General features: G+C 69.0%; 49 protein-coding genes and 1 riboswitch (2 of these 50 running past the window's edge). Of the genes, 27 read left to right on the forward strand and 22 right to left on the reverse strand.

All coding sequences use genetic code 11. The features are described 5' to 3' along the window. The 3 genes from AC5Y7V_RS02230 to AC5Y7V_RS02240 all read left to right on the forward strand — a co-directional run. Positions 1-538, forward strand: the 3' portion of a protein-coding gene (locus AC5Y7V_RS02230; RefSeq protein ID WP_499878411.1) for an SDR family oxidoreductase. 155 nt of this gene lie to the left of the window's left edge; 538 of the gene's 693 nt are visible here — the last part of the coding sequence; its start codon lies off the left edge, out of view; the stop codon is at positions 536-538. A gap of 240 nt (positions 539-778) precedes the next feature. Continuing rightward, the gene (locus AC5Y7V_RS02235; RefSeq protein WP_499878412.1) at positions 779-1,231 is read left to right on the forward strand and encodes an SRPBCC family protein; all 453 of its coding nucleotides are present in this window, start codon (positions 779-781) and stop codon (positions 1,229-1,231) included. 1 nt (position 1,232) lies between these two features. After that, positions 1,233-2,039 carry an SDR family NAD(P)-dependent oxidoreductase gene (locus AC5Y7V_RS02240; protein WP_499878413.1) on the forward strand — a complete coding sequence of 269 codons (807 nt, stop codon included), beginning with the start codon at positions 1,233-1,235 and terminating at the stop codon, positions 2,037-2,039. Between the two features lie 5 nt (positions 2,040-2,044). Here AC5Y7V_RS02240 and AC5Y7V_RS02245 read toward each other — a convergent pair whose 3' ends face one another. From AC5Y7V_RS02245 to AC5Y7V_RS02255, 3 genes are all read right to left on the reverse strand, one after another. Further along, positions 2,045-2,791, reverse strand: coding sequence for a methyltransferase domain-containing protein (locus tag AC5Y7V_RS02245; protein ID WP_499878414.1), 747 nt, complete (start codon positions 2,789-2,791; stop codon positions 2,045-2,047). Between the two features lie 81 nt (positions 2,792-2,872). Beyond that, on the reverse strand, positions 2,873-4,249 hold the full coding sequence (gene lipJ / locus AC5Y7V_RS02250) for a bifunctional lipase/adenylate cyclase LipJ (protein ID WP_499878415.1): 1,377 nt from the start codon (positions 4,247-4,249) through the stop codon (positions 2,873-2,875). A 41-nt stretch (positions 4,250-4,290) separates the two neighbouring features. Then, positions 4,291-4,884, reverse strand: a complete 594-nt coding sequence (locus tag AC5Y7V_RS02255) for a TetR/AcrR family transcriptional regulator (protein ID WP_499878416.1) — start codon at positions 4,882-4,884, stop codon at positions 4,291-4,293. 102 nt (positions 4,885-4,986) lie between these two features. Here AC5Y7V_RS02255 and AC5Y7V_RS02260 point away from each other — a divergent pair, with 102 nt between their 5' ends. Beyond that, positions 4,987-5,934: an oxygenase MpaB family protein gene (locus AC5Y7V_RS02260; protein ID WP_499878417.1), complete on the forward strand. Its 948-nt coding sequence runs from the start codon at positions 4,987-4,989 to the stop codon at positions 5,932-5,934. On the opposite strand, the gene AC5Y7V_RS02265 is transcribed toward AC5Y7V_RS02260, so the two are convergent. Then, on the reverse strand, positions 5,931-6,908 hold the full coding sequence (locus AC5Y7V_RS02265; protein ID WP_499878418.1) for an amidohydrolase family protein: 978 nt from the start codon (positions 6,906-6,908) through the stop codon (positions 5,931-5,933). The two genes, AC5Y7V_RS02260 and AC5Y7V_RS02265, sit on opposite strands and share 4 nt — an antisense overlap. Before the next feature lie 138 nt (positions 6,909-7,046). Here AC5Y7V_RS02265 and AC5Y7V_RS02270 point away from each other — a divergent pair, with 138 nt between their 5' ends. The 3 genes from AC5Y7V_RS02270 to AC5Y7V_RS02280 all read left to right on the forward strand — a co-directional run bounded on the left by AC5Y7V_RS02270 (position 7,047) and on the right by AC5Y7V_RS02280 (position 10,448). Continuing rightward, positions 7,047-7,832: an SDR family oxidoreductase gene (locus AC5Y7V_RS02270; protein WP_499878419.1), complete on the forward strand. Its 786-nt coding sequence runs from the start codon at positions 7,047-7,049 to the stop codon at positions 7,830-7,832. 115 nt (positions 7,833-7,947) lie between these two features. Further along, on the forward strand, positions 7,948-9,036 hold the full coding sequence (locus tag AC5Y7V_RS02275; protein ID WP_499878420.1) for a phenazine antibiotic biosynthesis protein: 1,089 nt from the start codon (positions 7,948-7,950) through the stop codon (positions 9,034-9,036). Between the two features lie 35 nt (positions 9,037-9,071). Further along, entirely contained in the window at positions 9,072-10,448 is a 1,377-nt protein-coding gene (locus tag AC5Y7V_RS02280) for an aldehyde dehydrogenase family protein (RefSeq protein WP_499878900.1), read from the forward strand. A 4-nt stretch (positions 10,449-10,452) separates the two neighbouring features. On the opposite strand, the gene AC5Y7V_RS02285 is transcribed toward AC5Y7V_RS02280, so the two are convergent. Beyond that, the gene (locus AC5Y7V_RS02285; RefSeq protein WP_499878421.1) at positions 10,453-11,217 is read right to left on the reverse strand and encodes a cutinase family protein; all 765 of its coding nucleotides are present in this window, start codon (positions 11,215-11,217) and stop codon (positions 10,453-10,455) included. A gap of 254 nt (positions 11,218-11,471) precedes the next feature. Between AC5Y7V_RS02285 and AC5Y7V_RS02290 the strand changes: the two genes are divergently transcribed. Further along, entirely contained in the window at positions 11,472-12,362 is an 891-nt protein-coding gene (locus AC5Y7V_RS02290) for an SDR family NAD(P)-dependent oxidoreductase (RefSeq protein ID WP_499878901.1), read from the forward strand. Next, a complete protein-coding gene (locus tag AC5Y7V_RS02295) occupies positions 12,359-13,930 on the forward strand; it encodes an AMP-binding protein (protein WP_499878422.1) in 1,572 nt (523 codons plus the stop codon). Before AC5Y7V_RS02290 ends, AC5Y7V_RS02295 begins: the two co-directional genes overlap by 4 nt. Positions 13,931-13,937: 7 nt before the next feature. On the opposite strand, the gene AC5Y7V_RS02300 is transcribed toward AC5Y7V_RS02295, so the two are convergent. The 3 genes from AC5Y7V_RS02300 to AC5Y7V_RS02310 form a co-directional block, all read right to left on the reverse strand. Beyond that, positions 13,938-18,767 (reverse strand): cation-translocating P-type ATPase, encoded by a 4,830-nt coding sequence (locus tag AC5Y7V_RS02300; RefSeq protein WP_499878423.1) that lies wholly within the window; start codon positions 18,765-18,767, stop codon positions 13,938-13,940. A 320-nt stretch (positions 18,768-19,087) separates the two neighbouring features. Beyond that, positions 19,088-19,312, reverse strand: a complete 225-nt coding sequence (locus AC5Y7V_RS02305; protein WP_499878424.1) for a hypothetical protein — start codon at positions 19,310-19,312, stop codon at positions 19,088-19,090. A gap of 43 nt (positions 19,313-19,355) precedes the next feature. Next, the gene (locus AC5Y7V_RS02310) at positions 19,356-19,727 is read right to left on the reverse strand and encodes a nuclear transport factor 2 family protein (RefSeq protein ID WP_499878425.1); all 372 of its coding nucleotides are present in this window, start codon (positions 19,725-19,727) and stop codon (positions 19,356-19,358) included. A 53-nt stretch (positions 19,728-19,780) separates the two neighbouring features. Here AC5Y7V_RS02310 and AC5Y7V_RS02315 point away from each other — a divergent pair, with 53 nt between their 5' ends. After that, positions 19,781-20,641: a rhomboid family intramembrane serine protease gene (locus AC5Y7V_RS02315; protein WP_499878426.1), complete on the forward strand. Its 861-nt coding sequence runs from the start codon at positions 19,781-19,783 to the stop codon at positions 20,639-20,641. Then, complete coding sequence (locus tag AC5Y7V_RS02320; RefSeq protein ID WP_499878427.1) at positions 20,638-21,099, forward strand: SRPBCC family protein; 462 nt, start codon at positions 20,638-20,640, stop codon at positions 21,097-21,099. Before AC5Y7V_RS02315 ends, AC5Y7V_RS02320 begins: the two co-directional genes overlap by 4 nt. Here the strand turns inward: AC5Y7V_RS02320 and AC5Y7V_RS02325 are convergent, their stop codons facing one another. Genes AC5Y7V_RS02325 through AC5Y7V_RS02360 form a run of 8 tightly spaced genes read right to left on the reverse strand, consistent with a single transcriptional unit; the run spans position 21,100 to position 31,613 of the window. Continuing rightward, positions 21,100-22,257, reverse strand: a complete 1,158-nt coding sequence (locus AC5Y7V_RS02325; RefSeq protein ID WP_499878428.1) for an NDMA-dependent alcohol dehydrogenase — start codon at positions 22,255-22,257, stop codon at positions 21,100-21,102. 25 nt (positions 22,258-22,282) lie between these two features. Continuing rightward, a complete protein-coding gene (locus tag AC5Y7V_RS02330) occupies positions 22,283-23,707 on the reverse strand; it encodes an aldehyde dehydrogenase family protein (RefSeq protein ID WP_499878429.1) in 1,425 nt (474 codons plus the stop codon). A gap of 16 nt (positions 23,708-23,723) precedes the next feature. Beyond that, positions 23,724-25,430, reverse strand: coding sequence for a thiamine pyrophosphate-binding protein (locus AC5Y7V_RS02335; RefSeq protein ID WP_499878430.1), 1,707 nt, complete (start codon positions 25,428-25,430; stop codon positions 23,724-23,726). 2 nt (positions 25,431-25,432) lie between these two features. Next, positions 25,433-26,617, reverse strand: a complete 1,185-nt coding sequence (locus tag AC5Y7V_RS02340) for a CaiB/BaiF CoA transferase family protein (protein ID WP_499878431.1) — start codon at positions 26,615-26,617, stop codon at positions 25,433-25,435. Then, positions 26,610-27,545, reverse strand: a complete 936-nt coding sequence (locus tag AC5Y7V_RS02345) for an SDR family NAD(P)-dependent oxidoreductase (protein WP_499878432.1) — start codon at positions 27,543-27,545, stop codon at positions 26,610-26,612. Before AC5Y7V_RS02345 ends, AC5Y7V_RS02340 begins: the two co-directional genes overlap by 8 nt. Next, a complete protein-coding gene (locus tag AC5Y7V_RS02350) occupies positions 27,542-29,398 on the reverse strand; it encodes a flavin-containing monooxygenase (RefSeq protein ID WP_499878433.1) in 1,857 nt (618 codons plus the stop codon). Before AC5Y7V_RS02350 ends, AC5Y7V_RS02345 begins: the two co-directional genes overlap by 4 nt. A 5-nt stretch (positions 29,399-29,403) precedes the next feature. Next, complete coding sequence (locus tag AC5Y7V_RS02355; RefSeq protein WP_499878902.1) at positions 29,404-30,723, reverse strand: aromatic ring-hydroxylating oxygenase subunit alpha; 1,320 nt, start codon at positions 30,721-30,723, stop codon at positions 29,404-29,406. A 41-nt stretch (positions 30,724-30,764) separates the two neighbouring features. Then, positions 30,765-31,613: an SDR family NAD(P)-dependent oxidoreductase gene (locus AC5Y7V_RS02360; protein ID WP_499878434.1), complete on the reverse strand. Its 849-nt coding sequence runs from the start codon at positions 31,611-31,613 to the stop codon at positions 30,765-30,767. Between the two features lie 184 nt (positions 31,614-31,797). Between AC5Y7V_RS02360 and AC5Y7V_RS02365 the strand changes: the two genes are divergently transcribed. The 9 genes from AC5Y7V_RS02365 to AC5Y7V_RS02405 all read left to right on the forward strand — a co-directional run bounded on the left by AC5Y7V_RS02365 (position 31,798) and on the right by AC5Y7V_RS02405 (position 43,134). After that, a complete protein-coding gene (locus tag AC5Y7V_RS02365) occupies positions 31,798-33,420 on the forward strand; it encodes a Vgb family protein (protein WP_499878435.1) in 1,623 nt (540 codons plus the stop codon). Then, positions 33,420-34,160 carry a GntR family transcriptional regulator gene (locus AC5Y7V_RS02370; RefSeq protein WP_499878436.1) on the forward strand — a complete coding sequence of 247 codons (741 nt, stop codon included), beginning with the start codon at positions 33,420-33,422 and terminating at the stop codon, positions 34,158-34,160. Before AC5Y7V_RS02365 ends, AC5Y7V_RS02370 begins: the two co-directional genes overlap by 1 nt. Then, the gene (locus AC5Y7V_RS02375) at positions 34,153-35,769 is read left to right on the forward strand and encodes an AMP-binding protein (protein ID WP_499878437.1); all 1,617 of its coding nucleotides are present in this window, start codon (positions 34,153-34,155) and stop codon (positions 35,767-35,769) included. Before AC5Y7V_RS02370 ends, AC5Y7V_RS02375 begins: the two co-directional genes overlap by 8 nt. Further along, complete coding sequence (locus tag AC5Y7V_RS02380) at positions 35,762-36,544, forward strand: SDR family NAD(P)-dependent oxidoreductase (protein WP_499878438.1); 783 nt, start codon at positions 35,762-35,764, stop codon at positions 36,542-36,544. Before AC5Y7V_RS02375 ends, AC5Y7V_RS02380 begins: the two co-directional genes overlap by 8 nt. An 85-nt stretch (positions 36,545-36,629) precedes the next feature. Beyond that, positions 36,630-37,757 (forward strand): LLM class flavin-dependent oxidoreductase, encoded by a 1,128-nt coding sequence (locus AC5Y7V_RS02385; protein ID WP_499878439.1) that lies wholly within the window; start codon positions 36,630-36,632, stop codon positions 37,755-37,757. Continuing rightward, a complete protein-coding gene (locus AC5Y7V_RS02390; RefSeq protein ID WP_499878440.1) occupies positions 37,754-38,923 on the forward strand; it encodes a sulfotransferase family protein in 1,170 nt (389 codons plus the stop codon). The genes AC5Y7V_RS02385 and AC5Y7V_RS02390 overlap by 4 nt, the downstream gene beginning before the upstream one ends. 1 nt (position 38,924) lies before the next feature. After that, positions 38,925-39,695 (forward strand): sugar phosphate isomerase/epimerase family protein, encoded by a 771-nt coding sequence (locus tag AC5Y7V_RS02395; protein WP_499878441.1) that lies wholly within the window; start codon positions 38,925-38,927, stop codon positions 39,693-39,695. A gap of 24 nt (positions 39,696-39,719) precedes the next feature. Next, complete coding sequence (locus tag AC5Y7V_RS02400) at positions 39,720-40,928, forward strand: DUF1214 domain-containing protein (RefSeq protein ID WP_499878442.1); 1,209 nt, start codon at positions 39,720-39,722, stop codon at positions 40,926-40,928. Positions 40,929-41,136: 208 nt separating this feature from the next. Then, positions 41,137-43,134: an acyltransferase family protein gene (locus tag AC5Y7V_RS02405; RefSeq protein ID WP_499878443.1), complete on the forward strand. Its 1,998-nt coding sequence runs from the start codon at positions 41,137-41,139 to the stop codon at positions 43,132-43,134. A 3-nt stretch (positions 43,135-43,137) separates the two neighbouring features. Here AC5Y7V_RS02405 and AC5Y7V_RS02410 read toward each other — a convergent pair whose 3' ends face one another. Further along, positions 43,138-43,797, reverse strand: a complete 660-nt coding sequence (locus AC5Y7V_RS02410; RefSeq protein ID WP_499878444.1) for an O-methyltransferase — start codon at positions 43,795-43,797, stop codon at positions 43,138-43,140. A 112-nt stretch (positions 43,798-43,909) separates the two neighbouring features. Beyond that, positions 43,910-44,081, forward strand: a riboswitch (M-box (ykoK) riboswitch). Between the two features lie 259 nt (positions 44,082-44,340). Here AC5Y7V_RS02410 and AC5Y7V_RS02415 point away from each other — a divergent pair. Beyond that, positions 44,341-44,550: a hypothetical protein gene (locus tag AC5Y7V_RS02415; protein ID WP_499878932.1), complete on the forward strand. Its 210-nt coding sequence runs from the start codon at positions 44,341-44,343 to the stop codon at positions 44,548-44,550. 43 nt (positions 44,551-44,593) lie between these two features. Further along, positions 44,594-46,351 (forward strand): NRAMP family divalent metal transporter, encoded by a 1,758-nt coding sequence (locus AC5Y7V_RS02420; protein ID WP_499878445.1) that lies wholly within the window; start codon positions 44,594-44,596, stop codon positions 46,349-46,351. On the opposite strand, the gene AC5Y7V_RS02425 is transcribed toward AC5Y7V_RS02420, so the two are convergent. Continuing rightward, entirely contained in the window at positions 46,343-47,287 is a 945-nt protein-coding gene (locus tag AC5Y7V_RS02425) for an NADP-dependent oxidoreductase (RefSeq protein ID WP_499878446.1), read from the reverse strand. The genes AC5Y7V_RS02420 and AC5Y7V_RS02425 overlap by 9 nt on opposite strands. A gap of 134 nt (positions 47,288-47,421) precedes the next feature. Between AC5Y7V_RS02425 and AC5Y7V_RS02430 the strand changes: the two genes are divergently transcribed. Beyond that, positions 47,422-48,033, forward strand: coding sequence for a hypothetical protein (locus AC5Y7V_RS02430; RefSeq protein ID WP_499878447.1), 612 nt, complete (start codon positions 47,422-47,424; stop codon positions 48,031-48,033). 79 nt (positions 48,034-48,112) lie between these two features. Here AC5Y7V_RS02430 and AC5Y7V_RS02435 read toward each other — a convergent pair whose 3' ends face one another. Beyond that, complete coding sequence (locus AC5Y7V_RS02435) at positions 48,113-48,868, reverse strand: L,D-transpeptidase (RefSeq protein ID WP_499878448.1); 756 nt, start codon at positions 48,866-48,868, stop codon at positions 48,113-48,115. 286 nt (positions 48,869-49,154) lie between these two features. Here AC5Y7V_RS02435 and AC5Y7V_RS02440 point away from each other — a divergent pair, with 286 nt between their 5' ends. Then, on the forward strand, positions 49,155-50,087 hold the full coding sequence (locus tag AC5Y7V_RS02440) for a LysR family transcriptional regulator (protein WP_499878449.1): 933 nt from the start codon (positions 49,155-49,157) through the stop codon (positions 50,085-50,087). Here AC5Y7V_RS02440 and oxc read toward each other — a convergent pair. Next, a complete protein-coding gene (gene oxc, locus AC5Y7V_RS02445; protein WP_499878450.1) occupies positions 50,071-51,792 on the reverse strand; it encodes an oxalyl-CoA decarboxylase in 1,722 nt (573 codons plus the stop codon). The two genes, AC5Y7V_RS02440 and oxc, sit on opposite strands and share 17 nt — an antisense overlap. Before the next feature lie 211 nt (positions 51,793-52,003). Between oxc and AC5Y7V_RS02450 the strand changes: the two genes are divergently transcribed. After that, positions 52,004-53,563: a FadD7 family fatty acid--CoA ligase gene (locus tag AC5Y7V_RS02450; protein ID WP_499878451.1), complete on the forward strand. Its 1,560-nt coding sequence runs from the start codon at positions 52,004-52,006 to the stop codon at positions 53,561-53,563. Positions 53,564-53,581: 18 nt separating this feature from the next. On the opposite strand, the gene AC5Y7V_RS02455 is transcribed toward AC5Y7V_RS02450, so the two are convergent. Beyond that, positions 53,582-55,732 (reverse strand): elongation factor G-like protein EF-G2, encoded by a 2,151-nt coding sequence (locus tag AC5Y7V_RS02455; protein WP_499878452.1) that lies wholly within the window; start codon positions 55,730-55,732, stop codon positions 53,582-53,584. A gap of 169 nt (positions 55,733-55,901) precedes the next feature. Beyond that, entirely contained in the window at positions 55,902-56,312 is a 411-nt protein-coding gene (locus AC5Y7V_RS02460; RefSeq protein ID WP_499878453.1) for a TIGR03668 family PPOX class F420-dependent oxidoreductase, read from the reverse strand. Between the two features lie 48 nt (positions 56,313-56,360). Here AC5Y7V_RS02460 and AC5Y7V_RS02465 point away from each other — a divergent pair, with 48 nt between their 5' ends. Both AC5Y7V_RS02465 and AC5Y7V_RS02470 read left to right on the forward strand, forming a co-directional pair. Next, on the forward strand, positions 56,361-56,825 hold the full coding sequence (locus tag AC5Y7V_RS02465) for a nuclear transport factor 2 family protein (protein ID WP_499878454.1): 465 nt from the start codon (positions 56,361-56,363) through the stop codon (positions 56,823-56,825). A 111-nt stretch (positions 56,826-56,936) separates the two neighbouring features. Continuing rightward, on the forward strand, positions 56,937-57,474 hold the 5' portion of the coding sequence (locus AC5Y7V_RS02470; RefSeq protein WP_499878455.1) for a S1C family serine protease. Its footprint extends 512 nt past the window's final position; only the first 538 of its 1,050 coding nucleotides appear in the window; the start codon lies at positions 56,937-56,939; its stop codon lies off the right edge, out of view.

A 57,474-nucleotide genomic window follows, 5' to 3' on the forward strand; every position in this document is an offset into this window, starting at 1 on the left:
CGAACTGGACGTCACAAAGCCGGATTCGGTTGCGGCGCTGGCCGCTACGGCCTCCGACGCCGACATAGTCATCAACAACGCCGGCATCATCGGTGCGCCGAAGCTGCTCGGCAGCGACATCGAGGAGGTGCGCGCGGTGTTCGAGACGAACTACTTCGGCGCCCTTCGGGTCGCCAAGGCGTTCGCGCCGATCCTGGCCGACAACGGCGGCGGAGCGCTGGTCGACACCCTTTCGATCCTGTCCTGGGTGGCCGGCTTCGGCGGCTACGGCGACTCCAAGGCGGCCTTGTGGTCGGCGACGAACTCGCTGCGTATCGAGCTCGAAAAGCAGGGCACCCTGGTCACCGGCGTGCACCTGAGCTTCACCGAGACCGAGATGACCAGCGGCTTCGACGTGCCGAAGAACGACCCGCGCGAGGTTGCCCGGCAAATCGTCGACGGCATCGAGCGGGGCGACGTGGAGGTGTTGGCCGACGACGCCACCCGGCACGTCAAGGCCGCGCTGTCCGGACCGGTCGAGGCGCTGCGCGCGGGTTAACGGGCAGCCGACGTTAAATGGCCTGTCCGAAGGCAGATCCCCGTCTTGTGACGGTGGGTCAAGCAGGCCGTGGGGGCCTCACCCAAAAATGGGCTTGCTGCACTTCGGACAGGCCGCCGGGTTGCCCCGGCAAAAACCACGATCGCATTGCGCCCGCGAACGCTGCGACGGCCGAAGGTCCCCGACCGTCGGCCGAAAGTCACATCCGCGCCGCCCCGGCGGGCATGTTTGGATGGCGACATGGAACCCGAACGCATCGTGAGCGCGACCCGCGTCATCTCGGCGAGCGCCGAGCGGATCTTCGAATTGATCGCCGATCCCGCCCAGCAGCCGAGCTGGGACGGCAACGACAACCTCGCCTCGGCAGCCCCGGGCCAGCGGGTCCACCGGGTCGGTGACGTGTTCAAGATGACGCTGACCAACGGCGCCGTGCGGGAGAACCACGTCGTGGAATTCATCGAAGGCACCAAGATCGCCTGGCGCCCGGCGGAGCCCAAGAAGCTGCCGCCCGGCCACCTGTGGCGCTGGGAGCTGCAGCCGATCAACGCGACGCTGACCAGCGTGACCCACACCTACGACTGGACCGAGCTGAACGACAGCACCCGGGCGGCCAGGGCTGCCTCAACGACGTCGGACATGCTGCGCGAGTCGATCGACCGGCTCGCCACGCTCGCCCAGGCGAGCGACGGCTGACATGGCCCTGCCACCGCCGGGCGCCGACCGCGCCGCCATCGTCACGGGCGCCTCGTCAGGTATCGGCGAACAGTTCGCCGAGATACTCGCGCGGCGCCGCTATCAGGTGGTGCTGGTGGCCCGCAGCGCCGATCGTCTCGAAACGCTGGCCGCGCGGCTGGGCCCCAACGCGCACCCGCTGCCGGCCGACCTGTCCGATCGGAGCGCGCGGGCGGGTCTGCCGGACCGCGTCGCGGCCCTGGGTCTGGTTCCGGACATCCTGGTCAACAACGCGGGTCTTTCGACGCTTGGCCTGGTCGCGAAATCCGTTCCCGAGCAAGAGGTTAACCTCGTCGAGGTGGATGTGGCCGCGGTGGTGGACCTGTGCAGCCGGTTCCTGCCGGGCATGGTCGAGCGCCGTCGGGGCGCCGTGCTGAACGTGGCATCGGTGGCCGGGTTCGGTCCCCTGCCGGGTCAGGCGGCGTACGGCGCCGCCAAGGCGTTCGTGTTGTCCTACACCCACAGTCTGCGGGGCGAGCTGCGCGGCACCGGGGTCGTCGCGACGGCGCTGTGCCCGGGGCCCGTGGACACCGGATTCGGCGAGGCGGCCGGTTTCTCCAAGCAGGAGGCCGAATCGGCCCTGCCACAAGTGATGTGGGTGCCCGCCGCCAAGGTCGCCCAGGCCGGCATCGACGGGCTCGCGGCCGGCAAGGCCGTCGTCGTGCCCGGCCGCGTCAACCGGGTGGCGTCCGCCTTCTTCCGGGTCGCGCCTCCCGAGCTGTTGCTGCCCGTGCTGAGGCGCGGTCACCCCGCGTTCAAACGCGACTGAAAATCTCAGCCGTTCTTGCCGCGCACCCACTGGAACGTGCCGTAGTTCTTGACCCGCACGCTCGCGAATCCGTTGTCTTCCAGGATGTCGCCGATTTCGTCGTCGCCGAACACGTGCGCCCCCACGTTCGGCAGCTTTTGCCAAAACCTGGCGGCCTGCCCGACGGTCGGCACCATGATCGCCAGCCGGCCGCCCGGCCGCAGCACCCTGGCCATCTCGGCCAGCGCCGACGCCGGATTGGGAACCAGCTGCAGCACGGCCGTCGAGACCACGGCGTCAACGGTGTTGTCGCGCAGCGGAAGTCGTTGCGCGTCGGCCTTGATGAAGCCGACCTGCGGCCCGGCCTCATTGCGGACGGCGCGCGCCAGCATCGGCTCGGAGATGTCGACGCCCAGCGCCAGCCCCTCGGGGCCGGCCGCGCGAGCCAGCGACGCCGTGACGTTGCCCGGGCCCGAGCCGACGTCCAGCGCCACGCCGCCCGGCGGGACGCTCAACCACTCGATGGGCAGTTGCCACGCGCTGATCAGCCGCCGCGACAGGGCCTGGGCGTTGTCGTACAACATCGACCCGAACGGCGACGCCCACGCCGCCTGGATCGGTCCGTTGTTCTTCGGGACGGCGTCGTCCCCGGCCGATCCGGCGCCGAGCAGATCCAGGTAGCCCTTGCTCACGTCCGGATCCGCCGGCGGATCGGCGAGCAGATCCAGCGCCCGGCGCAGCGCGGGTGGCAGCGAGACATGCACGTCGGTCACGCTTACTCCTTCGATCAAAAATCAAGTGGTGCAGCGGGAATCGGATTCGGGGCCCGCTGGCAGCCTACGCCGACCCGTTCGTCACCGCCTGACGGCGGCGCGCTCGCGGACCAAGGCGCACAGCTGCCACTGACCCGGCACGCCTTTGAGCTCGCTCTCGCCGCGGTCGGCGAACCTGTGGCGCGAGCCGGTGACGATGTCGCGCACCGTCGAGGACACCAGCACTTCGCCGGCGTCGGCGAGCGCCGCCACCCGCGCACCGATGTGGACGGCCATGCCGGCCACGTCGGCCCCGCGCACCTCGACCTCGCCGGCGTGAATGCCGACCCGCACCTCGATCCCCAGCACCCGCACCGCGTCGACGATGTCGTCGGCGCACGCGAGGGCTGCGCTGGGGCTGGAAAAGGTGGCGACGAACCCGTCCCCGGCGGTGTTGACTTCACGCCCGCCGAACCGCTGCAGTTCGTGCCGAATGATGGTGTCGTGGTTGTCGAGCAGGTCGCGCCACCTGCCGTCGCCGAGCAGGGCGGCGCGTTCGGTCGAGCCGACGATGTCGGTGAACACAATCGTGGTGAGCAGGCGCTCCGCGTCCGAGCCGCCCCGCATGCCGGTGATGAACTCCTCGATCTCGTCGAGCATCGGGGCGGTGTTGCCGACCCAGTACAGGGTGTCTTCGCCCGGTAGCTCCACGAAGCGCGATCCGGCGATGTTCTCGGCCAGGTACCGACCGTGCGCGACCGGGGTGAACTCGGAGTCGGCGCGATGCAGGATCAGCGTCGGCGCGGTGACGCGCGGCAGGGTGTCGCGCACGTCGGCGTGCCGGATGCTCATGATCATCGCGCGCGCCATGCTGGGCGACGCCGCGCGGTTGCCGGCGGCGTCCCACCAGGCGCGAAAGGCGTCGTCACCGGCGACGCTGGGCGCGATGATGCCGAGCATGTCGAAGCCCTGGTCGACGGCGTCTGGGTCGGTTAACACGGTCGTATACGGGTCCAGTTCCTCGATCTTTGCGCCCATCGGATAGTCGGGGGCGTACAAACTGCGGGCCGCGCCGTTGATGATGACCAGGCTGCTCACCCGTTCCGGGTACTCGGCCGCCAGCGTGAGCGCGGTCATCGAGGTGAAGCCCGGCGCCACGATCGTGGCCCGCTCGCAGCCCACCGCGTTCATCACCGAGACGACGTCCTTCGCCCAGAACTGCGGTCCGATCACGTCGACCGAGGGGACGCGCGACGACAGCCCGATCCCGCGCTGGTCGAGCCGGATCACCCGGGCGAATGACGCCAGCCGCCGATGAAAGCGGTACATCGACGGCTCGGCGTCCACCGAGTCGATCGGAATCGAGGGCCCCGGGAGCAGCAGCAGGTCGATCGGTCCATCGCCGAACACCTGGTAGGCGATGTCGGTGTCGCCGCAACTGGCGTACCGGGTTCGTGGTGTCCCAGAAAACCCAGCCACGAATTCAAGGCTAGTGCAGCCCTCCGACAGGCCGGGCCGAGCTAGCGGCCGATGATCGGCACCAGGTGGCGGGCGGCGTAGTCACGGACGGCCGCCTGGTCCGAGGTGTCGAGCCGGTCGGTGGGGAACACGATGATGCCCAGGGCGACGCGCAGCAGGATGTCGGCGATGTCGGCGAGGTCGGCGTCGGGCATGTCGGCCCCGCAGCGCCGCAGCGTGTGTGCGATCCCGTCGGCGAACTGGCGAATCGGGAAGACGTGCGACCGGGAAAACATGCCGAGCAGCTCGGGCTCGCTTTCGGCGATCCGCGAATACAGGCGGGAATCCCCGACGAGTCGCACCCCGAGCGCGAACGCCTCGATCACGGCCTGTTGCGGGGTGCAGCCCGCGGTGGCCCGGTCGAGCGTGCCGAAGAAGACCTCGGCCTCGCGCCGCACCACGTGCTCGAACAGGTGGTCCTTGGTCGGAAAGCGCCGGTAGATGGTACTGCGGCTGACCCCGGCGCGGGCCGCGATGTCTTCGATGTTCGCGCGGCGCACGCCGTAGGTCTCGAAGACCGTTCGCGCGGTGTCCAAGATGGCGCGGTCGACGTCGGTCGCCTCGGCGACAGGGCCGTCGGGGCTGCGGTTCTGCATGGATCACCACCCTCCCGGCCATCTCGGCGCGGCGCTGTTACTCTGACACAAAGATACGCGTTTGTTTCTCTGTTTCATACGCATGTCGGGCAGGAGGATGCGATGACGGCGCAACGGGCCGGCCAGGGGTTCGACACCGGTGTGCGCGAAGCCGTCCCCATGCCGGTTGACGACGAAATCGCCGACGCCTCGGCCCGGCTCGGGCCCGACTCGTTGACGTGGAAGTTCTACGGGGATCACCGCACCCAGTTCTTCGGGTTTCAGCGCACCGCCGGCGTGGAGAACTGCATCGAGCAGCTCGCGCAGGGCGTGCTCGATCACTCGGTGATCTTCAGCGACACGCTGGGCCGGGCCAAACGAACCGGTCCGCCCCTGATGAAGACGGTCTACTCCGCCGACCCGCACGAGTGGGGCCGCAAGGTCCGCGATTTCCACAAACCGATCAAGGGCACCATCAGCGACGGCTCGAGGTATCACGCGCTGAACCCGGAATTGTTCTACTGGGCCCACGCCACCTTCGTCGACCAGGTCATCTACACGGCCGACACGTTCATTCGCCGGTTGTCCCGCGCGGAAAAGGAACAGATCTTCAACGAGGGCAAGATCTGGTACGGCCTCTACGGGGTCAGCGACCGCGGCCAGCCGCAGACCTACGACGAGTTCGTCGCGTACTGGGACGAGATGCTCGAGCGGTTCGTCCCGCACAAGACCGTGCTGTACGGCACGGGCTACATCCGCAAGGGGATACCGGGCCCGCGCTGGATTCCGGGGCCGGTCTGGAAGATCTTGTCGGCGCCGCTGAACGCCTACACCCGGCTGGTGCTCGTCGGTACCCTGCCGCCGCAGATGCGCGAGGTGTGCCAGCTGCAGTGGGATGCCAAGAAGGAGAAGCGTTTCCAGCGGTTCGCCGCCGCGGTGCGCGCGCTCAATCCGCTGATCAACCGGTTGCCCGTGTCGTTCATCTACCTGCCGTGGGCGGTCGAGGCGTGGCGCCGCGCGGGCGTCGACCCGCGCAAGTTGCACAATTTCCCTTCCGAACGCGCGGCCTAGCCGATGCGCAGCAGCCGTTCGGCGTTGCCGTGGGCGATCTTCTCCCGGTCGGGCTCGGACAGCGTCGTCCGCTCGAACCCCCGGATCGCCTCGTGGGACGACTCGTAGGGATAGTCGACCGAGAACATCATCGCGTCGGCGCCGACCTCCAGCACCGCGCCCAGCATCACCGCCGGGGAGAACACCCCGCTGTTGGTGAAGACGACGTTGGTGCCGAGGTACGCCGAAGGGGGGCGGCGCAGCGGAGCCGTCGTGGTGATCGTGGCGTAGCGGGAGTCCAGCCGGCTGCGCTGAAACGGCAGGAACTCACCCATGTGGCCCAGGATCAGCGTCGCTCCCGGATGCCGGTCGAACACGCCGCCGAACACCAGTCGCAGCGCGTGCCCGCTGACCTCGGTGGCCCAGCTCCAGGTCGCGCCGTACAGTTCCGGGCGCCCGTCGATGACCCGCCAGCGATCCGCCGGTGGTGCGCCCGGGTGCAAATACAGCGGTAGGCCAAGGGATTCCACCGCGGACCACAACTCGTCGTATTCGGGCGCGTCCAGATAGCGTCCGCCGGGCCCGCTGATGCAGTCGTTGACCAGGCCGCCGCACAACCCGTCCTGCGTGACGGCTCGCTCCAGCTCCGCCGCGGCGGCGGCCGGGTCCTGGAGCGGCAGGGCGGCGAACCCACGGAACCGATCGGGATGCCGGGCAACGATTTTCGCCAGGTAGTCGTTGGCGAGCCGGGCGTTGGTGCGCGCCTTCTCGGCGTCGATGTCGACCTGCAAACCCGGGGAGGTCAGGGACAGGACCTGGACGTCGATGCCGGCGTCGTCCATCTCCGCCAGCCGGTATTCGGTGAAATCGGGCAGCCGGCGCTCGTACCGCTCGGCGAATTCGGGTTTCAACAGCTGCATGAGTCGTTGATGGGCCGGCTGCAGGTCGGCCAGTTCCGGCACGAAAAACGCTTCCTCCAACGCGATGTAGCGCATCGGTCTCCCTTATCCGTGGTGAGCGCGTGACGTGCAGTATTGCGCGGTCTCGCGCGTCAATCCGCCCTGGGGTCTACCCATCGGTCCCCGAAAGCACGAAAGTGAGGGGGTAGGCGAAACCGAGGGAGGGGAGCGGGCATGCAGATGACGGGCAATACGGTGCTGGTGACCGGAGGCGGCAGCGGGATCGGTCGCGGTCTGGCCGAGGCGTTTCACCGGCTCGGCAATACGGTTGTCATCGCCGGCCGGCGCCGTGAACTGCTGGCTGACGTCGCGAAGGCCAACCCGGGCATCCAGACGCTCTCGCTGGATCAGGGCGATCCCGCCGACATCCGCCGGTTCGCCACCGAGCTGACCGACCACTATCGGGACGTCAACGTCGTCGTCAACAACGCCGGCGTCCAGCGCTTCGAGGACCTCACCACGACCGGCCCCAGCGTGGCGGAGCTGACGGTCGCAATCAACCTGCTGGGCCCGATCCGGCTGACGGCGGCGTTGCTGCCGTCGCTGTTGAAGAAGCCGCGGGCCGCGATCCTCAACGTCACGTCCGGTCTCGCCTTCATCCCCAGCGCCGTGACGCCGACGTATTGCGCAACCAAAGCGGCGCTGCATTCCTACACCGAATCGCTGCGCTTCCAGCTCCGCGCAACCGCGGTCCAGGTGATCGAAATAATCCCCCCGCACGTGCAGACCGAGCTGCAGCGCGGCCGGGGATTCGACACCAGCGACCCCAGGGCGATGCCGCTGGACGAGTACATCGCCGAGACGATAAGCCTGTTGCAGACGCAACCGGAGGCCGACGAGATCATCGTCGAGCGGGTCAGGCCGTTCCGCTGCGCCGAACGCGACGGCGTCTATCAGGACACCTTTGCCGTCCTGAACGAGGCGATGGTGGCGGCCGTCGCCCAGTCACGCAACGGCTGAAAACCGGCCGGCCACAAAGAGTTCGCCGGGGCATGGGGCAACGTTCAGCGCCCGTATGCCCGGCCCGCCCCGGCGCGGTTGTTCGGCCGGCCGCGGATGCGCCAGGATCGATCCCATGGTCGACTTTTCGCTGTTGGACGTTCCCCGATCGGTTCGGATCGTTGACCCCGAGGCGTACCTGCGTGCCGCCATGGCGTGGCATTTCGGTGCCGACACCGGATCCCCGTTCTGGTTGCGCACCGCACAGACACTGGACTTCGACCCGTTGACCGACGTCAAAAGCTTTGCGGAGCTGCGCCTGTTCCCCAACCTCGTCAACGAATTGCGCGACGCGCCGGTCGAAGACCTGATTCCGCGCGGCTACGGATCGCCCCCGCCGGTGCCCCAGATATTCGAATCCGGCGGCACCACCGGCGCCCCGAAACGCACTGTGCAGCTGCCGGATTGGATCGCGCAGGTCGTCGAATGGCAGACCGAGGACTTCGCGGGGGGCGGCTTTGTCCGGGACCGGGGCTTTTTGTGCCTGATGCCGAGCGGGCCGCACGGCGTCGGGTACTTCTCCCGCTTGGTCTCCGAGCGCCTCGGCGCGGTCTTCCACGCGATCGACATCGACCCCCGCTGGGTGAAGAAACTCGCGGCCCGCAAGGCGGCCGGCGAGGTGGCCGCCTACATCGACCACGTCGTCGAGCAGGCGGTGTTCGTGCTGCAGACCCAGAACGTGGCCAATCTGCACACCACCCCGCCGCTGCTCGAGGCCATCGCCCGCAACGACCGCGTGGTCGACCTGGTCAACGACAAGGTCCGCTACCTGTTGCTCAGCGGCGCCCACGTGGACGCCGACACGCTCGACCTGCTGCGCGACATCTTCCCGGACACGACGATCACCATGGCCTTCGGTAGCACCATGGTGCTTTCGCAAGCGGTCACCCGAACCGTCGACGGCGACTCGTTTGTCTTCGACCCGCGGACACCCTACGTCGTGTTCTGGGTCGTCGACCCCGACACCGGAGAACAGGTGCCGTACGGGCAACGCGGCCAGGTGGTGATGAACCACATCAGCAAGGGCATGTTCATCCCCAACAACCTGGAGCGGGACCTGGCCATCCGGATGCCGGGGCCGGCCGGCCAACTCAGCGATTCCGTCAGCGAGGTCGGACCCGTCGCCACCTTCGAGGGCGAGGCCGTCATCGAAGGCGTCTACTGACCGTGGGACACCAACAGGCGGGCCCGACAACGGATTTGGTACGCATCGATGCGCTCGGTGCGGGCGGCGAGTATCGCACCCGCAACCGGGAGGTCATCACCAGCACCGCCGGCGCCGCGGTTGCCGAGCTCAGTATCGTTCCGCCGCTGTATGTTTCGCGCACCATCGCCGCGCAGCGGAGGACCGGGCCGCTGCCCGTCGAGCGGCGCGAAGCCGCGCTGGCCGCCGCGGCCGGGCTCTTCACCACCGCGGTGATCGGCGGGCTGGACTTCGAGGAGTACGTGCGGCTGGCCAGCGGCATTTCCGGGCTGCCGATCGCCGTCACCCGGGCCGGCGCGCGCGGCGTCGCCGACGCCGTCGCCTCGGCCTTCGGCGCGGTCCGACCGGCTCGGCCCGCCGGCGCGGCGCTCGACTGGCGCGACGAGCGCATCCGTCGCGGCGGTGCGGTGTGGGCTCGGCGCGGGGAGGTGTTCGCCGTCCACGCGGCCGGAAACGGCCCGGGTGTGCACGCCCTGTGGCCCCAGGCGCTCGCGCTGGGATACCGGGTGGCGGTGCGCCCATCGCGCCGCGAGCCGCTGACCGGTCACCGGCTGGTAAATGCCCTGCGCCAGGCGGGATTTCGGCCCGAAGACGCGGTCTATCTGCCCACCGACCACGGCGGCGCCGACGAGATCGTCCGCTCGGCCGACGTTGCAATGGTGTACGGCGGCCAGGATGTGGTGGACAAGTACGCCGACGACCCCGCGGTGATGGTGAACGGCCCCGGGCGCACGAAGATCCTCATCACCGCCGACCGGGACTGGCGCGACCACCTCGACGTCGTCGTAGACTCGATCGCCAACCTGGGCGGGATGGCGTGCGTCAACGCCACCGCGGTGCTCTACGAGGGCAACCCCGCCCCGTTGGCCCGTGCGATCGCGCAGCGGTTGGCGGACATCGAGCCGCTGCCCGGCGCGGACGAGCGCGCGATCCTGCCCACCCAGCCCATCGAGAAGGCGGAGGCGCTCGCGGCCCACCTCGCCGCCAAGGCCGCCGGGAGCACGCCGCTGCTGGGCGCCGACCGGGTGGTCGCCCCGATCGGCGACGGCTGCGCGGCGCTGCGTCCGGCGGTGCACCTGCTGGACGAACCCGGCTCCGGGCGGCTCACCGACACGCTCAACACCGAGTTGCCGTTCCCGTGCGTGTGGGTGGCGCCGTGGTCGCGCGCCGCGGGCGTCGAGCCACTGCGGCATTCACTGGTGGTCACCGCCATCACCGGCGACGAACGGCTAGTCGACGACCTGCTCGCCGAACCGACCGTCGCCAACGTCTACTTCGGACCCCACCCGACCTTCCATACGGCACCCGAAATCCCGCACGACGGGTTCCTGCCGGACTTCTTGATGCGCAACAAGGGGTTCGTCAGCGACTAGGCCCCTAGCTGCCGAAGCCCCCGCCATTCGGCGACGCGACGACGGTGGCCGGACCCGCGGGGCCCACCGGTCCGGCGGGGCCCTCGCCAAGGCGGCTCAGCGCGAAGGCGACGCCCTTGTCGATCATCGCCCCGTCGTCGGCGTAGGCATCGTGTGCGGCGAAGTTCATGCCGTCCGAGCACACCGGGTCCTCCGGCGCGCACACCTTGATGGTCTTGCCCTGATACATCGGACCGATCGACACCGGGGGCTGGTTGAGGAAGTTCATCGCCCGGACGTTAGGCGTACCGAAGAGCACCACCGAGGAGACGTGGTTGGCCACGTCGGGACCCAGGGGTTTCGGCACGGTCGCGGGATCGACCCCATCCGGCACGGCGGACGAGGTGACGAACCCCATCACCGCCGCGCCCTGCGAGAAGCCGCCGAGCACCATCTTGGTGTTGGGGCAGTCGTGCGCCATCGAAACGACGTGCGCACCCGCGTCCCGGATGCCGTCGAGGCCCGTTTCCCACTCGTGGCTTGCGGGGTAGTTGACCGGATAGGCGTCGAACGACCGTGCGCCGACGCGCGAGCGGAGGGTGTCGGCGAACGCCTGCCCGGTCGCGCCGAGGCCGGGCGGCTCGTCGGTACCGCGGGCGAACACCACCTGCACGTCTGGGCATGGCTGGGCGAGGGCGGAGGGGACGGCTGGGGCAAAGACGGAGGCGCTGAGCCCCGCCCCCGCGACTACCGCTGGACCAAGGAAACGAGGGAGGTGACGTGCGATCATGCCGCAATTGTGCCCATCTGAACGCCTGCCTAAACAGTGATCTTCCAGCGAATTATTTCAGATTCGTAAAACGTCCGGCGGACGCGCGACGGCGCGCCGGCGACGGATCCGCGACGGGTCGCCCGAGACGTCGAATGCGGGCCGCGGCGCGGGCCGGTGTTTCAGTGTGGTCTGCTAGCGGTAGTCCGAGTCGAGGCATACGGTCAAGCCAGCGCCGCCCCTCGCGCGCAATTCGGAGTGATGCGGCAGTGAACGTGAACGTGATATCGAAAACCTTGGCGGCGGCCGGCGATCGGCTGGCGAATCCGGCGCGGGTCGCCGATCCCGACAGGCTGCGCGGCACCGTTTCCGGCAAGACCGTGCTGGTGACCGGCGCGTCGTACGGAATCGGCGAGGCCGCGGCCCGCAAGATGGCGGCGGCGGGGGCGACGGTGTTACTCGTCGCCCGGTCGGCGGAAAGGCTCGAGGACGTTGCGGCGGCCATCAACGCCGGCGGCGGCCGCGCGGTCGCCTGTCCGACCGACCTCACCGACGAGTCCGCGGTCAGCGAGCTGACGAAGCGGGTCACCGAGGACCACGGCGCGCTGGACATCGTGGTGAGCAACGCCGGAAAGTCGTTGCGCCGCTCCCTGCATCAGCAGTACGACCGCCCCCATGACTTCCAGCGCACCATCGACGTCAACTACCTCGGACCGATCTGGCTGCTGCTGGGCCTGCTTCCGGCCATGCGCGAGCGCGGCGGCGGGCACATCGTCAACGTGTCGAGCGTCGGGGTGCGCGTCGTGCCCGGCCCGCAATGGGGCGCCTACCAGGCCTCCAAGGGCGCCTTCGACCGCTGGTTGCGCAGCGTCGCACCGGAATTGCACGCCGACGGGGTGGACGTCACGGCGGTCTACTTCGCGCTGGTCCGGACCCGGATGATCGCGCCCACACCGATCCTGGGCCGGCTTCCCGGCCTGTCCCCGGACGAGGCCGCCGACGCGATCGCCAAGGCGGTGATCGAGCGGCCCCGCACCAACGAACCGCCCTGGGTGTGGCCGGCCGAGCTGGCCTCGGTGCTGCTGGCCGGGCCCGCCGATCGCGCGGCCCGGTTGTGGCACCGGCGCTTCTTCGCCAACACCGAAGCGCAAGAGGTCCGACGATGACGGACGGCGTGGTCGCCACCGCGGTGCGCGCGCTGCTGCGCTCCCGACTGCTCAGTCCGCCTTCCCCGGTGGCCGGGGTCCGGCTCCTTCGCGAGGCGCGCCGCGGCGGCACCAATCCCTACACGCTGTTGGCGGTCACGGCGGCCCGCTGGCCCGACCGCGCCGCAATCGTCGACGACGACGGCGCCCTCACGTACCGCGAGCTGCGCTCGGAAACCGAATCCCTGGCCCGCGCGTTGTCCCGCGCCGGCGCCGGTTCGGGTCAGGCCGTCGGGGTGATGTGCCGCAACGGCCGGGGATTCGTCGAGGGCTTCTTCGCCGCCGCGCTGATCGGCGCCGACGTCGTGCTCGTCAATACGGATTTCCGCACCGATGCGCTGGCCGCCGCGCTGAGCGCGCATCGGATCACCACGATGGTCGCCGACGACGAGTTCGCGGAACGGGTGCGCGCCGCCGATCAATCGGTCGTGCTCGTCGACCCGGCGCCGGTCGGTGCCCGCGACGAAGGCCGGCGGAATCCGAGGCCCGACGTGGCGGCGCCCGGCCGGATCGTCCTGCTGACGTCGGGTACGACGGGCAAGCCCAAGGGGGTGCCACGCACCCCGCAGCTGCGTTCGGCGGTGGGCGTGTGGGTGACGATCCTCGATCGCACCGGGTTGCGGACCGGGTCGCGGATCTCGGTGGCAATGCCGATGTTTCACGGTTTGGGGCTGGGCATGCTGATGCTGACGGTCGCGCTCGGCGGCACCGTCCTGACGAATCGCCACTTCGACGCCGAAGCCGCGCTCGCGCAGGCATCCCTGCATCGCGCCGACGCCTTCACCGCGGTGCCGGTCGTCCTCGCGCGCATCCTGGACCTACCGCAGCGGGTGCGGGCGCGAAACCCGTTGCCCTACCTGCGGGTGGTGCTGTCCAGCGGGGACCGGCTCGATCCCAGCCTCGGGCAGCGGTTCATGGACGCCTACGGCGACATCCTCTACAACGGTTACGGCTCAACCGAAGTCGGGATCGGCGCGCTGGCCACGCCGGCCGACCTGCGGGACGCCCCCGAGACGGTCGGAAAGCCCGTCGCCGGCTGCCCGGTGCGCATCTTCGACAAGAACGACCGACCCGTCGGCCCGCGGGTGACCGGCCGCATCTTCGTCGGCGGCGAGCTGGCGAGCGAGGGCTACACAGACGGCGGCGCGAAGGCGGTCGTGGGCACCATGACCAGCACGGGCGACATGGGCTATCTCGACAACTCGGGCCGGCTCTACATCGTCGGCCGCGAGGACGACATGATCATCTCCGGGGGCGAGAACGTCTACCCGCGCGCGGTCGAGAACGCGCTCGCCGAGCACCCCGACATCGCGGATAACGCGGTCATCGGCGTTCCCGACGAGCAATTCGGGCATCGGCTGGCGGCCTTCGTGGTCGCACCACCCGGGCGCAGCGTCGACCCGGAGGTGCTGCGGGATTACCTGAGGGGCAGGGTTTCCCGCTTCGAGCAGCCGCGAGACATCAACGTCGTCGACAGCATCCCGCGCAATCCCGCGGGCAAGGTGGTGCGCAAGGAGTTGTCGACCTAGAAGCCGGCTAGCGCTTGTCCTTGGGCTCCAGCGCGGCGACCCGGTTGGCCAGCCAGTTGGGCGCCAGCACCGACACGGCGGTGGCGCCTGCCGTCGAGCCGATCACCCCGGACCAGGCGACCGGCCCAAGGGGTGTGCAGCCGAAGAACTGGCTGACACCGGGGGTCTGGACGATGGCGACCAGCACACCCGCGCTGCCCAGGGCGGTGGCTAGGACCAGCGGGCTGTGCCGGCGGGTCAGCAGGGTCTGCGCGAGCTGCGTGCTCACCAGCGCGGTGAGACCCATTGTGGCGGTTCGGCGTTCGGTGCCCGGGGTCCAACGCCCGATGGCCCAGGCGGCCGTCGCGCCGGCGGCGGTGACGGCACCCCGGGTGACGATCTGGCGCATGAGCGGCGCGTCGAGTGACGGCGAGGGTTCGGACAGCGCCGCCAACTGGAAGGCCCGCTGCATCTCCTCGGCGTCGCGGTCGGAACCGTCCTCATCGTCTTCCGGCTGCGGGTACTGGGGCGTGACGGCGACCGCGAGCGCGGGAAACATGTCGGTGAGCAGGTTGACCAGCAGCAGTTGACGCGTGCCCACCGGCGCCCGGCCGGTGCCCAACGCGGTCCCGATGATCGTGAAGAGCACCTCACCCACGTTGCCGCCGACCAGGATGCTGACCGCGTCCCGCACCCCGCCCCACATGCCGCGGCCCTCGACCAGCGCGTCGAGCAGGACGCCGAGGTCGTTGTCGGTCAAGACGATGTCGGCGGCCCCCCGGGCGGCCGACGAACCCCGACCGCTGACGCCGATGCCGACGTCGGCCATGCGGATCGCGGCGGCGTCGTTGGCCCCGTCGCCGACCATCGCGACCGCCTGCCCGCTGCGCTGCAGCGCGGCGACGATCTGCACCTTTTGCTCGGGGCTGACGCGCGCGAAGACCTGCACGTCCGCGGCGAGCCTGGCGCGGGCGTCCTCATCGAGCGCGGCGAGTTCGGCCCCGGTGGCCTCGCGCGCGTCCGCCGGCAGCCCCAGTTGCCGCGCGATCGCCCGCGCGGTGATCGGGTGGTCGCCGGTGATCAGCACGACCCTGCGCCCGGCTTCCACCAGCGCCTCGATCAGTGGCCGCGCCGACGGGCGCGCGGTGTCCGCCAATCCGACAAAGCCGACCAACTCCAGGTCGTGCGCGGCCGCGTCGACGTTGTCCGCGTCCGTGTCCTCGTCGGTGGTTCCCCGGTCCCACTGGCGCCGCGCCACCGCCAGCACGCGCAGGCCCTGACCGGCGAGCGCCGACACCAACGACTCGGCATGGTCTTGGCCGCCGTCCCGGTCGGCGAACCGGCACCGCGGCAGGATCTCCTCGGGGGCGCCCTTGACCTTCAGCATCGGATCCGCCGTCGCGGCGGTCGCGGCGACGATCGAGGCGGAGTAGCCGCGACTGGATTCAAACGGCACCTCGGCGAGCACGGTCCACTCCGAATCACCCTCACCGTCAAGGGAATTGGCGGCCGTCAGGATGGCCTCGTCGGTGGCGTGGGCATGCCCCTGCCCGTTGTGCGGCTGGGTGCACGCGCGCGCGGCGATGCGCAGCACTTCGGCAGCGTGCGGGTCGCTCGGATCCGGGAACGGCCCGTCGGCGCTGGTCCCCTTCGGCACCACGCGGACCAGGCGCAGCCGGTTCTCGGTCAGCGTGCCGGTCTTGTCGAAACACACGGTCTGGACCCGGCCCAGCGCCTCGACGGCGCGTGGGGTGCGCACCAGCACGCCGCGCCGCGACAGCCGCTGGGCCGCGGCGAGCTGGGCCAGGGTGGCCACCAGCGGGAGGCCCTCCGGGACGGCGGCCACCGCGATCGCGACGCCGTCGGCGACGGCCTGGCGCAGCGAACCTTGGTGCGCCAGGGCCAATCCGGTCACCGCCGCCCCGCCGGCAAGCGTCAGGGGGAGCACCTTGCTGGTCAATTCCCGCAGTCGCGCCTGCACCCCGGCGGCCGACTCGACGTCGGCGATCGCCGACATCGCCCGTTGCGCGGCGGTGCCGGCGCCGGTGGCCACGACGATCGCCCGGGCGCGGCCGGCGACGATTGTGCTGCCCTCGAAAAGCATGCTGGCCCGGTCGGAGTCCGCGACGGCGACGGGATCGACCTGCTTGTCCACCGGCAGCGACTCACCGGTGAGGAAGGACTCGTCGACCTCCAGGTCGTCGGCCACCAGCAGGCGGGCGTCCGCGGGCACCACCTCGGGGGCGGCCAGGTCGATGATGTCGCCCGGGCGCAGCGACTTGGCACTCACCGTCACCGTTCGCTCGGTGGAACGGGCCGCCTCGAGCCGGCGGCGCGCCGTCGCGACGGTCGGCAGCACGACGCGCCGCGCGTGCCGGTCCTGCTCGGCGAACAGCTCGGCGACCGCCGCCTCGGCCCGCAGCCGCTGCACCCCGCCCGCGATCGCGTTGGCCGTCATCACGCCCGCGACCAACAGCGCGTCGACGTTGCTGCCGACGATCGCCGAGGCCGCCGCGCCCACCGCCAGGATCGGCGTGAGCGGGTCGGCGAGCTCGGCCCGCGTCGCGGACAGCAGCCGCCCCACCCGGGTGGCCGGGCCCCGCAGCGGCGCGACGAGCGGGTTGTAGGACAGGTCGTCGAGCACCTGGCGCCAGGGCGCCTCCCCCGGCTCGACGGCCAGCGGCCGCGTCCGGCTGGCCAGCCGCGAGTAGACGATTTCGGGGTCCAGGGCGTGCCACGCGGTCAGCGGCTGCGGCGTCGGATCCGGCAACCGCAGCGCCCGGGTGGCCGAGAAGACGCCCGACACCAACGCGGCCGCGGCGGCCGCGTTGACGGGATTGAGCCAGCGCTGCACGGCCAACGGGTTGGTGGTGCCGGGCTCGCCGGTGACCAGCAACAACCCGGCCAGCGTGCTGCCGCCCTTGGCCAGGCGCACCGACGATTCCGTGGCCTCCCGGGCCACCGGCAGCGTCGAGAGGATCCGCACCGCCGCGGCGAGGTCGGTGCCGGTGATGATGTCGGCTGTCCACGGCGTCGCGGCCTGCGGATCGTCGAGCGCCACCCCGACGTCGGCCACGGCGAGCGCCGCCAACGTGTCGGTGGACGCGAAGTCCCGGTGCACGGCGGTGATCAGCAAGACCGGTCCCCGGTCGGTTCGCAGATCGCGGACCAACTGCAGCAGCGGGGTGCCCGCCGGATGGCTGACGGCGACGCTGGCCGTCAGGTCCTCGGTGCCGGCGACGTGGCGCAACACCACCCGCGCCCCGGTCCGGTGGGCGGTCTGCAACAGCGGGATCGCGAACGGGTCGACCTCCCACCCCACGTCGACGCCGCCGACGCGTTCGCCGTCGACGATGAGGTCGGCGTGCTCGAGGCCCTGGGCGGGCGTCGCCGACGGCTCCTGGGCCCGAAGCCATCGCAGGCGGGCTCCGGTGGCGGGCAATTCGTCGGGGTCGGGGTCGGGCGCCTCTTCACCGTGCAGCAGCGCGTCGGCGACCTCGTATACGCGGTCCTCATCCCAACCGGGGATGTCGCCTCGTGCCTGCAGCACCGCGCGGTTGTCGCCGCGCAGCGCCGCCCCGTCGATGACGACCACCTTGACCCGGTCCAGCCGGCGCAGGGCGCCGGGGTCCAGGATCAGTTGCCCGGCGTTGGCCAGCCCGCGCCCGAGCACGGCGGCGAAGGTCTGACGGCCCACGTGCGCGGCCCGCGGCACGCCGGCCAGTAGCGCCCCGGCCGCGTCCTCGGTGCCACCGCCGGCCAGTAGCGCGCCGGCCGCGGCGATCAGCGACGCGTTCGCGGCCTGGTCGACGTACTCCTCGACCGGCCCGGCCATGGAACCCTTCGCGGTGTCGATGGCGGCGTCGATCGCGCCGCCGACCATGACGTGCGATACCTCGCCGGCGGCGGCCGCGGGCGAAGTGTGCCGCGGCGCCTGCGAGCTGGGCCCGGCCGACGAGATGACGGGCACCACCGGCGCCTGCGGCCGATCGGGCGAGGCCAGCTGGGGCTCCCGCTCCCGCCAGCGCTGACGGTGGGCCGACGCCTCCGAGATCTGCAGGCCGCGCTGCGCCAAGTCCAACATCGGGGTGCCGACCGCCTGGGTCAGCCCGTTGGCCAAGGCCGTCGAGGCGCTGAGCGCGATGTCGGTGCCGACGCGACCCAGCCGCGACTCCAGGACGGCCACCACCCGCGGCTGGTGATTCAGCAGGGCTGCCGCGGCGCGCGCGCTGCGCGGCGCGACGGGCAGCCGGCCCAGCCAGCCGGTCACCGCGGCCCCGATGGCCGCGACGTCCATCGCCGCCGCGGTGAACGGGACCAGGATCGCCAACGGGTTACCCGGGTCGGCGAACGGCGCCGTGCGGCTCACCGCCTTGGGTCCGGTGAAAGCGAGATCGGCGGCCACGGCGCAAACCGTTTCCCGGACCTCGTCGAGGACGTCATCGGCGTCGGCGTCGCCGTCGAGTTCGACCACCAGCCGGCCGAGCGCGCCCTCGACGTGGGCGGTGGCCACCCCGGCGATCCGGCGAACCGGTTCCTCCACCACCGCCGCGTGCTCGTGCCAGCTGGGGAACGGCAGCAGCGGGTCCAGGTCCAGATGCACCCGGCGCCCGCTGTGCCAGCGCACCGGCGGGGCGACGCCGTCGGGGGAGCCGTTGGATGCGGGGCTGATGCCGATCGCCCGGCCCGTCGTGTGGGCCATCGACGAAACCACCGGGCTGGCCAGCTCTAGCACCGGGCTGGCGAACATCTGCACCGCGCCCGCGGCGCCGGCCGCAGTGGAGACGCCGGCTCGTACCACCTGCGCGGCTCCGCCGGTCACGCCAGCGACGACGCTGGCGACACCCGGAATCCTCATTCCGTCACCCTTCAAACCCGTCTACCCGCGCCTAATGATCCTGGCGTCCCAGTGGCCTGTCCACAGATGGGCCGGATAGACGGCCGCGCGATAGCACCAGCGAGTGGGCGCGTCGGACTCGCTCGGTTACCAGGGGATGCAATCGCTTCCTGTCAGGAAGATTACCGGGTTCGCGACACACCAAACCTGGGAGAACGCGACGCCGAACCGCATTGGCGGAGGCGGTTTTTCGAACGACGGGCGAATGGGAAGGCCAAAAAGCACAAATGCGCGGTAGCCGTCGAACGGCTACGCGCGCATGTTCGGATGGAAAATTCCGTCTACAAGATCCGGTGGTTCGCCCTGTCGACCTGGTACCCGGCCGGGAAGGACTTCTCGATGACCTGTAGCTGATGGTCCACTCTGGACTCCAGCTCGAGAACCACGCAGCTGTCGCCGACGGCTTTGGATTCGAGAACTATGTACCGCTGACCACAATCGGTGATCGGGTCGCCCGAGTGCAATTTCTCGACCGCCACCGACTCCGGGGTTCCATCTGCCTCCATCCGTCCACGGTAGGTCAATTCCCCGAGCGAGGGAATAGAACCGCTAGGTGGTGTCGGCCGGTCGCTGTTTGAAGAACACGCTGACGCGAGAGATCAGCCCGTCGTCGCCCCGCTCGAACAGAATGCATTCGGGCCACGTCGCGCCGACGCCGTCGATCTCGAACGTCTCGGTCAGCTCGACGTAGGACAGGCGATCGTTGACGTGCGAGACCCGCTGCACTTCCAACTTGTGGCCCTTGAGGGTGGTGCACACCTTGCGCAGGTAGGCGACGTAGTGCTGCTTGCCCTCGACGACATCGCAGAACGGGCCCTCCCGGGTCAGGCCGTCCTCGGCGATGGTGGTGGCCAGGTTGTCCCAATCGTGGGTGGCAAGGAATTCCAGGTAGCGCTCGACGGTGCCCGACCCCGACTCCACGGAAATCACAGTAAGACAACTCAACAGACGATGGAACAGGCAAGATTGGTGCCGTGACCAGCCCCAGCGAACCACAGTGGCAGTCGGCGGGCGTCTGCTATCGGCACCCTGGCCGTCCGACCTACTTGAGTTGCAACCGCTGCGAACGCTATATCTGCCCGGACTGCATGCGCGCCGCCGCGGTCGGTCACCAATGCGTGGAATGTGTGCAGGAGGGTGCCCGAAGCATTCGGCAGCCCCGGACGCAATTCGGTGGCCGGGAGCGGACCGGCGCGCCGGTGGTCACCTACGCGCTGATCGCGATCAACGTGGTGGTGTTCGCACTGCAGATGTCGGTGCGGGGCTTGCAAAGTCAGCTCGTCCTGTGGCCGCCCGCCGTCGCCGACGGTCAGCTGTACCGATTGGTGAGTTCGGCGTTCGTGCATTACGGCGCCGCTCACCTGTTGCTGAATATGTGGGCGCTGTACGTGGTGGGCCCACCGCTCGAGTTGCTGCTCGGCCGGCTGCGCTTCGGCGCACTGTACGCACTGAGCCTGCTGGGTGGGTCCGTGCTGGTTTACCTGATCACGCTGAACACGGCGACGGCGGGCGCATCGGGCGCGGTGTTCGGCCTTTTCGGCGCCACCTTCGTGGTGGCGAAGCGGCTCAACCTGGACATGCGCTGGGTTGTCGCCATTATCGTGATCAACCTGCTCTACACGTTCGTCGCTCCTGCCGTGAGTTCCCAACGGATCAGCTGGCAGGGGCACGTGGGCGGCCTGGCCACCGGCGGATTGGTCGCCGCGGCTTACGTTTACGCGTCGAGGGAACGCCGCAACCTGATCCAGGCCTCGGTGACCGTTCTGGTGTTGGGTGTGTTCGCGGCGTTGATCTGGTGGCGCACAGGTGTTCTCGCCGCGGAGCTGTATCTGTGAGCTGGTGGACGGCGCACGCCGAAGCAGAGCTGTCCGAAGAGGTGCCCGCTGCGCCCGGCGACGTCCGCGATTTCTATGTGGACCTCAACAACATCAAGATCGTGCATCCGCTGATCGTGTCGGTGCAGGCCACGTCGCGCACCGAAACGCCGGAAGGGTACCTGCAGAGCTATCGGGTGGTGGACCGGATTCCGTTGGGGCCGCTGCGCATGCGGATCACCTATCACGCGCGGCTACACGTCCGGGCCGACGGCGAGGTAAACACCGAGGCCGACCAGTCCCCGGGGGTGCGGCTGCGCGGCACGGTGACCTTCGCGCCGATCGACGGCGGCACCCGCATCACCGAGCGGATCCGGATCGCCGCACCCCGGCCGCTCGCCGCGATGACGACGCGCGAGGCCGTCAAGGCCCACATCGAGATGCTGGCCGGGATCCGGCGCCACTTCGAATCCGCGTGATCACCCGGCGAAATCGATGATCCCGCGGATGTTGCGCCCGTCGCGCAGGTCCCTGAACGCCTCGTTGATTTCGTCGAGCCCGTAGTGGCGGGTGACCAGTTCGTCCAGTTTCAACGCGCCCGCCTGGTACAGCGACAACAGCATCGGCACGCTCGTGCGTGGATTCATCCCCCCGTACAGCGCGCCCCTGAGTTGTTTGGCCGACAGGGTCATCTCCTGAAGGACCAGCGGAACCGGCGGCTCGGTGTACGGGGTGATGCCGGTGAGCACGCATACCCCGCCCTTGCGCAGCAGCGCCATCGCCAGCGGGATCAAGTCCACGTGCACGACGCCGGGAGTGACGATGACGCGGTCGGCCATGACGCCGGCGGTGATGTCCTTCACCAGCGGTATCGCCTCCTCCGCGGAGGCGGCGGTGTGCGTGGCACCGAAGATCTTGGCCGAATCCCGCTTCGAATCAATGGGATCGACGCCGACGACGTAGGTGGCGCCGACGGCGCGGGCGCCCTGCAGCGCGTTCATTCCGACGCCGCCGGTCCCGATGACGACGACGGTGTCGCCCGGTTCGGTGCCCGCCGAGACCGTCGCGGAGCCCCAGCCGGTGCTGACGCCGCACGAGACCAGTGACGCGGCGTGGAAGGGGATCGCGTCGTCTATCTTGATGACGGACCTCTCGGAGAGCACCGCGTATTCCGCGAAGGTGCCGAGTTGGCCATAGGCCAACAGGTTTTCGTCGCCAAGGTGCCGGCGGCATGTCCCGTCCGTGGGCATCTCCCTTGCGAACAGGCTCGCGCCGATGTCGCAGATGTAGCTTTGACCGTTGACGCAAAACCGGCAATCGCCGCACGCGGGAATGAACGAGAGCGCCACGTGGTCGCCCGGCCGCACCGTCGTCACGCCCGGCCCGACTTCGGCGACGACACCGGCGCCCTCGTGGCCGCCCAGCAGCGGGAACCAGTCCGGCGCGGGCTGACCGCTTGCGGCCAGCACCTCGGGCGTCGGCACCACGTCGCCGGTGAACACGTGGTCATCGGAATGGCAGATTCCCGCGACGGCCATCCGCACCAGGACCTCGCCGGCGCGCGGCGGGTCGAGGACGATCTCGCGGACTTCCCAGTCCTCGCCGACGCCGCGCAATACGGCGGCACGACATTTCATGGCAACCTCCCCGGTAGCGCGCGGCCTACTGGGGCGCGTAGCCCAGGGTGCTCTTGACCTCCAGGTACTCGTGGAATCCGAACTCGCTCCACTCGCGGCCGTTGCCGCTGTGCTTGTAGCCGCCGAACGCCGAGTTCATGTCGAAGGCGTGGTTGATCGTCACCCAGCCGGCGCGGATCTTGCGGGCCACCTCCCGGGCCTTGTCGAGGTCCGCCCCCGAGACGTAGCCGGCCAGGCCGTAATCGGTGTCGTTGGCGATCCGCACGGCCTGATCGATGTCGTCATAGCCGAGGATGCACAGCACCGGGCCGAAGATCTCCTCGCGCGCGATCGTCATGTCGTTGGTGACGTTGGCGAAGACGGTCGGCTTGACGTAGTAACCCTTGTCCAGGCCCGCCGGCCGGCCCGGCCCGCCGGCCACCACGGTCGCGCCCTCGTCGATGCCCGTCTGGATCAGGCGCTGAACCTTTTCGAATTGCGCCTGCGAGGCCACCGGCCCGATCGCTCTCTTGTCGTCAGGGCTGCCGACTTTGACCTGCTCGGCGACCTCGCGCGCGACGTCGATGGCCTCGGCCATCCGCGAATTGGGGACCAGCATCCGCGACGGCGCGTTACAACTTTGCCCGGTGTTCGGCATCATGTTGGCCACGCCGGCGCGCACGCTGTCGGCAAAGCCCGCGTCGTCCAGGACGATGTTGGGGCTCTTGCCGCCGAGTTCCTGGGTCACCCGCTTCACGGTCGTGGCGGCGTTCCTGGCCACCTCGACGCCGGCGCGCGTGGACCCGGTGAACGACACCATGTCGATGTCGGGGTGGCTGGCCAGGGCGACGCCGACGCCGGGACCGTCGCCGTTGACGAGGTTGTACACCCCGGCGGGGACGCCCGCGGCATCGAGGATCTCGGTGAAGATGTAGGCCGAGAAGGGCGCCACCTCGGACGGTTTGAGGATCATCGTGCACCCGGTCGCCAATGCCGGGTACACCTTGACCGCGATCTGGTTGAGCGGCCAGTTCCACGGCGTGATCAGCCCGCACACGCCGATCGGCTCCTTGGCGATCAGCGTCGCCCCGTGCTGTTCGGAGAACGAGAAGTTCTTCAGCACGTCGATCGCCGTCACCAGATGACCGAGCCCGAGTTGGACCTGCGGGCCGGCGGCCAGCGACGGCGGGGCGCCCATTTCCTCGGTGACCGCCTCGGCGAGATCGCCCGCGCGCTTGCCGTATTCGGCGAGGATCGCCTCCAGCAACTCGAGGCGCTGTTCGCGACTGCTTTGCGACCAGTCGTCGAAGGCGCGCCGGGCGGCGTTGACCGCCACGTCGACGTCGGCGGCCGAGCCGAGCGAGATCTTCCCGGAGACCTGTTCGGTCGCCGGGTTCTCCACCTCGAACGTGTTTGGCCGCACCGGGTCGACCCAGCGGCCATCGATGTAGAACTTCAGGTATTCGCGCATGACTACTCCTTACTCCCTACTGGGTGCCTTCCGCGTACCAGGTGCGGAATTCGTCGTATTTGGGCATCTCCTCGGAGTTGGCCTTCGGGTCGATGCAGACGTGGACCACGGCGGTCTTGCCGCTGGCGTAGGCCCGCTCGATTGCCGGGCCGATCTCGTCCTCCTTCTCGACGTACTCGCCGTGGCAGCCGAAGCCCTCGGCGACCTTGTCGAGGCGGACGTCTTTGCTCCAGTGCACGCCGGGCTGCGGCGACGGCTGGGGGAAGGTGCGCTTGTAGACGCCCACCTCGAGGCCCCACTGGTGGTCGACGCCCACCACGCACACCAGCGGAAGCTTCTGCCGCGCGGCGGTTTCCAACTCGGCGATGTGGAACAGGAACGCCGAATCGCTGGTCAGCAGCATCACCGGGCGCTTGCCGCCCTCGGCGACCGACGCCCCGACCGCGTACGGCAGGCCGGTGCCGAGATGGCCGAAGTTCTGGTTCCAGATGACGTCGCGCGGTTTGGCCTGCGAATAGGTCCACTGGAAGATGACGGTCGCGCCGCCGTCGCGGACCATGATGCCGTCCTTCGGGAACGCTCGAGTGGCCTCGACGACGAACCGCGCCGGGTGTATGGGCGTCCGGCCCGTCGGCGCGTTCTCCGCGAGCTGCGCCAGCTCCGCCGCGTCGTCGGAGATCCAGCGGTCGAGGTCGACCGACGGTTTCCTCGGGCTGTCGCGGAGCGCCTCCACCAGCTGGGGCACCACGCCGCGAAGGTCACCGACCAGGGGGACGTCGATGGGACGGTTGACGCCGATGGCGACCGGATCCTGTTCGACCAGAACCCATTTGCGTTTCCCGTCGTTCTGCGCCCAATGGCGGGTCCTGCCGTAGTGGCTCGGTTCGCCGAGCTCGGTGCCCAGCGCCACGCACAGGTCAGACTTCACCACCGCCTCGACGGCCGCGGGCGAGAATCCGTAGGCGAAGGTGCGGTCCTCGAGACCCTCGATGAACGACGTGCCGCCCGAGGTCTGGATCACCGGGCAGGCCATGAGGTCGGCCAGCTCCCGCACCGCCGCACCGGTGCGCGACGTGTGCACCCCGTGCCCGACCAACAGGATCGGGCTGTCGGCCGCCCGGATCAACTTGGCCGCTTCGGCCACCTCGCGCTCACCCGCGGTCTGGTTGACGAGCCGATACCGTTCGGGGGGCAGCGGATCCGCCACGTCGAGCTCGGAGAGGATGACGTGCGACGGGTACTCGATGTAGGCCGGTCCGGGGGTGCCCGACATGGCCCGCCGAATCGCCTCGTGGATGATCTCGTCGGTCTGGTCGGCGTACTCGATCGAGCTGCTGTATTTGACCGACGGCGTGAAAAGGCCTTCCTGCTGCACGAATTGGATGCGTCCGCGCCGGACCCGCCGCTCGGTGATGCGGGCGCGCTGGCCGCCGAGGAAGATAACCGGCGAGTTCTCCACCAGGGCGCACATCATCGCGCCGGAGATGTTGGCCACGCCGGGGCCGAGCGTGCCGATGCACAGTCCGGGCTTGCCCGTCATCCGCGACGCCGCCTCGGCCATGAATCCCGCGCTCAGTTCGTGATGCGGCGCGACGACGGACCACCCGCGGGCGTCGGCCTCGGTGAACATGTGCACGAAGTTCGGGTCCGGGATACCGAACAGCGTGTTCACGCCCTCGGCCTCGAACAGGTCGAGGATGCGCTTGTAGACGGGCACGGCCATCGTCAAAGTTCCTTTCCATCGCGAGCGAGATGCCCCAGGCTCGCGCCGATTTCGGCGAGCACGTCCGCGGTGTCGGCGCCCAGCTCCGGCGCGGGCCCCGCGACGCGGCCCGGTGTCCGGGAGAACCAGGTGGGTACGCCGGGGAAGCGCACCGGTCCGTGCGGGGTGTCGACGGTCTGGAACATGCCGACGGCGTTGAGGTGCGGATCGTCGAACAGCGCCCCGGGCGTGTTCAGGGGCGCGGCAGGTATCTCGAGTTCGCGGAACAGGGCGAGCCACTCCTGGGTGGTGCGCTGTTTCATCGTCTCGGCCAGCAGCCCGTAAACCGTGTCGATCTGACGTGCGCGCTCTTCCAGCGTCGAGTACAGCTCGCCGGCCCACGGCGGCCGCACGGCGGTGACGAACGCGTTCCAGTGCTTGTCGTTGTAGATCAAGGCGGCGATGTGGCCGTCGCTGGTGCGGTAGGGACGGCGGTTGGGCGCCACGGTGCGCGGATACACGGCCGGCCCCAGGGGAGGGTCGAACAGCGCGCCGTTGGCGTGTTCGACGAGCATGAACGAGGCCATGGTTTCGAACATGGCGACCTCGACTTCCTGCCCCTCCCCGGTGCGCTCGCGGTGATACAACGCCATGGTCGTCGCGTACAGCGCGGTCAGCCCGGCGACCTTGTCGGCCATGATCGTTCCGACGTAGTCGGCCTCGCCGGTCAGTTGCTGTTGCACCGCGGGCAGCCCGCATTCGGCCTGGATGGTGTCGTCGTAGGCGGGCCGGTCCCGTTCGGGCCCGCGGCGCCCGTACCCGTAGCAGTTGGTGTAGACGATCGCCGGGTTGATCGCGGCGACGTCGTCGTAGGCGAAGCCGAGCTTGGCGATCGCCTTGGCGCGCATCGAGTGGATGAATACGTCCGCTGTCTCGACGAGGCTGCGCAGCGCGCGTGTTCCCTCGTCGGTGCGCAGGTCCAGCACGACGCTGCGCTTGCCGCGGTTGACGTTGACGAAGACGCCGCTCATGCCCGGCGCGGGACCGACGGAGATGTAGCGGGTGTTGTCGCCTTGGGGCGGTTCGACTTTGATCACGTCGGCGCCCATGTCGGCCATGATCTGCGTGCAGTACGGCCCCATCACCATCGCGGTGAGGTCGAGCACGCGCACACCCGCCAGCGGTCCCGCGCCCGTCCGGCTAGCCATGCAGCACGCCGCGATCGCTCGAACGGTGCGCGAGGTCGAAGCTGTACCGGATGTGCTGGCCGTGACCGTCGGGCACCACCGGAAAGACCAGCGGCGCCTCGACGTTTCGGATCGCGTCGAGGTGCGCCCCGACATCCTCGACCGTCCAGGCCGGCCGATGCACGCCGGGGCTTTCGGCGATGACCGCCCGCGCCACCCGGCCGGCCAGCGCGATGAACATCTCGCCGGTCACCGAACAGCTTTCGTGGGCGAGCCAGGCCACCACGGGCGCGACGAGGTCCGGGCCCATGGGCGGGTAGGCCGAGGTGTCGATGCCGTCGGCCATCCGCGTCACCGCGGCAGGAACGATCACGTTGCACCGCACGCCCTCGGCCGCGCCCTCGAGGGCGGCGACGTTGGAAAGCCCGAGCACGCCGGCCTTGGCCGCCGCGTAGTTGGCCACGCCGTGGTTTCCGTACAGGCCGCCGATCGACGACGTCAACACGATGCGCCCGTATCCGGCCGCGCACATCACCGGAAACGCCGGGCGCACAACATGGAACGCGCCACGAAGGTGCACGTCGAGCACCGCGTCGAAATCTTCGTAGCTCATCTCCTTCAGCGAGCCGTGACGGACGTTGCCGGCGTTGTGAATCAGGATGTCGAGGCGACCGTAGTTGTCGAGTGCGCTCTCAATGATCGCGGCGGCGCCCTCTCGGGTCGCGACCGACGCGGTGGACGCGACGGCCTCGCCGCCGGCGGCCTTGATCGCCTCGACCGCTTGCTCGGCGGGCGTGGCGTCGGCCCCGTCGCCGGCCACGCTGCCGCCGTGGTCGTTGACGATCACCTTCGCCCCGCGTCTGGCGAGCAGTTGCGCGTACTCGCAGCCCAGGCCCCGCCCGGCGCCTGTGACGACCGCGACCCGGCCATCGAACCGCAATTCGCTCACGAAAGCTCAAGGCCTTCCAAATCACCCCTGGCGCGCCACTCGGCGATCAGGTCACCGAAGGCGTAGAAACCCGGCGAGTAGAAATCGCCGAGGAACGCACCGTTGTCTTTGGCGCCACCCTGGCCTTCGTTGTTGTAATAGCCAGGGGTGCAAGACATCTCAAACCCCGAGTTGTCGATCGCGACCTCGGCGACCGTTCTGACCCAGCCGTCCTGGCCCTCTTGGCTGGGTTCGACGGTGGTCGCGCCGCGTTTCTGCGCCTCGGAGACGATGTAAGCGATGTGTTCGGCCTGTTGCTCGAACATCGCGGTGGTGTTGGCCGAGACGCCGCCCTGAATGAAGCCCGTGAAGAACTGGTTGGGGAATCCGCGGGTCGTCATGCCGTGCAACGTCTGGTATCTGTCGTGCCAGTAGTCGAACAGCGACAGCCCGTCTCGGCCCTCGATGACGTCGACGGCGAAGCGTCGACTGATCTCCGTGGAGATCTCGAACCCGCTGGCGAATATGACGCAATCGACCTCGTACTCAACGCCGTTGGCGACGATGCCCTTCTCCGTCAGGCGTTCCACGCCCTTGGACTCCGACACGTCCACCAGCGTCACGTTAGGCAGATTGAACGTCGGCAGGTAGGTCTCGCTCGAACACGGCCGTTTGCACATGAAGCGGTAGTACGGCTTGAGCGACTCCGCGGTGTCGGGGTCGTCTACCAGCGCGGCGACGCGGTGGCGCAGCCGGTCCATAATCTTGTAGTCCTCTTCCTCCCGGATCGCCATGATCTCCTCGATCCCCAGTGAGGCGGGATCCGGGCTGGCGGCAATCCGGGCGGACATGTTGCGGCCCAATTCGGTCCAGAAGTCGCACACCAGGTCCGGTTCGCCGAAGACCACTCCTACAAACGGTGACCAGTTGTGGAAGTTACGCTTGCGCTTCTCCTGCCAACCGGGCTGCAGGGCCGCCGCCCAGGCCGGGTCGGTGGGCGTGTTGGCCCGCACGTCCACCGACGACGGGGTGCGCTGGAACACGAAGAGCTGCTTGGAATCACGGCCGAGATGCGGCACCAGCTGGACGCCGGTGGCCCCCGTGCCGACGAGTGCGACCCGCTTGTCGGCCAGCTTATGTAGGCCACCGTTGGCATCGCCGCCGGTGTAGTCGTAGTCCCAGCGCGCGGAATGGAACGCGTGGCCCCCGCCGTCCAGGTACTCCTTGATACCGGGGATGCCGGGCAGCTTTGGCTTGTTGTACGAGCCCTGCGCCATCACCACAAAACGTGCGCGGATGTCGTCGCCGCGGTTAGTGATCAGCCGCCACCGGGTAATGTTCTCATCCCAGCGCATGGTCTTGACCTGGGTCGAGAAGATCGCGCCGTCGTAGAGGTCGAAGTGTTTACCCATGGCCTGACAGTGCGCGAAGATCTCGGCACCGTCGGCGAACTTCTTGCTCGGCATGAAGTCGAGTTCCTCGAGCATTGGGATGTAGCAGTAGGCGTCGTTGTCGCACTGGATGCCCGGGAAGCGGTTCCAATACCACACTCCGCCGAAGTCTCCGGCCATGTCGATGACCCGAACATCCTGCACGCCGGCCTTTTTCAAATAGGCACCCGACAACAATCCGGCGAACCCACCGCCGAGGACGGCCACCTCGATGTCCTCGTTGATCGGCGCGCGGTCGGCCACCGGAGTGTATGGGTCTACCTCGTAGAAGTCGGCCAGGTCGCCTTCGAGTTCGAGGTACTGCGCGCCGCCGTCCTTGCGCAGGCGCTTCTCGCGCTCCTGGGCGTACTTGGCCCGCATCGCGTGTATGTCGACGTCCTGCGCTACATCGGTGGGCCCGCAGGGCTCCTCAGCGATGGTCATCTATCTCAAAGCTCCTGCGGTTCGCCGGTACCCATGTACTTCGACAGTTGGTAGTGCAGGTTGACGGTGCTGCGTTCGCGGTACGGGTTGGGCTTGGTGCCGCCGAAGCCCAGCGATTTCATGCCCTGCTGCACGGCGGCCATGTTGGAGAAGTCCTGGGGCAACACCGAGCGCCACCGTGGGTCACCGACCGGCGTGTACTCCCACTCCGTTTGCGGCTCTTCGCCTTTCGGAAACAGTTCGAACACCGACACCTCGAAGATGCACTTGTCGGGGTTGTAGCCGGGGTCCGGCCGGGCGCCGTAGCACAGCGCAACCGTCAGGCCCTGACCGATCTGGAAGTTCGGGAAGATCTGCCACGCCGTGCCGGCCTGCCCGAGGATGTCGGACGGGATCGTCGGCCAGATCACGCCGCGGGCCTCGTCGTCGCGGCGTGCCGACGCCAGCCAGTGCTCGAGGACCTTGTCCGCCGGGGTGCCCTCGGGGAGCTCGTCGACGAGTCGTTTGGCGGCGTTCACCAGCGTCTCGGTGGTGGAGGTGTTGGTTTCTTCCATCGTGTAGATCTGCATCTGGGCGGTCGACACGCGGGGATCGGCGCCGGTGCCGAGGCGGATCTTGGACTTGGTCGCGGCGAGGTCGTCCGGGGCGTCGTAGCCGATGTTGCTGTGCTTGCCCTGCGCCTTGGCCCAGCCCTTGAATTCGCCGAACTTGTTGAACTCCGGATGGGTCGTGTAGACGTGGTAGGTCTCGTTGAACGCCTCCAGCGCCACCTTCCAGTTGCAGTCGAAGTACAGCCATTTGCGCCATTTGTAGCGCATGTTCTCTAGCCCGAAAGGGTCGAGGATCTTGGCGGCGGGAAACAGGTAGTCGGCCAGCGGCTCGCAGTCGGGGTCCATGTTGATCCACAGCCAGCCGCCCCAGGTGTCGACCTTGACCGGCCGCAGGTGGGTGTTCTCCGCAGTCAGCGCCTCCTGCCAGTCCTGCTGCTCGCGGATGTGGGTGCACGCCCCGTCCAAACCGTAGGTCCAGCCGTGGAACCCGCACACGAACGACTTGCGGGCGCGGCCGCAGGCGTTCTTCGCCCCCTGCGGCGTGTCGATCAGCCGGCGGCCGCGGTGCATGCAGACGTTGTGGTGCGCGCGAAATTCGTTCTGCCCGACGCGCACCACGATGATCGAGTCGTCGAGGATGTCGTAGGTCAGGTAGCTGCCCACCTCGGGCAGCTCTTCGACGCGGCCGACCTGCTGCCACACCTTGCGCCACAGCTTGTCGCGCTCGGCGCGGGCGTAGTCCTCGCTGATGTACGCCTCGACGCCGATCGTCATGGGTTTCGAAAGTTCTTCGGTCACTTGGACTTCCGTGTCAGTCACGACATCCTCCTAATGGCCGCGCGGAAGGATTCGTCTTTGAGGAACAGCGACGTGTTGTCGGCGCCGAGATGGCTCCACTTGAGGTCGAGGCCGCCGTCGACGAGCAGCGTCTGGCCGGTGATGTAGCTCGACAGGTCCGAGAGCAGGAAAAGGATGGCGCCGGCCTGCTCCTCGGGCCGGCCGCGCCGGCCCATCGCGATCGCCTGCCGATCCCGGTCCGGGTCTTCGTCCACGTAGGTGCGCGAGGCCGCGGTCTCGGTGACGCCGGGCGCCACCGCATTCACCCGGACGCCCGACAAAGCCAACTCGAGCGCCATCGTGCGGGTCATCGCCGCGATCGCGGCCTTGGCGGTCCCGTAGGCGATGTGAAACGGCGCGGTGTTCATGCCGCTGATCGACGAGATCGACACGATCGACCCCGGCCGCTGCTGCGCGACGAGTTCGGCCGCGACGGCCCGGCTCATGAAGAACGCCGTTTCGAGGTTGTCGGTGAAGATCTTGCGCCAGTCGTCGCGCGTCACCCGGGTCGACGGCATCCACGTCGACGGCTCGGCGCCGCCCGCGACGTTCACCAGACCGTAGAGGCTCCCGTCGGCGCGCCGGGCCTGGTCGATCACCGCGGCGATGCCCTCGTCGGTCGACGCGTCGGCAGCGACGGGCACCACCGCCAGGCCCTGTTGAGCCAGCGGGGCGACGTGCTCGTCGAGGTTTTCCTTCGACCGGCTCACCGCGATCACGGTTGCCCCCGCGCGGGCGGCCATGGCCGTCACGGTCGTGCCGATGCCGCCGCCGCCGGCACCGGAAACCACGACGACGCGCCCGTCTAGCCCGAGAAGACCGTCCATGACCTGCTATCTACTGCCAAGTTTTGTCCGGACAAGATACCGCGTTCTGTCCTTTGGAGAACACTATTCCCATCGGTGGACTGGGCTGTCAAGACCGACACCGGCTGCTCCGGAAGCTATTGTCTGGACTAGGCGGAGTTGATAGCGTCCAGCTCAAACGGCTGACGGAAGGACCTCGCACGGCATGTCCATCTCACGGGGCGTGGCAACGCAGCCATCCCGGTATGCGGTCCCGCAGTCGATCGACGTCGCCGACGATTGGCGACTCGAACGGGTCACCGCCGCCAGCCGCCTGTTCGGCGCCAACGGCCTGCGCACCGGCCCGGACGGGCGCGTGTACATCGCGCAGGTGACCGGCAGCCAGATCAGCGCGCTGGATCACCGCACCGGGGAGCTTGCGGTCGTGAGCGCCAAGGGCGGCGAGATCGTGGCCCCCGACGACGTCGCGTTCGACGCGCGCGGCAACCTGTACGCGACCGAGGTGATGGACGGCCGGGTCAGCGTGCGCGACAACGCCGGCCGGACGCGGGTGCTGCGCGACGACGTTCCGTCGGCCAACGGCATCACCGTTCATCGGGACCGGTTGTTCATCGGCGAATGCCGCGAGGGCGGGCGCCTGCTGGAGTTGGACCGCAACGGCGGGCCGCCGCGGGTCCTGCTGGACGGCGTGCCCTCCCCGAACGCGATGGAGGTCGGCCCGGACGGGCTGCTGTATTTCCCCGTGATGGGCGCCAACGAGATCTGGCGCGTCGATCCCGATGGCGGCGAAACGCAATGCGTCGCAAGAGATCTCGGTGTGCCCGACTCGGTCAAGTTCGACTCGCAGGGCCACATCGTCTCGACTCAGGTGGCCAGCGGGCAGGTGCTGCGCATCGATCCGCGCAGCGGCGAGCGGCGGCTGCTCGCCCAGCTCAGTCCGGGCCTGGACAACTGCACCCTCGTCGGCGACCGGGTGCTGGTGTCCAACTTCACCGGCGAGATCACCGAGATATCGCCGGACGGCGCGACGCGGACGGTGCTGCCCGGCGGGCTGAACTGGCCGCTGGATCTGACCGTGGGCCACGACGGTCGGCTCTACATCGCCGACGGCACGTACTTCTATGCCGCCGCGCCCGACGGGTCGTTGCAGACCGTGGGGATGTTGTTCAACCCCGGCTATCCCGGCTTCCTGCGCGGCGTCGCGGCGAGCGGGCCCGGCGAGTTCGTCGTCACGACCTCGGGCGGCCAGGTCGGCCGCTACCGGCCGGCGGCGAGCGAAACCGAGGTGCTGGCAGACGGTTTCGACCAGCTCTACGGAGTCGCGGTCGGGCCGGCCGGGGTGATCGTCGCCGAGTTGGGCACCGGCCGGGTGCTGTCGTTGCGGCCCGACGGTGTCGACGTGCTGGCCCGCGACCTGCGCGAGCCGGTCGGCGTCGCGATCGGCGGGGACGGGGCGTGCCTGGTCGCGGAGGCCGGCGCCGGACGGGTAGTGCGACTGAACGGGTCGACCATCGACACCGTGGTCGCCGATCTGCAACGGCCCCAGGGCATTTGCGTGCACGACGGCGTGCTCTACATCGTCGACGCGGGCGCCAAGGACTTGGTCGCGTTCGACACGAACACCGGGGTTCGGCGGACCATCGCGTCGGGACTGCCGGTCGGCCCCCCGCCCGGTGTGGTGCCCAAGCCGCTGAAAGGCATGCCGCCGTTCTCCGGCCCGCAGGGCCCCTTCGCCGGGATCGCGGCCGCCCCAGACGGGGCGCTCTATGTCTCCGCCGACGGGGACGGCAGCGTCCTGGCACTGCGCCGACCGCGGGACGGCGGCTGATGTCCCAAGCCATCTCGAGCGAGCACCGCTATCTGCAGATCGCGCGGACGCTGCGCAAGGAGATCGTCGACGGCGTGTACCCGGTGGGCTCGCAGTTGCCGACCGAACACCAATTGTGCGAGCGATTCGCGGTCAGCCGCTACACCGTCCGCGAAGCCCTGCGCCGGCTGCGCGAGGACAATCTGGTCGCATCGCGGCCCCGCGCCGGCACCCGGGTGGTTCCCCGGCCGGCGTCGAGTTCCTATGCGCAGGACACGATGTCGATCGACGACCTGCTCGCGTTCGCGTCCGGAGCGCAGCTGAACATCGAGTCGAACGAGATGGTGACGATCGACGACGGACTCGCCGCACAGACCGGGCTGCCCGCCGGCACGCAGTGGCTGTCCGTGCGGGGCTACCGACGGGCCGACGGCGCGTCGGCGCCCCTGTGCCGAACGGAGTACTACATCAACCGCGATTTCGCCGCCGTCGGCCGGCTGCTGCAACGTCACACCGGCCCGATCTTTCCGTTGATCGAGGACCTGTTCGGGGTGAGCATCGCCGAGTTGCGGCAGGAGATCGCCGCGGTGCTGCTGCCGGCGGAGCTGGCCGACGGACTCGGGGTCGCGGCGGGCACGGCTGCGCTGGAGATGCGGCGCACCTACAAGACCTCCGACGGCGAGGTCGCTCAGGTCACGGTCAACACCCACCTGTCCTCGAGCTTCCGGTACGCGATGACCATGCGCCGCGTCAATGATTAGGGCGAGTGCGGTGATCGACACGGCTCGCGCGGCGGAGGCCCACCGGCGCGGGCTGTGGGTCACCACCACGCTCGCCGACGCGCTGCGCGCGGCCGCGGAAACCTCACCGCAGCGAACCGTGTTGGTGGATGCGGATATTCGGCTCGACTGCGCCACGCTGTACAACCAGGCGACCCGGTTGGCCCACGCCCTGCTGGAGCGCATGCCGACCGGCAGCGCGGTGTCATTCATGCTCCCGAACTGGCACGAGGCCGCGGTCGTCTATCTGGCCGCGACCCTGGCCGGGATGGTGGTGAACCCGATCCTGCCGTCGCTGCGCGACCACGATTTGCGTTTCATCCTCGAAGACGTCGAATCCGCGATGATCTTCGTCCCGCACCTGTTCGGCGGCCACGACTACGCGGCGATGCTCGAACGCGTGACCGCCGCGATGAGACCCGCCCCCGAGGTGGTGGTGTTGCGTGGCACCGGAACCGGCCCGCACACGCCGTACCCGGCTCTGCTGCAGCACCGCCCGGATCCCGCGCCGCTGCCGGCCCTGGATCCCGATGCCGTGCGGATGGTCCTGTACACGTCGGGCACCACCGGCCGCCCGAAAGGCGTCCTGCACAGCCACAATTCGATACACGCCCTGATCCGTCAGATCCGCGACCACTGGAACGTCGAGCCGGGCGACACTTTCCTGGTCCCGTCGCCCGTCGCCCACATCGGCGGGTCGATCTACGCGTTCGAATGCCCGCTGCTGCTGGGCACGACCGCGGTGCTCATGGACCGGTGGGACCCGGCGGCGGCCGTGGCCCTGATGAACGGCGAGCGCTGCACCCACATGGCCGGGGCGACACCGTTTTTGCAGCAGCTGCTGGCCGCCGCCGAACGCGCCGGCAGTCGCCTGCCCGACCTGAAAGTGTTCATCTGCGGCGGCGCCTCGGTGTCGCCGTCGCTGATCCGGCGCGCCGCCGAATATTTCGACCGAGCGGTCGTGACCCGGGTGTACGGCTGCACGGAGGTGCCCGTCGCGACGGTCGGCGCGCCCCGGCGCGACGAAGCCGACCGAGCCGCGGACACCGACGGACGGGCCGGGATCGCCGAGATCAAACTCGTTGCGCACGCCTGGGCGCCGGACGGCGACGGGGAGATCTGCGTTCGCGGCCCGCAGATGCTGCTGGGCTACCGGCACCGGCAAGACGATACCGATTCGTTCGATGCCGCAGGGTTTTTCCGCACCGGGGACCTCGGGCGCTGGGTCTCAGCGGGTTTGAAAGGCCAATACCTCGTCGTGACCGGCCGGGCCAAGGACGTCATCATCCGCAACGGCGAGAACATCTCGGCCAAGGAGGTCGAGGACCTGCTCGCCGACCACCCCGGCATCGCCGAAATCGCGATCGTGGGTGTGCCCGACGACCGAACCGGCGAACGGGCGTGCGCCGTCATCGTGCCCGCCGGCGGGCCGGCCCCGGACGTCACCGACCTGCTCGCGCTCCTGCAAGGCAAGGGCGTCGCGAAATTCAAGGCCCCCGAACAGGTGGTCATCTGGGACGCGCTGCCCAAGAACGACGCGGGCAAGGTCCTCAAACATCGGATCAGGGCGGCTCTAACACGGGATGGGTGAGATGCAGGTCGCAATTGTCACGGGCGCGAGCAGCGGCATCGGGTTGGGCTGCGCACAGAAACTGGCCGAGATGGGAATGGCGGTCCTGGGCACGGGCCGCGACGAGGACCGACTGGCCGGGCTGCACGAGTCCATCGGCGACCCGGCGCGGGTCGCGACGCTCGCGGTCGACCTGACCCGCGACGACGCGCCGCGGCGCATCGTCGACCTCGCCGTCGAGCGGTGGGGTCACATCGACTTCCTGATCAACAACGCCGGGGTCGGCAACCCCAAGCCGGTACACGAAACCGACGACGAAACCCTGGACTACTTCCTGGGTGTGATGCTGCGGGCGCCGTTTCGGCTCGCGCGCGAAGTCCTGCCCCACATGGGGCCCGGGTCGGCGATCATCAACATCACGTCGACCTTCGCCGTCGTCGGCGGCCTTCGCGGCGGCGCCTATTCCGCCGCCAAGGGCGGTCTGACCGCGCTGACCACCCACATCGCCTGCCAGTACGGCGCCGCCGGTATCCGCTGCAACGCGGTCGCACCCGGCGTGACCGTGACGCCGATGGTCGAGAAACGTTTGCAGGACAGCCGGTTCCGCAAGATCAACACCGAGCTGACGCCGCATCAGCGGCTGGGCACCATCGACGACGTAGCCAGCACCGTCGCGTTCTTGTGCTCACCCGGAGGGAGTTTCATCAACGGGCAGACGATCGTCGTCGACGGCGGCTGGAGTTCGACCAGGTACATGTCGGACTTCGCGCTGAACTCGGAGTGGGTGCCGAGGTGAACGCGAGACTGAAACTACGCACACCCGCCGCGGCGTGTCGTGTGTGCCGTTTAAGTGTCGCGGCGAACCGGGACGGAAGTCGGCGGTGAACGTTTCGCCCGCCGCGTTTCTGCGCACGGCGCTGCCGCTGAACCTGTCCGGCCTGGCCGAGCTGGATACCGGCCGATACCACTCGATCTGGCTGCCCGATCACATGGTGAGCTTTTGGCCCGACGCACTGTGGACCCCGGAATTCACCGATCTCGCAACGGCTTCGCCGTCGCCGCATCGTAACCTCGACGGCATGGCGGTCGCCGCGGCCGCGGCCGTGCTGACCGAGACGGTGCCCCTGGCCACCTGTGTCGTGGACACGGTGCGTCGCCACCCCGCGATGCTGGCCCAAAGCGCGCTGACCATCGATCACCTGTCCCGGGGTCGATTCATCCTGGGCCTGGGCAGCGGTGAGAGCGAAAACATCGTGCCCTACGGATTCGACTTCGCCCGACCCGTCGGCCGCTTCGAGGAGGCGCTGAAAGTCATCCGCCTGTTTTGGGACAGCGACGGGCCGGTGGACTTCGAGGGGCGCTTCTACCGGCTGAATCACGGCCGGCTCGACACCGAGCCGTACGACGGGCGCTTCCCGCCGATCTGGATCGGCGCCAGCGGGCCCCGGATGCTCGACATCGTCGGACGTTACGCCGACGGTTGGTGGCCGGCCGGGGCCTGGACGCCCGAGCACTACGCCGAGATGCTCGGCGTAGTAAGGCAATCGGCCGAACGGGCCGGCCGCGACCCGATGGCGATCACGCCGTGCTACGTGCAGGTTTGCCTGATCGGCGAAGACGACGAGGCGATCGAGCGGATCGTCCGCGCCCCGCTGGTGGCCGCGTTCCTGCTGCAGGTGTCGGCGGACGTGCTGCGCGGCTTCGGCTTCGACCATCCGATGGGCGACGACTGGGGCGGGTTCCACGACATCGACCCCACGACGCTGACGCGCGAACGGATCGTCGACTTCCTGGGCCGGGTCAAGCCCGAAGCGATCCGGGCGGTCGTGCCGCACGGCACCCCCGCACAGGTCGCCCGAATCATCAAGTCGTATGTGGACGCAGGGCTGCGCGTCCCCAAGATCCTGGATTACGGGGCGATGGCCGGACTGGAGTTCAGCGCCGCGTCGGCGGCCAACGTCCGCAAGACGGAAGACGAACTGTTGGCCTTGTGTGGCGGCCGACCATGACGGCGGGGCTCGACGCGAACGCGATGCTTGCCCGCGCACGGGCCGAGACGGGACTGGACGACTACGGCGACCCGACACTGCCGCAACGATTCCGGTTGGCCGTCGACCACCTGAACGATATCGGCATGGACGCCAACGGCATTGAGCAGGCGGAACGCGTCTGTCATTGGCTGCTGACGTCACGGCTGGAGCTGATCGAGGACCGCAACCGCTACCCGATCCCTGCCGAGGTGGTCGACCATCCGATGTTCGTGACGGGGGAGCCGCGGTCGGGTACCACGCTCATGCACGCGCTGATGGCGGTGGACCCGCACGCACGCGCGCTGCGCTTCTGGGAGGTGATGTACCCGTCGCCGCCGCCCGGCCTCGCCGGCCCGGACGACCCCCGTCGGGCCCGGGCCGACGCCGACTGGCGCGAGATCAACGCGAAGATGCCCAAGTGGCTGCTCAGCCACCCGTACAACGACATGCTCGGCGACGGCCTCCCCGAAGACGAGCGCACCTGGGCCTTCGACTTTCGGGTAATGACCCCCACCGCGTGGTGGCGGGTGCCGATGCAGACCCTCGTCGGCGGTCTGCCGACGGACCCGGCCGCGCAATACCGCCTCCACAAGGCGATGCTGCAGCAGTTCCAGTACCGCCGGCCCCGAAAATACTGGGTGCTGAAGGGATTCCACGGCTTTCGCCTCGAGGAGTTCTTCGATGCGTATCCAGACGCGAACCTGCTGTGGTTGCATCGCGACCCGGTCCAGGTGGCGGCGTCGCGCACGATGATGATGGCCGACATCCTCGACGGCATCGTCGGCCCGATCGATCTCACGGTCGAGGCGAAGAAGCACCTCGAGATGACCCGCGCCAGCATCGCCAACACCATGTCCAACCCGATGGTGGACGATCCGCGGATCCTGCACATCCCCTACACCGACTTCATCGCCGACCCGGTCGCGACGGTCGGACGCTACTACGCCTTTTGCGGGCGGGCCCTCACCGGTGCGGCCGAGGCGTCGATGCGTGATTACCTGGCCAACAATCGCGGCGACCGCTACGGAAAGTTCCGGTACTCAACCAGGCTGCTGACCGACATCGGCGAGAACCTCGAAGACCTGCACGCCGAATTCGCGCCCTTCCGGGAACGATTCGGGGTCAGCATCGAAAAGCGCGATTGACATGACCGCGCGCGAACGGCTCTCGGTCCACAACGTGACATTCCTCGGAGCGGATACCGCTGAACTACAGAAGAATTGGACCGCCCTCGGCCTGCGCCACCTGAGCGTCCTCGACACGCAACTGCTCGACCCCGGCTTCGCTCACCTGATTCGAGCCGAAGGCTACGCGGTCGAGGCGGTCTACCACCTGTTCGGCGGCGCCGAAGACCTGTCCCGGCTGATCGACGCCGCCGCCACCACCGGTGCGCGATGCATCTACATGCTCACCGGCGGCCGGACCGGGCTCACCTGGGAGCGGGCGGCCGAGCGGTTTTGTCGCGCGGTCGAGCCGTGCGTGCGACAGGCGGAGCAGGCCGGCGTCGGCCTGGCCATCGAGAACGCGTCGAGCCTCTACGCCGACATCCATCTCGCGCACACCCTGCGTGACACGATCACCCTCGCCGAGCAGGCGGGGATCGGCATCTGCATCGACCTGTTTCACTGCTGGGCCGAAGCCGATCTCGCGGGCCTGCTGCGACGGGCGCTCCCCCGCACGCAACTGATCCAATTGAGCGACTACGTGCTGGGGGACCGGGCCCTGCCGGCCCGCGCGGTACCCGGCGACGGCGCGATCCCGATCGAACCCTTCGTGGCGCAGGCGTTGGCCGAGGGCTATCGATTCGGTTTCGACCTGGAACTGCTCGGTCCGCGCATCGACGCGGAGGGCAGGTTAGCGGCGGCCGCGCGGGCGTGCGCGACGGTGAGCGCGATGCTCGACGGACTCGGCGGCTGAGAAGCCGAGAGAGGCAGGGGCGCGATGGCTTTCGGCGATGGACCAGACGACGCGGCACTCGACCGGGCGTGGGTCGAGTTCTGTGCGCGATTGCAGGCCGCCGGCAAGCGGGCGTTCAAAGATCTGAACGCGACCTCCGGCCTGCAGCGCGCCGACGCGTTTCGCTTCCTGACCCAGAACCTGGGGCAGGCCTTCGATCTGGCCCTGGAAACCCGCGACACCCGCTACCCGGTGCTGCACGCCTTTTGCAACCCGACCCGCAAGCTGGGCGGAGACTGCGCCGACTTCACCTATCAACAGGCGTGGATCGACGGCGAATCCACCTACCGGATCACCGGAACCCGCGGCACCGCACCCTTTTTCAACATCACCGTGCAGGGCACGCGTCCCGGCGGTCCGGGTGTCCTGCACGAGCCGTTCGGCGATGTGCCGGAGGTCAACCTGTTCGGGCACCAACTCCGTGTCGAGCCGGACGGCACCTTCGAGCTCTACATCGGCGGCCCGAAGCGCGGCCCGAACTGGCTGCCGACCACCGCGGATTCGCGCAAGCTGTTCATCCGCCAGGGCTTCGACCGCTGGGACGAGAACCCCGCCCGGATGCGGATCGAGCGCGTCGACATGACGTCGCCGAAGCCGCTGCCCACTCCCGCCACCATGGTTGCGGCCATGCGCTGGGCCGGTGATTTCGTCACCGGGCTGATGAGCGACTGGCCCGAGTTCCCTTTCACCCACGGCGGCGTCGACCGTGAACATCCGAACCGGTTTCCGCGCCCCGACGCATCCGACGCGGACGGCAAACGCGGCCGGACCGCCGCCAACATGTACTGGGAACTCGGCCCCGACGAGGCCCTCATCGTGGAGTTCGACGCCCACGAGGGCTTGTGGATGATCACGAACATGGGGGCCTACTTCACCAGCATGGACTTCCTCTACCGGCCGGTCAGCTACACCCCGAGCCGCGCATCGGTCGACGACGACGGCAAAGTCAGACTGATTCTGGCCCACCGGGACCCGGGCTTTCACAACTGGATCGACACCCAGGGATTCGAACGCGGGAACCTGACCTACCGCCACATGCTCGCGGGCCAGCCCGCGACGCTGACCACCCGGCTCGCCAAACACGCCGAACTGGCGCAGGCGTTGCCCCCGGAAACCGCGCGCGTCACCGCCGCCGAACGCACCGCTTTGATGTGGGAACGCTTCAACGGGATCCGCAACCGATTTCCCCTCTGATGCGGCTTCGAGCGCGCGTGTCTTCCGCGTATCCGGGCTGCCTCGCAACTAGGCTGGCTGCGATCAAGAGGAGGGGCAGCGACGTATCGGCATCAATCTTGGCGCCGGGCGACAAAGTGGCCAGGGCGCTTTAACCGCGGACACTGAGCCGGGCGGGAGGCACCCCGCACCGGCGCGTTCTGATCGGCGGCCGCGATGGGTCGCCCCGGTGCGCCGGGTGGGCCGGCTCGCGATCTGGGATCAACCGGAGCGGCGCAACGGCATCCCGGCGCTGGACGGGCTTCGCGCGATCGCGGTCACCCTGGTGCTCGTCGGGCACGGCGGCATCCCCGGCGTGGGCGGCGGCTTCATCGGCGTCGACGTCTTCTTCGTCCTCAGCGGATTCCTGATCACCGCGCTGCTGCTGGACGAGCTGCAGCGCACCGGTCGCATTGGGCTGACCGGCTTTTGGATCCGGCGGGCGCGACGGCTGCTGCCGGCCCTGGTGTTGATGGTGCTCACCGTGGGCGCGGCCCGCGAACTCCTGCCCAGCCAGTCGCTCACCGGGTTGCGCGACGACGCGATCGCCGCGTTCCTCTGGGTCGCGAATTGGCGGTTCGTGGCCCAAAAGACCGACTATTTCACCCAGGGCGCCCCGCCGTCGCCGCTGCAGCACACCTGGTCGCTCGGGGTGGAGGAGCAGTACTACTTCGTCTGGCCGGTCCTGCTGATCGGGGTGACCCTGCTGCTCGCCGCGCGGGCCAGGCGCTACTTCAGGCGGGCCACCGTCGGCGGGGTGCGGTTCGCCACCTTTCTGATCGCCACCGCCGGCGCGCTCGCTTCCGCGGCGCTCGCCATCGTCCTGGCCTCCGACTCCACCCGGGACCGAATATATTTCGGCACCGACACCCGCGCGGAGGCGTTGCTCACCGGTGCCGCGGCGGCGGCACTGCTGGTTAGGGATTGGCCGTCGATGAACCGCGGCTGGTGCCTCATCCGGACCCGGTGGGGGCGCCGGGTCGCCCGTGTTCTGCCGTTACTCGGTCTGGCGGGGCTGGCGGCGGCGACCCACTTCGCGTCGGGCCGCGCCGGCGAGTTTCGGCACGGCCTGCTGATCGGCGTCGCGGTCGCATCCGTCGTCGTGGTCGCCCCGGTGGCGATGGAGCAGCGTGGTGCCGTCGCCCGCATCCTGGCCCTGCGCCCCCTGGTGTGGCTGGGCACCATCTCCTACGGCGTGTACCTGTGGCACTGGCCAATCTTTCTGGCCCTCAACGGAGAACGCACCGGATGGTCCGGCCTGCCGCTGTTCGCCGCCCGGTGTGGCGCCACGGTGGTCGTCGCCGCCGCCTCGTGGTGGCTGATCGAACAACCGATCCGGCGGTGGCGGCCGGCGCGGGTGCCGCTACTGCCGCTCGCGGCGGCCACCGTGGCCAGCGCCGCCGCGGTGACGCTGTTGGTGATCCCGGTGGGCACCGGGCCCGGCTTGCGGGAAGGCCTGCCGCCGGGGGTCTCGGCGGTGGCCGCGGTGTCGCCGTCCCCGCCCGGCGCCGGCCGGCCCGCACCCCGCGATCCCCACCGGCCCTTCACCGTTTCGGTGTTCGGCGATTCGATCGGGTGGACCTGGATGCACTACCTCCCGCCGACGCCCGGGTTCGCGTTCCTCGACCACACCGTCATCGGCTGCAGCCTGGTGCGCGGCACGCCGTACCGGTACATCGGCCAAACCCTTGAGCAGCGACCGGAATGCGACGGCTGGCCCATCAGGTGGTCGGCGCAGCTCGGCCAGGATCAGCCGGACGTGGCGCTGCTGATCATCGGCCGGTGGGAGACCGTCGATCGTGTCAACGAGGGGCAATGGACCCATATCGGTGACCCGACCTTCGACGCCTACCTCAACGGCGAATTGCAGCGGGCGCTGAACATCTTGAGCGCCAACGGTGTTCGTCTGGTGGTGGCGACCGTGCCGTACAGCCGGGGCGGCGAGAAGCCGGACGGTCGCCTGTATCCGGAGGACCAGCCCGATCGCGTCAACCTGTGGAATACCATGCTGCGCAAAACGGTTGGCCAGCGCGGCGGCGTCCAGGTCCTCGACCTGAACAAAAAGTTATGCCCGGACGGGGTTTACACGGCCAAGGTCGACGGCATAAAGGTGCGCAGTGATGGCGTCCACCTCACCCCTGAAGGGGTGAAATGGCTGACGCCCTGGCTCGAGGAATCCCTGAGATGACCGTTAATCGCCCGTGCGGCAGCTGATTTCCATGCTGTCGGTCTCCCGGACCAGGAAGTTGAAGCTGACGTATCCGTTGTCCGGGTCACGCACGCGGTCGAGATAGGGCCGCATGTCCGCGGCGCTGGCGTTGTCGGCGACGATCAGGGCACCGGTCGACAGGCGCGGTTCGAGCAGTTCGAGCACCGGCAGGTAGAGATCCTTCCACCCGTCGAGCAGGACGAAATCGACGGCACTGTCCAGTTTTTCCAGCGTGGTCAGCGCGTCTCCCTCGAGGATGGTGATCACGTCGTCCAGGCCGGTCTCGGCGAACGTCTGCCTGGCCGCGGCGATCTTGGTGGCGCTGAGCTCGGTGGTCACCACCCGGCCGGCGCCGTTGTCGCGCACCGCCGAGGCCAGGTGCACCGCGGAGATTCCGAAGGACATGCCGAACTCGACAATGGTCGTCGGCCGGGTCGCCCGCACCAGGGCGTAGAGCAGTCGACCGGCCTCCGGCGTCACGGGGATGTAGAACTCGCTCATGGCGTCGGCGCGCTCCTGCGCGCTCATCGGTCGGTCGAAATCGCTGAATTTTTCACGCAACGTCGACATCTGGTTCTTCGTCTCGGTGTACATCCGGTCGAGCACCGTCGCGACCCTGTGCGCCTGCAAAGTATTAGCCATGGTTTCGAGGGTAGTCGCGGCGGCAGATGGGCCCGTTGGGTTAACAGAAACCAACGTAATGGTTGCGTAAAGCAATTTGACGCGCATTGCGTCGCGGTGCAAGATGGACGGGCAAGCACCTCGGTAGGTGAGGCGTCTGCACGGATATAGGCCACTGACCCCGAACGTCGAGAGACGCCCCGGGTCAGGACAGCTCTTCCCGGACCCAAGGGTTGAGCCCAAGTGGCTTCCGGGACCACCGGATACGCCGTGCAGTGCCGAAGCTCCGACGAGAGGGGTGCGACCGGCGGTTTTCGCCGGTCATTTCGCTTCCTCCCGTTCAGGTGACTGTGACGACACCCGCGTGTGTCCCGGCCGTGAGGAGGTGAGGGCGAGATGAGTCCCGGCGACAGTCCGTATCCCAATTCCGTCTTGTCCCGATCCGGTTCCGGCATTCTCTCCGCCGCCTGATTTCTCGGGTGCTCGATAACGCTGCGCGTCAAGCACTTTGCGGGCGGCCAGCGTATGCCACGGGCCGATCGGACCTCCCGACAGGAGACGATCATGGCTTTTGTTGTTACACACCGTCCTACCGGTCCTCAGCGGGGACGCGGCCGGTCGATGCTGCGCATCGGCCGCCTCCTGGTCAGCAAGCTGCACGCGCGCAGCGCGCTGACCCCGCAGGAGCGGGCCAACCTCTATGTCTCGCGGATGCCGATTGCGGTTATCTCGGCATCGTTGGGCGCGCACCCGTCGGACAGCGCCCGCCGCTGATTCGCCGACCCGAGCCGAACTTGGTTGAGATAGCGAGGATTCGATGACGTCGATTTCCGCGGAGCTCGAGGGCGGCGCACGCACCGAGGCGCCGGTCCAAGCCGTGCTGGATTCGGCGCACGCCGGCGACATCGTCGGCGCGTTCGGCCGCATCCGCCGCGACGGCGGGGGCACCGGCCGCCGCTGGCGGCGGCTGCGGACACTGATGGTCATCACCGGCCCCGGGCTGATCGTGATGGTCGGCGACAACGACGCCGGCGGCGTCGCGACGTACGCCCAGGCGGGGCAGAACTACGGCATGGGTCTGTTGTGGACGTTGGCACTGCTGATCCCGGTGCTGTACGTGAATCAGGAGATGGTGCTGCGGCTGGGCGCGGTCACCCGGGTCGGCCACGCGCGGCTGATCTTCGAGCGCTTCGGCAAGTTCTGGGGCGCCTTCAGCGTCGGTGATCTGCTGATCCTCAACGCGTTGACCATCGTCACCGAATTCATCGGCGTATCACTGGCACTCGGGTTCTTGGGCTGTCCCAAGGCGATCGCGATCCCGGCCGCCGCGGTGTTGTTGTTCGCCGTGGTGGCCGGGGGGTCGTTCCGCCGCTGGGAGGGCCTGATGTTCCTGCTGATCGCGGTGAACGTGCTGATCGTTCCGCTGGTATTGATGGCGCACCCCACGCTGAACGCAACGGCGGGGGGACTGGTGCCGCAGTTCCCGGGCGGCCTCAACTCCACCGTGCTGCTGCTCGTCGTCGCGATAGTGGGCACCACGGTCGCGCCGTGGCAGCTGTTCTTTCAGCAGTCCAACGTGGTCGACAAGCGCATCACGACCCGCTGGATCGCTTACGCCCGAGCCGATTTGATCATTGGCATCGTCGTCGTGATGGCCGGCGCGACGGCCTTGATGGCGGTGACGGCGTTCGGGTTGGCCGGCACCGCCGACGCCGGTGCCTTCACCGACGCGGGTGCGGTCGCCTCGGGCTTGTCCCGGCACCTCGGCGGCACGGTGGGCGCGCTGTTCGCGATCATCTTGCTGGACGCGTCTTTGATCGGTGCCAACGCGATCGGGCTGGCCACCACGTATGCCGTCGGCGACGCCTTGGGCAAGCGGCACTCGCTGCATTGGAAGATCAGCGAGGCCCCACTGTTTTACGGCGGGTACGCCGTGCTGCTCGCGGTGTCGGCCGGGGTCGCGTTCAGCCCGGACCACATCCTCGGCCTGGTGACCCAGGGCGTGCAGGCCCTCGCGGGTGTCCTGCTGCCCTCGGCGACGGTGTTCCTGGTCCTGCTCTGCAACGACCGCGCGGTGCTCGGACCGTGGGTAAACACGGTGCGGCAGAACATCGTCGCGTGGACCGTCGTGTGGTGTCTGGTGGTTTTGTCGTTGGCCCTGACGGCGACGACGTTCTTCCCTGGTCTGTCCACGGCCACCATCGAGGCCGGACTCGCGGCCGGCGCCGCGCTCGGCATTCTGGGCGGTGCCGTCTCGATCATCGCCGGCCGGCGGCATCGCGACCTGCGGGACGCGGAAGCCATCGCGGGGGCGCTCGGCGGTGGCCTGGATCCCAATGAGGTCGAGAAGCTCGAGGACGCACCGCTCCTCACGCGCGCCGAACGGCGGGCCGTGCGCCGACAGGATCGGGCACACTGGCAGACCCCCAACCTCGCCGTGCTCGACCGGCCGACGATGTCGCCGATCCGGCGGGCCGGGTTGCTTACCCTGCGCGGCTATCTGGTGGTGGCCGTCGTGTTCGTGATCATCAAGATCGTGCAGGCCGGAGTCATCGGGCCGGCCACGTCATTGTGAACCGTTCGGCAGCAGAACGATTTTGCCGCGGGTGTGGCGCTTTTCCAGTTCCTCGAACGCATCGGCGACGCGGTCCAGCGAGTAGGTTCCTGCTACCTCGAAATCGATGGCGCCCGTAGCGATCAGGTCGGCCATCTCGGCAAGCACTTCCGGCGTCGACGCGTCCACACTGCCCTCGGTTTTGGCGCCGACCTCGCCGGCCTTCTGGAACGAGATGATGGTCTCGATCCGTTCGGGCGCGACGCCGAGATCCAATGCGAGCTGGATGTAGTCGGGGCCGAACAGGTCGATGAACGCGTCGATCCCGTCGGGCGCGGCCTCTCGCAGCCGGTCGGCCAGGCCCTCTCCGTATTCGACGGGGGTGACGCCGTGTGCGCGCAGCCAGTCGGCGTTGCCCGGGCCGGAGATGCCGAGCACCACCGTCTTGCGCAGGGCCAATAGCTGCACGACGAGGCCGCCGACTCCGCCGGCGGCCGCCGAAACGGCGATTGTTTCGCCCGGTTGGGGGTCGACGGCGCGAACGGCGGCATAGGCCGTCGCCCCGACCACGTACAGCGAACCCGCCACCTCCCAACTCAATTCGTGGGGCTTGCGAATGAGTTGGTTTTCCGGGACGGCGGTGTGCGTGGCGTGGCTGGACCGGCGGAAGCTGAAGCCGAGGACTTCGTCGCCGACGGAAAGCCCCGTGACCCCCGGTCCCACGGCGGTCACCACTCCGGCGAGGTCGCTGCCCTCGCCGGACGGAAAGGTGGCGGGGAACATGTCGTGCATCGCCCCGCTTCGGATGGCCGCCTCGCCAGGATTGATCCCCGCGGCGCGAACCTCGACCACCACCTCGCCCGGGCCGGGCGACGGCATGTCCACATCCGCCACGTACAACACGTCGCGGCCCCCGTAGCGGTCGAATCGAACCGCTCGCGCCACCCCAGCCGACATCTGGTCCCCCTCATCCCGTGAATAGGCACCGCCTGCGGCCAGCATAGGCGTGTGCCGTCCCCTTGTTACCGTCCGCATTTCGCAGTAGCGTCAGGCGCCGCGGACGGGACAGGGATGGACACGGAGGGAACCCCATGAAGCTCGCTCGGATCACCGTCGCCGGCTGGGCGGTCGCCGCGGTAGTCGGCGCCGCGACCACCGGCTGCGGTGACTACCATCATTCGTCCCCCTCCACGTCCCTGCCCGGGGCCACGTCGTCGACCGGTTCGAGCGCGGTCACGAGCCCTGCCCCGGGACAGCAGACCGATTACAGCAATTTGCTGATCAAGGCCGGCGACATCGGCGGCGACTTCACGACTCCGCAGCCGCCGGTGCTGAACCCGAACAACGCGCCGGGCGTCGCGCAGCTTTTCGCCAATGCCGACAACAGCCGCCGGATCGGGGCCACGATCCTGATCGTCGCCGACCCGAAGGTGGCGGCGGCGGGAATCGAGAACACCAAGGCCAACTACGCGGGCAAGGTCAGCGGAACGTGGCAGCCCGTCGATATCGGAACCAACGGGGCGATGATTTCCGGTAGCGCCCCGGGCAATTCCCAGGCGATCACGGTCGTCCTCTTCAACGAGGGCAAGGCGCTGGTCAACCTGGAATTCGACAGCGCCCCCAACGATCCCATCGATCCTGGCCTGGCGATCGACGTCGCCCGCAAGCAGGACGCGGCCATCAAGGGCGCTTTGCCCGCCTAGCCCAAATCGGGCCGGGCTACCGCAGTTCCAAACGTCTGGGCGCGGAATGCCTTTGTGCGCACCGGTTTCGGCCGGGCGGTCAGGCCACGACCTGGATGGGATCGCCGACGTTGACCTGGTTGAAATACCAAGCCGCGTTATCCGGGCTCAGGTTGATGCATCCGTGACTGACGTTGGCGTGGCCCTGCGAGTCGACCGACCACGGCGCCGAGTGCACATACACGCCGCTCCAGGTGACCCGCACCGCGTACTGCGCCGTGATCTTGTAGCCCTCGGGTGAACTCAGCGGGATCCCGATGGTCCGCGAGTCCATCACGACGCTGCGTTCCTTTTCCAGGGCGGTGAAGTTGCCGATCGGGGTGGGGCGGCTGGGCTTGCCCATCGATGCCGGCATCGTGCGCAGCACTTCGCCGTTGCGGCTGACGGTAAAGGTGTGCCCGGACAGGCTGGCGACGCCGAGCAACTCGTCACCGGTGTCGAAGCCCGTTGTGAGGGCCTGCACCCCCACCGAGACATGCGTGTGGGTGGGCCAGTAGTGGTTCGGAACCCACTGGACGACGTTGTTCTCGACCCACTCGAAATGGCCGGGCATGTCGCTCGGCGACGTGACGTGGATGGTCCGTTCGGCGGCGGTGCGGTCGGTGACCGGGGCGGTGAACGTGACCACGACCGGGTGCGCAACCCCCACCAGGGCTCCGTTAGCGGGCAAAACGGCGGCAACTCCGGGGACCGGCTCGGGCAGCGGGACGGCGGCCACGGTGCGGGCGCCGCTGCCCAACGCGCCCATGCCGACGATCGCTACCATAACGAATAGATAACGAACCGCTCGACGCATGGCGCTTACCCTTTGCGATGGTTGGACGGACACAACGATATTCTACTGGTTGTCGGCGCATTCCGGTTTTCAGCAAACATTGCCGTGTTCGCTGGATCCGCCGCCCGCCGCCACTCGGGCCGGCCCGCGGCGCGCATCACGACGCCGCCCACGCCCGAAAAGCGTTGAACCGTCGGAGGCCGCGCAAAACCGGTGGCGGCACAACGGCTTTCGCGGCAGCAAAGCCGTGTTAGCCTCAGCCAGGCCGGTGCCCGATGGCCTAGCCCGAACATCAAGGAGCGCGCGGGTGCTTTTCCGTCAACTGGAGTACTTCGTGGCGGTCGCCCAGGAGCGCCACTTCGCCAGGGCGGCCGAGAAGTGCTACGTCTCACAACCCGCGCTATCCGCGGCGATCGGCAAGCTCGAACGCGAGCTCAACGTCACGCTGATCAACCGTGGACACAGCTTCGAGGGCCTCACGCCCGAGGGCGAGCGACTGGTCGTGTGGGCCAAACGGATTCTCGCCGAACACGACGCGTTCAAGGCCGAGGTGCACGCAGTGCGATCCGGCATCGCGGGAACGCTTCGGCTGGGCACGGTGCCCACCGCCTCCACGACGGCGTCGCTGGTGCTTTCGGCGTTCTGTTCGGAGCATCCGCTGGTGAAGGTGCAGATCCTCTCCCGGCTGGCGGCCACCGAGCTGTACCGGCGCGTGCGCGAGTTCGAGCTGGACGCCGCCATCGTGCACACCGCCACCGACGACGCCCACGACGTGAACCTGGTGCCGCTCTACGAGGAGCACTACGTGCTGCTGTCGACGGCCAGCATGCTGCCCGCCGGCACGTCGACGCTGACGTGGCCCGAGGCGGCGCAGCTGCCGCTGGCGCTGCTCACCGCCGACATGCGGGACCGTCAGATCATCGACGAGGCCTTCGCCGGTCACGGCATCACCGTCACCCCGCAGGTCGAAACGGACTCCGTCGCTTCGCTATTGGCGCAGGTGGCCACGGGCAACTGGGCCTGCATCGTCCCGCACACCTGGCTGTGGACGTCGCCGCTCGGAACGGATATCCGCGCGGTCGAGATGGTCGACCCGGCGCTGAAGGCCGAGATCGCGCTGGCCACGAACTCCTCCGGGCCGGGCTCGCCGGTCGCCCGTGCGCTGACCGCGTCCGCGCAACAGTTGCAGCTCAACGAGTTCTTCGACGCGCAACTGCTGGGCATCACGCGCCGGCGCTGACCACCGGCGGTGCCGCCGCCGCGCTGCTCGGGTTGAGCGCCGCCAGGTGTCCGCTTTCCACACCGGCGGCCGGGTCGAGTTCGCAGTCGATGACCGACGGCCCCCTGCCGGCGATCGCCTCGGCCAGCGCCGAGCGCAGCTCGGAGGGCGTGGTGACGTGATATCCCTTGCCCCCGAACGCCTCTGCGATCAGCTCGTGGCGCGCCCGCGCGTTCAGGACGGTCGGCGCGGGGTCCTCCCTCTGAGTGGCCGCGCCCGCCGGCGCCTCGTCGCCGCGGTAGACGCCGCCGTTGTTGAGGATGACGACGGTCACCGGCAGCCGGTAGCGGCAGATCGTCTCGACTTCCATGCCGGAAAAGCCGAACGCGCTGTCGCCCTCGATCGCGACGACGGGGTCACCGGTCTCCACCGCCGCGGCGATGGCGTATCCCATGCCGATGCCCATCACCCCCCACGTGCCGGTGTCCAGCCGGTGCCGCGGCGACTCCATGTCGATGACGTTGCGGGCCAGATCGAGCGCGTTGGCGCCCTCGTTGACCACGTAGACTCCCGGGTTCTCCTGCAGCACAGAGCGAATGGCGCCCAGTGCGTTGTAAAACCGCATGGGGTGCGGGTCGTCGGCGAGCCGCTCGAGCATCTTGGCCTCGTTGCGGGCCCTGCGCTCGGCCAGCTCGTCGACCCATTCGGCGGGCGCGACGACGGGATCCGCGGTCACCGCGTCACATAGCGCCGACATCACCGAGCCGATGTCGCCCACCAGCGGCGCCTCGATCGGCCGGTTGCTGTCGAATTCGGACGCCGCGATGTCGATCTGGACGAACTTGGCCTCGGCCGACCACTGCGGCGCCTCCCCGTGGCCGAGCAGCCAATTCAGCCGGGCGCCGACCAGCAAGACGGCGTCGGCGCGGGCAATCGCCAGCGAACGCGCGGCCGCCGCCGACTGGGGGTGCGAGTCGGGCAGCAGCCCTTTGGCCATCGACATCGGCAGGAACGGAATCCCGGTGTCCTCCACAAACTTCCGGATCGCGCCGTCGGCCTGGGCGTACGCGGCGCCCTTGCCGAGCACGATCAGCGGCCGGCACGCACGCCGGAGCACCTGCAGCGCGCGATCGACCGACTCCGGCGCCGGCAGCTGCCGCGGAGCCGCGTCGACGACCCGCCAAACGGTGGCGGACGCGGCGGACGCCTCCATGGCCTGACCCAGGATGTCGGCGGGGATGTCGAGATAGACGCCGCCGGGTCGCCCGGAGACGGCGGTGCGGATCGCGCGCGCCACGCCGCGCCCGATGTCCTCGATCCGGCCGATCCGGTACGCGGCCTTCGCGAAAGGCCTTGCGGCGTCGAGCTGGTCGAGGTCCTGGTAATCACCGCGCTGCAGGTCGACCATCGCGCGGTTGCTGGAGCCCGAGATCTGGATCATCGGGAAACAGTTCGTGGTGGCGTTGGCCAGCGCGGGCAGGGCGTTGAGGAACCCCGGACCGGACGTGGTCAGGCACACGCCCGGGCGGCGGGTGAGAAACCCGGCCGCGGCGGCCGCGTTGCCGGCCGACGCCTCCTGCCGAAAGCCGATGTAGCGGATGCCCGCTGCCTGCGCGGTGCGGGCGAGGTCGGTGATCGGGATGCCGACGATCCCGTAGATGGTGTCGACGTCGTTCGCCTTCAGGGCATCGACGACGAGGTGAAAGCCGTCGGTCAAACCTGTCATGGTGCGGCCTCCTCGTGAGCTACCTAAGGTCAGTCATCACTGTCGTCTCGGTGCGCGCAGGTGTCCAAGACTAAGCCGCTATGCAGCGATTCACGCCGTCTATCGATAGCGCGCGGTTATCGATAGTGAGCGGATCGGTATTGGACGTACACCCAGGTCTCGCGGCATGGTTCGAGCAGGAGCTTGCACATTCAACGAAAGGCGTTTGGCGATGAAGACAGGCAATCACACGGTCGCCGATCTGGTCGAGGTGGCGGCGAGCCGGCGACCGGACGAGCCGGCACTCGTCGTCAGCTCCGATCGCACCCCGGTCAGCTACCGCGACCTGGTTCGCCTGGTCGACGAGCTGGCCGCACAGCTGAAGCGGAACGGGCTGAGGGCCGGTGATCGCGTCGCGCTCCGCGCCGGCAGCAACGCGGAGTTCGTCGTCGGGCTGTTGGCGGCGCTGCGGGCCGGCCTGATCGTGGTTCCGTTGGACCCCGCCTTGCCCGCCGGCGAGCAGCGCACCCGAAGCGAGGCGGTGGGGGCGCGCGCGGTGCTGGTCGACGGCGCGGCTCCCGGCGACGACCGGGAGCCGGACTTGCGGCGGTGGCCGATCGCCGTGACCGTCGACCCCGGACGGGGCACGCCGGCGGTGCAGCTCGCCGCCGCGACGCCGCCGGGGCAAGACGTTTCGACGCCGCACGGGCTCGTCGACGACGACGCGATGATCATGTTCACCGGCGGAACCACGGGCGTGCCGAAGATGGTGCCCTGGACCAACCGGAACATCGTCGACTCGGTGCGCGCGGTCGTCGCCGGCTACGGGCTGGGCCCACAGGATGCGACGGTCGCGGTGATGCCGCTCTACCACGGCCACGGGCTGATCGCCGCGTTGCTCTCGACGCTGGCCTCCGGGGGCACGGTGCTGCTCCCGGCGCGGGGGCGGTTCTCGGCGCACACGTTCTGGGACGACATCGACGCCGTCCGGGCCACCTGGTACACCGCGGTCCCGACGATTCATCAGATCCTGTTGGAGCGCAACAAGACCGAACAGGCGGGTGACAAGCGGGCCGCGCTGCGCTTCATCCGCAGCTGCAGCGCCCCGCTCACCGCGGAGACCGCCCAGGCGCTGCAGGACACGTTCTCGGCGCCGGTGGTGTGCGCCTTCGGCATGACCGAGGCCACTCACCAGGTTGCCACCACCGGAGCCGGGCAGAGCGAAAATCCCGCCGCCACACCGGGTCTCGTCGGCCGGTCCACCGGCCCCGAAATCCGGATCGCGGGACCGGACGGCCAGCCGCTGCCCGTGGGATCCGTCGGGGAGGTCTGGCTGCACGGCACCACCGTGGTGCGCGGCTACCTCGGCGACCCGGCGATAACCGCCGCGAACTTCACCGACGGATGGCTGCGCACCGGCGACCTCGGATCGCTCTCGGCCGCCGGCGATTTGACGATCCGCGGCCGGATCAAGGAACTCATCAACCGCGGCGGCGAGAAGATTTCGCCGGAGCGCGTCGAGGGCGTCCTGGCCACCCATCCCAACGTCCTGGAGGTCGCCGTGTTCGGCCTGCCGGACAAGATGTACGGGGAAACGGTGGCCGCGGTGATCGTGCCCCGCGAATCGCCCGCGCCGACCACGGCCGAGCTGGCGGTGTTCTGCCGCGAGCGGCTGGCGGCCTTCGAGGTCCCGGCGACCTTCACCGAAGCCGGCGCCCTGCCGCACACCGCGAAGGGCTCGCTGGACCGCCGCGCGGTCGCCGAGAAATTCGGTCGCGCGGATCAACCCTGAGGCGATCGCCGTGAGCCGTCACGCGGTGGTTTTCATCCGGGCCGCCGCGGACTCGGGCATGGGCTCGTAACGGGCGAAAGAGCGGGTGAACGACGCGGCCCCGTGCGCCAGCGAACGCAGGTCGATCGCATACCGCGTCAGCTCAACCTGCGGTACCTCGGCTCTGACCAGCGTGCGTTCGTTGCCCGCGGCCTCCGTGCCGAGCACGCGTCCGCGCCGCCCGGACAGGTCGCCCATCACCGCGCCCACGAAATCGTCGGGCACCAGCACCGAGATCTCGTCGATCGGCTCGAGCAGCGTGACCTTCGTCGCCGCCGCCGCCTCCCGCAGCGCCAGCGCACCGGCGGCCTGGAACGCGAAGTCCGACGAGTCGACGCTGTGGGCCTTGCCGTCGAACAACGTGACGCGGACGTCGACGACCGGGTAGCCCGCGTGCACACCCTTTTCCATCTGCGCGCGGACACCCTTCTCCACGCTCGGGATGAAGTTTCGCGGCACCGCCCCGCCGACCACCTTGTCGACGAATTCGAACCCGGAGCCCTCCGGCAGCGGCTCCACCTCGATGTCGCACACCGCGTACTGGCCGTGCCCGCCGGACTGCTTGATGTGGCGGCCGTGTCCTTTGGCCTTGCCGCCGAACGTTTCTCGCAGCGGGACGCGCAGCTCGACCGTGTCCACGGTGACTCCGTACCGGTTGGCGAGCGCGTCGAGGACGACGCCGGCGTGGGCCTCGCCCATGCACCACAGCACGATCTGGTGCGTTTCCTGGTTCTGCTCGATGCGCAGCGTCGGGTCCTCGGCCGCCAGCCGCCCCAGCCCGACCGACAGTTTGTCCTCGTCGGTCTTGGCGTGCGCCTGAATGGCCACCGGAAGCAGCGGCTCGGGCATCGCCCACGGCCGCAGGACCAGCGGCTCGGACTTGTCCGAGAGGGTGTCGCCGGTTTCGGCGCGGCTCAGCTTGCCGATGGCGCAGATGTCGCCCGCCACCACGGCGGCCGCCGGGCGCTGCTGCTTGCCGAGCGGGAAGGACAGGACGCCGACGCGTTCGTCCTCGTCGTGATCGGGGTGCGAATGCCCGCTCCCATTCGAGCCCTCCCCGAAGAACGACGCAAAATGGCCCGACACATGAACCGTCGTGTCGGGCCTGATGGTGCCGGAGAACACCCGGACCAGGCTCACCCGGCCGACGTAGGGGTCGGACGTCGTCTTCACCACCTCCGCGAGCAACGGCGCGTCGGCATCACAGGCCAGCGTCGCATGCGTGGCACCGTTCGGCGTGAAGACCTCCGGCAGCGGGTGTTCCATCGGGGACGGGAAACCGCGGGTGGCGACCTCCAGCAATTCCAGGGTGCCGACGCCGGTGCCGCTGCACACCGGAATCGCCGGGAAGAACGAGCCCCGGGCGACGGCCTTCTCCAGGTCCTCGATGAGCACCGACTCGTCGATCGATTCGCCACCCAGGTAGCGCTCCATCAGGGACTCGTCCTCGGATTCCTCGATGATGCCCTCGATCAGGCTGCCGCGCGCCTCCTCGATCCGGTCGGCGTCCGCCGGGTCCGGCGGATCGATGGTCCGCTTGCCGCCGGAATACTGGTAGCGCTTCTGTGACAGCAAGCCGATCAGGCCGTCCTCGATCGGCAGGTAAAGCGGTAACACCTTGTCGCCGAACGCGTTCTGCGCCGAGGCCAGCGCCTCGGAATAGTTCGCCCGCGCGTGGTCGAGCTTGGTGACCACCACGGCGCGGGGCATGCCGACCTGGCTGCACTCCTGCCAGAGCGACTTGGTCGGTTCGTCGACGCCCTCGTTGGCGGCGATCACGAACAGCGCGCAGTCCGCGGCGCGCAACCCGGCGCGCAGCTCGCCGACGAAATCGAGGTATCCGGGCGTGTCGACCAGGTTGATCTTGATGCCGTCGTGCGACAGGGATGCCACCGCGACCCCGACGGAGCGCTGTTGGCGGATCTCCGCCTCGTCGTAGTCGCAGATGGTGCTGCCGTCGGTGACCGAGCCGGGCCGGGTCAGCACGCCCGCGGCGACCAGCAGCGCCTCGACCAGGGTTGTCTTGCCGCCACCGGAGGGCCCCACCAGGACCACGTTGCGAACATCGCCCGGGCCGTTCGCGGTGGGAGCGGCCGCCGCGCCCAGGGAAGCGTTCGCCTTGTCCGCCATGACTTTCCTCCAGTTCCGCTGCGCCGCGGCGTGCTGTAGCGCGGTGTGTTGCAGACCACAGGACGCCTGTAGGCAACTTTTCCCCCAACTGCCGCCCAACACAAGGCCACCGGCCGGCCACAATTGCGGGCGGGTTGGCCCCGCCGGATCTGTGCCGTCGCCCGTCCGGTCAGGCGTGCCAGCTCGACCAGCGCCGCACCGTAACCGCGATGACCGGGCCGTCCAGCGAAACCGTTTGATACTGAGGGTATTTGGCGCGCAGCAGCCGCAAGCCGGTCGTCATCGCCTCGCCGCCGGCGTGAATGGCGGCAAGACCGTCGGCGCGGACCCACCAGAGCCGCGCCCAGTCGTCGTCGTAGTGGTCGACGAGCAGGCTGACCTGTGGGTTGATTTCGATGTTGGCCAGGCGCCGCAGCCGTCGTGTCGTCTTGGGTTTCGCGTCGACGGCCGTGTAGACCACGTCATCCCCGCCGACGGCGAAGACCACCGGCACCAGGTGCGGCGCGCCGCCGGGTGTGGCGGTGGCCAGGCGGGCTATCGGGGACCGCGAGAATCTGACCTTCGGGTCGAATTCGCCCACTGCCTTAGATTAGGGCCGCCGCCGCGCCTTCCGCGCTAGGTTTACCGCATGCGGGCCGAGACCCAGATCGCCAACCTCCTGTATCGCTACGCCGAATGCATCGACGCCGGTGACCTGGCGGGAGCGGCGGAGCTGTTCGAACACGCGCGCATCCGCATCGGCGGCTCGGACGCCGAACCGGACACCGTCGACGCCGCCCGGCTGCTGGGGATCTGGAAGTCGCTGATCGTGCTGCATGCGGACGGGACGCCGCGAACCAAGCACGTGACGACCAATCCGATCATCGAGATCGATGAGCGGGCCGGCGCCGCGTCCTGCCGCAGTTACTACACGGTGCTGCAGCAGACCGACGAGCTGCCCCTACAGACCATCGTCACCGGTCGCTATCACGACCGATTCGAATGCGTCGACGGCCGGTGGCGATTCTGCTACCGCGATCTCACGCTCATCGACATGATCGGCGACGTCAGCCACCACCTGGCCTATCCCATCGCCCCGGCCCAAGGGGCCTGACCACTGTTGTGAATAGCTATCTGCATTACGGTTATACACAGCGAGTCGTGTTACCCAGACCGGGAGGCTGGGCCAAATTCTGATTCTTACTGCGTCGCAGGAGGTGACGGGATGAGCAAATCGCACCACCGCTCCGTCCGGTGGTCAGGGGTGGTCAGCGTGCTGGCCGCGGTGGGTCTGGGCCTCGGCATGGCCGCGGCGCCGGCATCCGCGTCGCCCGCATCCGACCGGCCCCTGGCGCCGCTTGACCCGTCGGGCATCGTCGGCAAGGTCGGGCCTCAGGTCGTCGACATCAGCACCAAGTTCGGCTACAACAACGCGGTGGGGGCCGGAACCGGCATCATCATCGATCCGGGCGGTGTCATCCTGACCAACAACCACGTGATCTCGGGCGCCACCGACATCAGCGCGTTCGCCGTCGGCAACGGCCAGACCTACGCCGTCGACGTCATCGGCTACGACCGGACCGCGGACGTGGCGGTCCTGCAGCTTCGCGGCGGGGGCGGCCTGCCGGCCGCCAACATCGGTGGCGGGGTCTCGATCGGCGAGCCGGTCGTGGCGTTGGGCAACGCCGGCGGTCAGGGCGGGACGCCCAGCGCGGTCGCCGGCAAGGTCGTCGGGCTCAACCAGAGCGTCTCGGCGACCGACA

The organism is Mycobacterium sp. NGS34, from assembly GCF_059812845.1.

Bases quoted from the DNA above. Each gene is read 5' to 3' on its own strand.
- AC5Y7V_RS02295 (WP_499878422.1), top strand. From the start codon at position 12,359: ATGACGGACGGCGTGGTCGCCACCGCGGTGCGCGCGCTGCTGCGCTCC.
- AC5Y7V_RS02375 (WP_499878437.1), top strand. From the start codon at position 34,153: ATGATTAGGGCGAGTGCGGTGATCGACACGGCTCGCGCGGCGGAGGCC.
- AC5Y7V_RS02380 (WP_499878438.1), top strand. From the start codon at position 35,762: ATGGGTGAGATGCAGGTCGCAATTGTCACGGGCGCGAGCAGCGGCATC.
- AC5Y7V_RS02255 (WP_499878416.1), bottom strand. From the start codon at position 4,884: ATGCAGAACCGCAGCCCCGACGGCCCTGTCGCCGAGGCGACCGACGTC.
- AC5Y7V_RS02300 (WP_499878423.1), bottom strand. From the start codon at position 18,767: ATGAGGATTCCGGGTGTCGCCAGCGTCGTCGCTGGCGTGACCGGCGGA.
- AC5Y7V_RS02270 (WP_499878419.1), top strand. From the start codon at position 7,047: ATGCAGATGACGGGCAATACGGTGCTGGTGACCGGAGGCGGCAGCGGG.
- AC5Y7V_RS02415 (WP_499878932.1), top strand. From the start codon at position 44,341: ATGGCTTTTGTTGTTACACACCGTCCTACCGGTCCTCAGCGGGGACGC.
- AC5Y7V_RS02435 (WP_499878448.1), bottom strand. From the start codon at position 48,868: ATGCGTCGAGCGGTTCGTTATCTATTCGTTATGGTAGCGATCGTCGGC.
- AC5Y7V_RS02285 (WP_499878421.1), bottom strand. From the start codon at position 11,217: ATGATCGCACGTCACCTCCCTCGTTTCCTTGGTCCAGCGGTAGTCGCG.
- AC5Y7V_RS02240 (WP_499878413.1), top strand. From the start codon at position 1,233: ATGGCCCTGCCACCGCCGGGCGCCGACCGCGCCGCCATCGTCACGGGC.
- AC5Y7V_RS02450 (WP_499878451.1), top strand. From the start codon at position 52,004: ATGAAGACAGGCAATCACACGGTCGCCGATCTGGTCGAGGTGGCGGCG.
- AC5Y7V_RS02400 (WP_499878442.1), top strand. From the start codon at position 39,720: ATGGCTTTCGGCGATGGACCAGACGACGCGGCACTCGACCGGGCGTGG.
- AC5Y7V_RS02355 (WP_499878902.1), bottom strand. From the start codon at position 30,723: ATGACGATCGGCGTCGAGGCGTACATCAGCGAGGACTACGCCCGCGCC.
- AC5Y7V_RS02455 (WP_499878452.1), bottom strand. From the start codon at position 55,732: ATGGCGGACAAGGCGAACGCTTCCCTGGGCGCGGCGGCCGCTCCCACC.
- AC5Y7V_RS02340 (WP_499878431.1), bottom strand. From the start codon at position 26,617: ATGGCTAGCCGGACGGGCGCGGGACCGCTGGCGGGTGTGCGCGTGCTC.
- AC5Y7V_RS02370 (WP_499878436.1), top strand. From the start codon at position 33,420: ATGTCCCAAGCCATCTCGAGCGAGCACCGCTATCTGCAGATCGCGCGG.
- AC5Y7V_RS02335 (WP_499878430.1), bottom strand. From the start codon at position 25,430: ATGGCCGTGCCCGTCTACAAGCGCATCCTCGACCTGTTCGAGGCCGAG.
- AC5Y7V_RS02275 (WP_499878420.1), top strand. From the start codon at position 7,948: ATGGTCGACTTTTCGCTGTTGGACGTTCCCCGATCGGTTCGGATCGTT.
- AC5Y7V_RS02305 (WP_499878424.1), bottom strand. From the start codon at position 19,312: ATGGAGGCAGATGGAACCCCGGAGTCGGTGGCGGTCGAGAAATTGCAC.
- AC5Y7V_RS02360 (WP_499878434.1), bottom strand. From the start codon at position 31,613: ATGGACGGTCTTCTCGGGCTAGACGGGCGCGTCGTCGTGGTTTCCGGT.
- AC5Y7V_RS02410 (WP_499878444.1), bottom strand. From the start codon at position 43,797: ATGGCTAATACTTTGCAGGCGCACAGGGTCGCGACGGTGCTCGACCGG.
- AC5Y7V_RS02350 (WP_499878433.1), bottom strand. From the start codon at position 29,398: ATGACCATCGCTGAGGAGCCCTGCGGGCCCACCGATGTAGCGCAGGAC.
- AC5Y7V_RS02390 (WP_499878440.1), top strand. From the start codon at position 37,754: ATGACGGCGGGGCTCGACGCGAACGCGATGCTTGCCCGCGCACGGGCC.
- AC5Y7V_RS02395 (WP_499878441.1), top strand. From the start codon at position 38,925: ATGACCGCGCGCGAACGGCTCTCGGTCCACAACGTGACATTCCTCGGA.
- AC5Y7V_RS02465 (WP_499878454.1), top strand. From the start codon at position 56,361: ATGCGGGCCGAGACCCAGATCGCCAACCTCCTGTATCGCTACGCCGAA.
- AC5Y7V_RS02235 (WP_499878412.1), top strand. From the start codon at position 779: ATGGAACCCGAACGCATCGTGAGCGCGACCCGCGTCATCTCGGCGAGC.
- AC5Y7V_RS02330 (WP_499878429.1), bottom strand. From the start codon at position 23,707: ATGCGCGAATACCTGAAGTTCTACATCGATGGCCGCTGGGTCGACCCG.
- oxc (WP_499878450.1), bottom strand. From the start codon at position 51,792: ATGACAGGTTTGACCGACGGCTTTCACCTCGTCGTCGATGCCCTGAAG.
- AC5Y7V_RS02325 (WP_499878428.1), bottom strand. From the start codon at position 22,257: ATGAAATGTCGTGCCGCCGTATTGCGCGGCGTCGGCGAGGACTGGGAA.
- AC5Y7V_RS02420 (WP_499878445.1), top strand. From the start codon at position 44,594: ATGACGTCGATTTCCGCGGAGCTCGAGGGCGGCGCACGCACCGAGGCG.
- AC5Y7V_RS02260 (WP_499878417.1), top strand. From the start codon at position 4,987: ATGACGGCGCAACGGGCCGGCCAGGGGTTCGACACCGGTGTGCGCGAA.
- AC5Y7V_RS02265 (WP_499878418.1), bottom strand. From the start codon at position 6,908: ATGCGCTACATCGCGTTGGAGGAAGCGTTTTTCGTGCCGGAACTGGCC.
- AC5Y7V_RS02365 (WP_499878435.1), top strand. From the start codon at position 31,798: ATGTCCATCTCACGGGGCGTGGCAACGCAGCCATCCCGGTATGCGGTC.
- AC5Y7V_RS02425 (WP_499878446.1), bottom strand. From the start codon at position 47,287: ATGTCGGCTGGGGTGGCGCGAGCGGTTCGATTCGACCGCTACGGGGGC.
- AC5Y7V_RS02430 (WP_499878447.1), top strand. From the start codon at position 47,422: ATGAAGCTCGCTCGGATCACCGTCGCCGGCTGGGCGGTCGCCGCGGTA.